52 protein-coding genes and 1 pseudogene (2 of these 53 cut by a window edge) are annotated in these 57671 nt (G+C 44.7%); 20 read left to right on the plus strand and 33 right to left on the minus strand.

What is annotated here, in order from left to right; genetic code table 11:
* Positions 1 to 1039, minus strand: the 5' portion of a protein-coding gene (locus tag R7E42_RS02140) for a thiolase family protein (RefSeq protein ID WP_046264876.1). The gene continues 140 nt to the left of window position 1, outside the view; 1039 of the gene's 1179 nt are visible here — the first part of the coding sequence; the start codon lies at positions 1037 to 1039; its stop codon lies beyond the left edge, outside the window.
* Between the two features lie 209 nt (positions 1040 to 1248).
* Here R7E42_RS02140 and R7E42_RS02145 point away from each other — a divergent pair, with 209 nt between their 5' ends.
* The 7 genes from R7E42_RS02145 (at position 1249) to R7E42_RS02175 (ending at position 8879) form a co-directional block, all read left to right on the plus strand.
* Complete coding sequence (locus tag R7E42_RS02145) at positions 1249 to 1635, plus strand: MerR family transcriptional regulator (RefSeq protein WP_005373242.1); 387 nt, start codon at positions 1249 to 1251, stop codon at positions 1633 to 1635.
* Between the two features lie 45 nt (positions 1636 to 1680).
* Entirely contained in the window at positions 1681 to 2850 is a 1170-nt protein-coding gene (locus R7E42_RS02150) for an isovaleryl-CoA dehydrogenase (RefSeq protein WP_005373245.1), read from the plus strand.
* 115 nt (positions 2851 to 2965) lie between these two features.
* Positions 2966 to 4573, plus strand: coding sequence for a carboxyl transferase domain-containing protein (locus R7E42_RS02155; protein ID WP_318072295.1), 1608 nt, complete (start codon positions 2966 to 2968; stop codon positions 4571 to 4573).
* A 105-nt stretch (positions 4574 to 4678) separates the two neighbouring features.
* Positions 4679 to 5461 (plus strand): enoyl-CoA hydratase-related protein, encoded by a 783-nt coding sequence (locus tag R7E42_RS02160; protein WP_017633676.1) that lies wholly within the window; start codon positions 4679 to 4681, stop codon positions 5459 to 5461.
* Positions 5454 to 7502 (plus strand): acetyl/propionyl/methylcrotonyl-CoA carboxylase subunit alpha, encoded by a 2049-nt coding sequence (locus R7E42_RS02165; RefSeq protein WP_318072296.1) that lies wholly within the window; start codon positions 5454 to 5456, stop codon positions 7500 to 7502. The genes R7E42_RS02160 and R7E42_RS02165 overlap by 8 nt, the downstream gene beginning before the upstream one ends.
* On the plus strand, positions 7483 to 8385 hold the full coding sequence (locus R7E42_RS02170) for a hydroxymethylglutaryl-CoA lyase (protein WP_005382683.1): 903 nt from the start codon (positions 7483 to 7485) through the stop codon (positions 8383 to 8385). The genes R7E42_RS02165 and R7E42_RS02170 overlap by 20 nt, the downstream gene beginning before the upstream one ends.
* 173 nt (positions 8386 to 8558) lie before the next feature.
* Positions 8559 to 8879, plus strand: coding sequence for a DUF1840 domain-containing protein (locus tag R7E42_RS02175; protein WP_005373256.1), 321 nt, complete (start codon positions 8559 to 8561; stop codon positions 8877 to 8879).
* Positions 8880 to 8977: 98 nt separating this feature from the next.
* Here R7E42_RS02175 and R7E42_RS02180 read toward each other — a convergent pair whose 3' ends face one another.
* Positions 8978 to 9844 (minus strand): mechanosensitive ion channel family protein, encoded by an 867-nt coding sequence (locus R7E42_RS02180; protein ID WP_005373258.1) that lies wholly within the window; start codon positions 9842 to 9844, stop codon positions 8978 to 8980.
* A gap of 337 nt (positions 9845 to 10181) precedes the next feature.
* Between R7E42_RS02180 and R7E42_RS02185 the strand changes: the two genes are divergently transcribed.
* On the plus strand, positions 10182 to 10730 hold the full coding sequence (locus tag R7E42_RS02185; protein ID WP_318072297.1) for a sugar O-acetyltransferase: 549 nt from the start codon (positions 10182 to 10184) through the stop codon (positions 10728 to 10730).
* Positions 10731 to 10739: 9 nt separating this feature from the next.
* Here R7E42_RS02185 and R7E42_RS02190 read toward each other — a convergent pair whose 3' ends face one another.
* Positions 10740 to 12173: a PLP-dependent aminotransferase family protein gene (locus R7E42_RS02190; RefSeq protein WP_318072298.1), complete on the minus strand. Its 1434-nt coding sequence runs from the start codon at positions 12171 to 12173 to the stop codon at positions 10740 to 10742.
* A 136-nt stretch (positions 12174 to 12309) separates the two neighbouring features.
* Here R7E42_RS02190 and R7E42_RS02195 point away from each other — a divergent pair, with 136 nt between their 5' ends.
* From R7E42_RS02195 to R7E42_RS02205, 3 genes are read left to right on the plus strand one after another with little or no spacing between them, the layout of a single operon-like run.
* The gene (locus R7E42_RS02195) at positions 12310 to 13674 is read left to right on the plus strand and encodes a cytochrome ubiquinol oxidase subunit I (RefSeq protein ID WP_318072299.1); all 1365 of its coding nucleotides are present in this window, start codon (positions 12310 to 12312) and stop codon (positions 13672 to 13674) included.
* A gap of 28 nt (positions 13675 to 13702) precedes the next feature.
* The gene (cydB, locus tag R7E42_RS02200; protein ID WP_176311489.1) at positions 13703 to 14710 is read left to right on the plus strand and encodes a cytochrome d ubiquinol oxidase subunit II; all 1008 of its coding nucleotides are present in this window, start codon (positions 13703 to 13705) and stop codon (positions 14708 to 14710) included.
* A 20-nt stretch (positions 14711 to 14730) separates the two neighbouring features.
* A complete protein-coding gene (locus tag R7E42_RS02205; RefSeq protein ID WP_005373267.1) occupies positions 14731 to 14859 on the plus strand; it encodes a DUF2474 domain-containing protein in 129 nt (42 codons plus the stop codon).
* Positions 14860 to 14928: 69 nt separating this feature from the next.
* Here R7E42_RS02205 and R7E42_RS02210 read toward each other — a convergent pair whose 3' ends face one another.
* Entirely contained in the window at positions 14929 to 15684 is a 756-nt protein-coding gene (locus R7E42_RS02210; RefSeq protein WP_318072300.1) for a PhzF family phenazine biosynthesis protein, read from the minus strand.
* Between the two features lie 177 nt (positions 15685 to 15861).
* Positions 15862 to 16743, minus strand: a complete 882-nt coding sequence (locus R7E42_RS02215) for a LysR family transcriptional regulator (protein WP_262595992.1) — start codon at positions 16741 to 16743, stop codon at positions 15862 to 15864.
* Positions 16744 to 16840: 97 nt separating this feature from the next.
* Between R7E42_RS02215 and budA the strand changes: the two genes are divergently transcribed.
* From budA to R7E42_RS02230, 3 genes are read left to right on the plus strand one after another with little or no spacing between them, the layout of a single operon-like run.
* Entirely contained in the window at positions 16841 to 17626 is a 786-nt protein-coding gene (gene budA / locus R7E42_RS02220) for an acetolactate decarboxylase (protein WP_053304714.1), read from the plus strand.
* A gap of 29 nt (positions 17627 to 17655) precedes the next feature.
* On the plus strand, positions 17656 to 19359 hold the full coding sequence (gene alsS, locus R7E42_RS02225; protein ID WP_017633686.1) for an acetolactate synthase AlsS: 1704 nt from the start codon (positions 17656 to 17658) through the stop codon (positions 19357 to 19359).
* Positions 19356 to 20114 (plus strand): SDR family oxidoreductase, encoded by a 759-nt coding sequence (locus tag R7E42_RS02230; protein ID WP_318072301.1) that lies wholly within the window; start codon positions 19356 to 19358, stop codon positions 20112 to 20114. The genes alsS and R7E42_RS02230 overlap by 4 nt, the downstream gene beginning before the upstream one ends.
* A gap of 288 nt (positions 20115 to 20402) precedes the next feature.
* On the opposite strand, the gene R7E42_RS02235 is transcribed toward R7E42_RS02230, so the two are convergent.
* The 9 genes from R7E42_RS02235 to R7E42_RS02275 form a co-directional block, all read right to left on the minus strand.
* Positions 20403 to 20999: a methyltransferase domain-containing protein gene (locus R7E42_RS02235; protein ID WP_318072302.1), complete on the minus strand. Its 597-nt coding sequence runs from the start codon at positions 20997 to 20999 to the stop codon at positions 20403 to 20405.
* 136 nt (positions 21000 to 21135) lie between these two features.
* Positions 21136 to 22338, minus strand: a complete 1203-nt coding sequence (locus R7E42_RS02240; RefSeq protein WP_064369321.1) for a phenylacetate--CoA ligase family protein — start codon at positions 22336 to 22338, stop codon at positions 21136 to 21138.
* A 9-nt stretch (positions 22339 to 22347) separates the two neighbouring features.
* Complete coding sequence (locus R7E42_RS02245) at positions 22348 to 23169, minus strand: ABC transporter ATP-binding protein (RefSeq protein WP_005373283.1); 822 nt, start codon at positions 23167 to 23169, stop codon at positions 22348 to 22350.
* An 80-nt stretch (positions 23170 to 23249) separates the two neighbouring features.
* The gene (locus R7E42_RS02250) at positions 23250 to 24494 is read right to left on the minus strand and encodes an ABC transporter substrate-binding protein (RefSeq protein ID WP_005373285.1); all 1245 of its coding nucleotides are present in this window, start codon (positions 24492 to 24494) and stop codon (positions 23250 to 23252) included.
* Between the two features lie 45 nt (positions 24495 to 24539).
* Positions 24540 to 25607, minus strand: a complete 1068-nt coding sequence (locus R7E42_RS02255) for a branched-chain amino acid ABC transporter permease (RefSeq protein ID WP_005382737.1) — start codon at positions 25605 to 25607, stop codon at positions 24540 to 24542.
* 11 nt (positions 25608 to 25618) lie between these two features.
* The gene (locus tag R7E42_RS02260; RefSeq protein WP_005373295.1) at positions 25619 to 26512 is read right to left on the minus strand and encodes a branched-chain amino acid ABC transporter permease; all 894 of its coding nucleotides are present in this window, start codon (positions 26510 to 26512) and stop codon (positions 25619 to 25621) included.
* Positions 26512 to 28464, minus strand: coding sequence for a long-chain fatty acid--CoA ligase (locus R7E42_RS02265; protein WP_170890152.1), 1953 nt, complete (start codon positions 28462 to 28464; stop codon positions 26512 to 26514). Before R7E42_RS02265 ends, R7E42_RS02260 begins: the two co-directional genes overlap by 1 nt.
* The gene (locus R7E42_RS02270; RefSeq protein ID WP_005373297.1) at positions 28464 to 29264 is read right to left on the minus strand and encodes an ABC transporter ATP-binding protein; all 801 of its coding nucleotides are present in this window, start codon (positions 29262 to 29264) and stop codon (positions 28464 to 28466) included. The genes R7E42_RS02265 and R7E42_RS02270 overlap by 1 nt, the downstream gene beginning before the upstream one ends.
* Positions 29265 to 29506: 242 nt before the next feature.
* Positions 29507 to 31144: an electron transfer flavoprotein-ubiquinone oxidoreductase gene (locus R7E42_RS02275; RefSeq protein WP_053304706.1), complete on the minus strand. Its 1638-nt coding sequence runs from the start codon at positions 31142 to 31144 to the stop codon at positions 29507 to 29509.
* A 156-nt stretch (positions 31145 to 31300) separates the two neighbouring features.
* On the opposite strand from R7E42_RS02275, the gene R7E42_RS02280 reads away from it, so the two are divergent.
* From R7E42_RS02280 to R7E42_RS02290, 3 genes are all read left to right on the plus strand, one after another.
* Complete coding sequence (locus R7E42_RS02280; RefSeq protein WP_318072303.1) at positions 31301 to 32053, plus strand: electron transfer flavoprotein subunit beta/FixA family protein; 753 nt, start codon at positions 31301 to 31303, stop codon at positions 32051 to 32053.
* Positions 32050 to 32976 carry an electron transfer flavoprotein subunit alpha/FixB family protein gene (locus tag R7E42_RS02285; RefSeq protein ID WP_054574671.1) on the plus strand — a complete coding sequence of 309 codons (927 nt, stop codon included), beginning with the start codon at positions 32050 to 32052 and terminating at the stop codon, positions 32974 to 32976. The genes R7E42_RS02280 and R7E42_RS02285 overlap by 4 nt, the downstream gene beginning before the upstream one ends.
* A gap of 86 nt (positions 32977 to 33062) precedes the next feature.
* Complete coding sequence (locus R7E42_RS02290; RefSeq protein WP_262595981.1) at positions 33063 to 35090, plus strand: acetoacetate--CoA ligase; 2028 nt, start codon at positions 33063 to 33065, stop codon at positions 35088 to 35090.
* Between the two features lie 177 nt (positions 35091 to 35267).
* Here the strand turns inward: R7E42_RS02290 and R7E42_RS02295 are convergent, their stop codons facing one another.
* Both R7E42_RS02295 and R7E42_RS02300 read right to left on the minus strand, forming a co-directional pair.
* The gene (locus R7E42_RS02295; RefSeq protein ID WP_262595979.1) at positions 35268 to 36818 is read right to left on the minus strand and encodes an alpha-glucoside-specific PTS transporter subunit IIBC; all 1551 of its coding nucleotides are present in this window, start codon (positions 36816 to 36818) and stop codon (positions 35268 to 35270) included.
* 55 nt (positions 36819 to 36873) lie between these two features.
* Positions 36874 to 38202, minus strand: coding sequence for a 6-phospho-alpha-glucosidase (locus R7E42_RS02300; protein WP_005373308.1), 1329 nt, complete (start codon positions 38200 to 38202; stop codon positions 36874 to 36876).
* Between the two features lie 180 nt (positions 38203 to 38382).
* Here R7E42_RS02300 and R7E42_RS02305 point away from each other — a divergent pair, with 180 nt between their 5' ends.
* Positions 38383 to 39090 (plus strand): GntR family transcriptional regulator, encoded by a 708-nt coding sequence (locus R7E42_RS02305; RefSeq protein WP_005373312.1) that lies wholly within the window; start codon positions 38383 to 38385, stop codon positions 39088 to 39090.
* 19 nt (positions 39091 to 39109) lie between these two features.
* Here R7E42_RS02305 and mnhG read toward each other — a convergent pair whose 3' ends face one another.
* The 9 genes from mnhG to R7E42_RS02350 all read right to left on the minus strand — a co-directional run bounded on the left by mnhG (position 39110) and on the right by R7E42_RS02350 (position 47176).
* Entirely contained in the window at positions 39110 to 39403 is a 294-nt protein-coding gene (mnhG, locus tag R7E42_RS02310; protein ID WP_005373314.1) for a monovalent cation/H(+) antiporter subunit G, read from the minus strand.
* Positions 39403 to 39681, minus strand: a complete 279-nt coding sequence (locus tag R7E42_RS02315) for a cation:proton antiporter (RefSeq protein ID WP_005373317.1) — start codon at positions 39679 to 39681, stop codon at positions 39403 to 39405. The genes mnhG and R7E42_RS02315 overlap by 1 nt, the downstream gene beginning before the upstream one ends.
* Complete coding sequence (locus tag R7E42_RS02320) at positions 39674 to 40150, minus strand: Na+/H+ antiporter subunit E (protein ID WP_005373320.1); 477 nt, start codon at positions 40148 to 40150, stop codon at positions 39674 to 39676. The genes R7E42_RS02315 and R7E42_RS02320 overlap by 8 nt, the downstream gene beginning before the upstream one ends.
* Positions 40147 to 41643 (minus strand): Na+/H+ antiporter subunit D, encoded by a 1497-nt coding sequence (locus tag R7E42_RS02325; RefSeq protein ID WP_186585403.1) that lies wholly within the window; start codon positions 41641 to 41643, stop codon positions 40147 to 40149. The genes R7E42_RS02320 and R7E42_RS02325 overlap by 4 nt, the downstream gene beginning before the upstream one ends.
* On the minus strand, positions 41640 to 41993 hold the full coding sequence (locus R7E42_RS02330; RefSeq protein WP_017633704.1) for a Na+/H+ antiporter subunit C: 354 nt from the start codon (positions 41991 to 41993) through the stop codon (positions 41640 to 41642). The genes R7E42_RS02325 and R7E42_RS02330 overlap by 4 nt, the downstream gene beginning before the upstream one ends.
* Positions 41993 to 44662 carry a hydrogen gas-evolving membrane-bound hydrogenase subunit E gene (gene mbhE / locus R7E42_RS02335; protein ID WP_318072304.1) on the minus strand — a complete coding sequence of 890 codons (2670 nt, stop codon included), beginning with the start codon at positions 44660 to 44662 and terminating at the stop codon, positions 41993 to 41995. The genes R7E42_RS02330 and mbhE overlap by 1 nt, the downstream gene beginning before the upstream one ends.
* Before the next feature lie 164 nt (positions 44663 to 44826).
* Positions 44827 to 45018, minus strand: a complete 192-nt coding sequence (locus tag R7E42_RS02340; RefSeq protein WP_005373328.1) for a hypothetical protein — start codon at positions 45016 to 45018, stop codon at positions 44827 to 44829.
* Positions 45019 to 45127: 109 nt separating this feature from the next.
* Entirely contained in the window at positions 45128 to 46063 is a 936-nt protein-coding gene (locus R7E42_RS02345) for a universal stress protein (protein ID WP_318071067.1), read from the minus strand.
* A 393-nt stretch (positions 46064 to 46456) separates the two neighbouring features.
* Positions 46457 to 47176, minus strand: coding sequence for an SDR family oxidoreductase (locus tag R7E42_RS02350; protein ID WP_318071066.1), 720 nt, complete (start codon positions 47174 to 47176; stop codon positions 46457 to 46459).
* A 135-nt stretch (positions 47177 to 47311) separates the two neighbouring features.
* Here R7E42_RS02350 and R7E42_RS02355 point away from each other — a divergent pair, with 135 nt between their 5' ends.
* Positions 47312 to 48220: a LysR family transcriptional regulator gene (locus R7E42_RS02355; RefSeq protein ID WP_005373334.1), complete on the plus strand. Its 909-nt coding sequence runs from the start codon at positions 47312 to 47314 to the stop codon at positions 48218 to 48220.
* Positions 48221 to 48310: 90 nt separating this feature from the next.
* On the opposite strand, the gene R7E42_RS02360 is transcribed toward R7E42_RS02355, so the two are convergent.
* On the minus strand, positions 48311 to 49084 hold the full coding sequence (locus R7E42_RS02360) for an AraC family transcriptional regulator (protein ID WP_064376645.1): 774 nt from the start codon (positions 49082 to 49084) through the stop codon (positions 48311 to 48313).
* 99 nt (positions 49085 to 49183) lie between these two features.
* Here R7E42_RS02360 and R7E42_RS02365 point away from each other — a divergent pair, with 99 nt between their 5' ends.
* Complete coding sequence (locus R7E42_RS02365) at positions 49184 to 50320, plus strand: multidrug effflux MFS transporter (RefSeq protein WP_318071065.1); 1137 nt, start codon at positions 49184 to 49186, stop codon at positions 50318 to 50320.
* 114 nt (positions 50321 to 50434) lie between these two features.
* Here R7E42_RS02365 and R7E42_RS02370 read toward each other — a convergent pair whose 3' ends face one another.
* From R7E42_RS02370 to tssK, 7 genes and pseudogenes are all read right to left on the minus strand, one after another.
* Positions 50435 to 50845, minus strand: coding sequence for a hypothetical protein (locus R7E42_RS02370; RefSeq protein WP_054577796.1), 411 nt, complete (start codon positions 50843 to 50845; stop codon positions 50435 to 50437).
* A 203-nt stretch (positions 50846 to 51048) separates the two neighbouring features.
* Positions 51049 to 51552, minus strand: coding sequence for a hypothetical protein (locus R7E42_RS02375; protein ID WP_005373343.1), 504 nt, complete (start codon positions 51550 to 51552; stop codon positions 51049 to 51051).
* 31 nt (positions 51553 to 51583) lie between these two features.
* Positions 51584 to 52342 (minus strand): hypothetical protein, encoded by a 759-nt coding sequence (locus tag R7E42_RS02380; protein WP_318072305.1) that lies wholly within the window; start codon positions 52340 to 52342, stop codon positions 51584 to 51586.
* The gene (locus R7E42_RS02385; RefSeq protein WP_318072306.1) at positions 52335 to 54491 is read right to left on the minus strand and encodes a hypothetical protein; all 2157 of its coding nucleotides are present in this window, start codon (positions 54489 to 54491) and stop codon (positions 52335 to 52337) included. Before R7E42_RS02385 ends, R7E42_RS02380 begins: the two co-directional genes overlap by 8 nt.
* A 1022-nt stretch (positions 54492 to 55513) precedes the next feature.
* A pseudogene (locus R7E42_RS25925) lies at positions 55514 to 55961 on the minus strand (DUF4150 domain-containing protein); the annotation flags it as partial.
* 147 nt (positions 55962 to 56108) lie between these two features.
* Positions 56109 to 56900: a type IVB secretion system protein IcmH/DotU gene (gene icmH / locus R7E42_RS02395; protein WP_318072307.1), complete on the minus strand. Its 792-nt coding sequence runs from the start codon at positions 56898 to 56900 to the stop codon at positions 56109 to 56111.
* Positions 56897 to 57671 carry the 3' portion of a type VI secretion system baseplate subunit TssK gene (gene tssK, locus R7E42_RS02400; RefSeq protein ID WP_005373357.1) on the minus strand. The gene runs 551 nt beyond the window's last position, so 775 of the gene's 1326 nt are visible here — the last part of the coding sequence; the start codon falls outside the window, past its right edge; its stop codon occupies positions 56897 to 56899. The genes icmH and tssK overlap by 4 nt, the downstream gene beginning before the upstream one ends.

Below are 57671 nucleotides of genomic sequence, written 5' to 3' on the forward strand. Positions count from 1 at the left end.
CCAGCGCACAAGCCCCTCCGCGAGGGTTCACTTTGCTCTCGTCCAGTTCGAGTGCTTTTACCGCGTATTGAGTCACGACAGCAAAAGCTTCATTGATTTCCCAAAGGTCCACGTCCGATTTGTCCCAGCCCGTTTTTTCCAGCAGCGATTCAATCGCGAAGACTGGTGCGATGGTGAACTCATCAGGCTGTCTTGCATGCGTGCTGTACGCGACAATTTTGGCTAGAGGCTGAAGGTTTTCCTGACGACCAAACTCACTATCGACTAAGATCATTGCCGACGCACCATCCGAAATGGAACTAGAGTTTGCTGCGGTTACGCCGCCATCTTTGGCAAACGCAGGGCGTAAGGTAGGAATTTTAGTGACGTCGAGTTTGCTCGGTTGCTCATCATCTACAACCAAGGTTTCGCCGCGCCGACTTTTTACGTTAACAGGCACGATCTCTTCTTTGAACAAACCTTGCTCGATTGCTTGCTGCGCACGAGTCACCGACTGCTGCGCCCAGGCATCCATACTTTCACGGCTGAACTGATACTTTTGCGCCGTCTGTTCTGCAAAGACACCCATCAGCTCGCCTTGGTAGGCATCCTGCAACCCGTCATAAAACATGTGATCAAGCACTTGCTCGTGACCTAAACGGAAACCATCACGCGCTTTCTTTAATAGATAAGGAGAAGACGACATGTTTTCCATGCCACCAGCGATGACAGCATGCGCATTACCAGATTGAATAAGGTCATATGCCAGCATGACGGTTTTCATACCCGATCCACAAACTTTGTTCAGTGTCGTACAACCAATCGATTGTGGCATTTCAGCTTTAAGGCTTGCTTGTCTTGCAGGCGCTTGCCCCACACCGGCGGGTAAAACGCACCCCATCAACACTTCGTCTATTTTGTGCACATCGAGTTGGCTTTCGGCTAGCGCCCCTTGAATGGCTTTCGCACCGAGTTCCGTGACATCTGTTGAAGCTAATGCACCTTGAAAAGAGCCGATAGGCGTTCGCTTAGCGGCAACAATCCATGTTTCATTTTTCATTCCATTAACCTTTTGTTGACGTTTACGTCATAACTATACTAACATTTACGTTAACGTCAAGTTTGAGGTTATTGTTTGTTCGAGTGATTCTTTGATTTCGAGTAAATGCGAGTGATATCAAGGCTCAAGAGTGAATGTTGTTTGTTTACTTTAACGTTAACGAATTGTATATTCATGTAAATGTTATACGAAAGTCGTAAGGTTAAGGAATGAACACATTTAAGATCAGCGAGCTCGCGAAAGAGTTCGACATTACTACTCGAAGCATTCGCTTCTACGAAGATTTAGGTCTCCTAACTCCAGAACGTAAAGGCAACACTCGAATCTACAATGGTCGTGATCGAATTCGACTAAAGCTGATTTTGCGAGGTAAGCGATTGGGCTTTTCTCTTGCAGATATCAAAGAGTTATTTGAACTCTACGATACCGATCAAAGTACTGAGCAGTTGAACTATATGATTCGGTTGATCGAAGAGAAGAAGGCAGCATTGCAACAGCAAGCAAACGACATTCAAGCGGTAATGATGGAGTTAAATGCTGCGCAGTTGCGATGCCAAAACACACTGAGATCCATGAAAGGCGAAAAAGTCACCTAACACCTCAACTCTGGGATGTAGGTGACGTAAAGGCAAGGACACGCAATGAAATCTACCTACTCTTCCCTGAACTTTGTTTATGACGAAAATACCGATTTGCTTCGCGAGCAAATCAATAGTTTTGCTGCAAGAGAAATTGCGCCGCTAGCGCAATCTATCGACCAAACTAACGACTTTCCAAACCATCTTTGGTCCAAATTAGGTGATATGGGTCTTTTAGGTGTGACCACCAGCGAAGAGTTTGGTGGTGCAGGCATGGGCTATCTCGCCCACGTTATCGCTATGGAAGAAATCAGCCGAGCATCCGCTTCGGTTGCGTTAAGTTACGGCGCTCACTCCAACCTTTGCGTCAACCAAATCCACCGTAACGGCACACAAGCGCAAAAAGAGAAATACCTACCTAAGCTCATCTCCGGTGAACATATCGGCGCCCTTGCAATGAGTGAACCCGGCGCCGGCTCTGATGTGGTCTCTATGCAGCTTAAAGCCGAACGTAAAGGCGATATTTTCCTGCTAAACGGCAACAAAATGTGGATCACCAACGGCCCTGATGCACACACCTATGTTGTCTACGCAAAAACCGACCCAAGCCAGCACTCCAAAGGCATCACGGCATTTATTGTGGAACGCGGATTCCCTGGATTTACTCAAGCACAAAAACTCGACAAGTTGGGTATGCGCGGCTCGAATACGTGTGAGCTGGTCTTTCAAAACTGCGAAGTCCCTGCGGAAAATATTCTCGGCGAAGAAAACCAAGGCGTGAAAGTATTGATGAGCGGTCTCGACTACGAACGTGTGGTGCTTGCAGGCGGCCCACTTGGCATCATGCAGGCGTGTATGGATATCGTTGTGCCTTACATTCACGACCGTAAACAGTTCGGTAAATCCATCGGTGAATTCCAGCTAGTTCAAGCAAAAATCGCGGATATGTACACACAAATGAATGCCGCTAAAGCGTATGTTTACGCCGTCGCTGCCGCTTGTGATCGCGGTGAAACCACACGTAAAGATTCTGCTGGCGCGATCCTCTACAGCGCAGAGCTGGCAACCAAGATGGCACTGGATGCGATTCAACTACTTGGCGGTAACGGCTACATCAACGAGTTTGATACGGGCCGTTTGTTGCGAGATGCCAAGCTGTATGAAATCGGTGCGGGCACGTCAGAAATTCGCCGCATGCTTATTGGTCGCGAATTGTTTAACGAAAGCGCCTAATCATCATACCTAGGCGGTTCGAACTCGAAACAACTTCCTTATTCAATCTAAATCTTATTCAACCTAAATAAAGACGGGTGGTGACACCCGTCTACCGAATGGAGATCGGCTATTTATGGCTTGTTTGACGACCAATATTAATACCCATTCAGAGCAGTATCAGGAAAACTACCGCTCTATGGCGTCACTTGTAGATCAACTTTATACCGTGACTGCCCAAATAGAAGATGGTGGCGGTGAGAAAGCCCGCGAGCATCAGCAGAAGAAAGGCAAACTTCCGGTACGTGAGCGCATTCTTGCCCTACTCGACCCTGGTTCGTCCTTTCTAGAAATTGGTCAATTTGCTGGCTGGGATGTGTATCCAGATTACGTTCCATGTGCTGGAGTGGTTGCCGGTGTGGGTGTAATTGACGGCACCGAGTGTATGATCGTTGCCAACGACGTGACGGTAAAAGGCGGCAGTTACTACCCACTCACCGTGAAAAAGCACTTAAGAGCACAAGAAATTGCAGAAAAATGCCAACTGCCGTGTGTTTACTTAGTCGACTCTGGCGGCGCTAACCTACCCCGCCAAGATGAGGTATTCCCAGATAAAGACCATTTTGGCCGTATTTTCTACAACCAAGCCCGTATGTCGGCCAAAGGCATTCCACAAATTGCGGTGGTCATGGGGCTATGTACCGCTGGCGGCGCTTATGTTCCTGCCATGTGCGACGTATCCATCATAGTCAAAGAACAAGGCACGATTTTTTTGGCAGGTCCACCTCTTGTAAAAGCAGCGACAGGTGAAGAAGTCAGCGCGGAAGATCTTGGTGGCGCAGACGTTCACTGTCGCACCTCTGGCGTGGCGGACTATTACGCAGAAAATGATCACCACGCGTTAGAGTTGGCAAGACAAGCGGTTTCTCAAATTAACCACTTGAAACCCGTCCAACTCAAGCAAAAAACGCCACTGGAGCCGCGTTTTCCTGCCCAAGAGCTGTACGGCATCGTCGGAACCGATCTCAAAAAGCCGTTTGATGTTAAAGAGGTCATTGCCCGAATTGTTGATGATTCCCAGTTCGATGAATTTAAAGCCTTGTTCGGCGAAACCTTGGTCTGTGGCTTTGCCCATATTCACGGTATGCCGATTGGCATTGTCGCTAACAACGGCATTCTATTTTCAGAATCAGCACAAAAAGGCGCGCATTTTATTGAGCTGTGCGCACAACGCAAAATTCCTCTGCTTTTCTTGCAGAATATAACGGGCTTTATGGTCGGTCAGAAGTACGAAGCCGAAGGCATCGCCAAACATGGTGCGAAAATGGTAACTGCTGTTGCGTGTGCAGACGTGCCGAAGTTTTCCGTAGTGATTGGTGGATCGTATGGCGCAGGAAACTACGGCATGTGTGGCCGCGCTTATGATCCAACCATGATGTGGATGTGGCCAAACGCGCGCATCTCCGTCATGGGTGGAGAGCAAGCGGCTGGCGTGATGGCGCAAGTGACCCGCGATATCAAAACTCGCAAAGGTGAAAGCTGGAGCGCGGAGGAAGAAGAAGCGTTCAAACGTCCAATTGCGGAGCAATATCAGACTCAAAGTCACGCTTATTACGCCAGTGCTCGTTTGTGGGACGACGGCATTATTGACCCTGCGAAAACCCGTGATGTTGTCGGCATTGCTCTGTCTGCTGCGCTTAATGCGCCAATACCAGACAGCAAATTTGGCATCTTCCGTATGTAGCCGGATGCAAGGCAAACCTTAACTCCTCGCGAATACCGATGTTTATACAAGTAACGGTTAGCGAGCATTGGAATAGAGACTGAAATGTCAGACAAAGGAAGTCACATGACCGGACTACTGCTTGAAAAAGACAGCAATGGCGTTGCTTGGTTGAGCCTCAATCGACCAGAGAAACACAACGCGTTTAATGATGAATTAATTGCTTCACTTATCGAAACCTTGGAAAAACTTGAGAGAGACGACTCTCTACGTGCATTGGTACTAACGGCGCAAGGGAAACACTTTTCTGCGGGTGCGGATCTTGGCTGGATGCAGTCAATGGCCACCAAAACCGAGAGTGAAAACCTGCAAGATGCACAGCAACTAGCAAAACTTTTGCATACGCTGGATACCTTTAGCAAACCGACTATTGCTATGGTGCATGGCGCTGCATTTGGCGGCGCACTTGGGCTTATCTGCTGCTGCGATATCGCTATTGGTACACCTGAAAGCCGCTTCTGTTTGAGTGAAGTGAAGCTCGGTTTGTTACCCGCCACCATCGGACCTTACGTAATCCGAGCGATTGGACAACGACAAAGCCGACGCTACTTTTTAACCGCGGAACTGATTGATGCCGAAACCGCGCTATCGATGAGTATTCTTCATCAGATAGACGCTCAACCACGTGAAGCCGTCAATCGCACCATTGATCACCTGCTCAACAACGGTCCACAAGCCATGCAGGCTGCAAAAGCACTTTGTTTACGCTGTGATAACCAACCTATCGATCATTCATTAATTGAATACACCAGCCAAGCTATTGCAACCGCTCGCGTGTCCAGTGAAGGACAAGAAGGACTAGCTGCATTTTTTGAAAAGCGCGCCGCCAATTGGAGGAATCATGTTTAAAAGAATACTGATCGCAAACCGCGGTGAAATTGCCTGCCGAATCATTAAAACCGCAAAAAGCATGGCTATCGAGACGGTTGCCGTCTATTCCGAAGCGGATCGCAGCAGCTTACATGTTAAACAAGCGGATTTCGCTGAATTCATTGGCCCCGCTCCGGCGAGTGAATCGTATCTCGATATCGATGCGATTATCGGCGCTGCGAAAAAATGGCAAGCCGATGCTATCCACCCTGGGTATGGTTTTCTTTCCGAGAACCCGAAACTGGCGAAAGCGTGCAGCGAAAATGGCATTGTTTTTATTGGCCCTTCCACCAGCGCAATTGAAGCAATGGGTTCGAAGTCGCAAGCCAAAGCCATCATGTCTGAGGCGAACGTGCCCTTGGTTCCCGGCTATCACGGCACAGACAACAGCGTAGAGCACTTATTAGCGGAAGCGGAAAAAATCGGTTACCCAGTGATGCTTAAAGCAACACAAGGTGGCGGCGGTAAAGGCATGCGAGTGGTCTATAGCGCAGCCGAAATGCCTCTGGCCATCGACGGTGCGCAGCGTGAAGCACTTTCAAGCTTTGGCGACAAGCAGCTTCTAATCGAAAAATGTATATTGCAGCCTCGCCACGTTGAAGTTCAGGTATTTGCTGACCAACATGGCAACTGTGTCTATCTTTCTGATCGCGATTGCTCCATTCAACGCCGTCACCAAAAAGTAGTCGAAGAAGCACCAGCTCCCGGTCTTAGTGATGAACTGCGTAAACAAATGGGTGAAGCTGCGGTTCAGGCCGCTCAAGCGATCGACTATGTTGGCGCTGGCACGGTGGAGTTCTTACTCGATAGCCGAGGTCAATTCTACTTCATGGAGATGAACACCCGTCTGCAAGTTGAGCACCCTGTCACTGAATTGATCACCGGCGTTGATTTGGTGGAGTGGCAATTCAAAGTCGCAGCTGGCGAGCATTTACCTATTTCGCAATCTGAAATCACCCACGACGGCCATTCAATTGAGCTGCGAATTTACGCAGAAGATACAGACAATGACTTTATGCCGTCGACTGGCCGCATTGACTACTTAAAAGAACCCGTATCAGACAGTAATGTGCGCCTAGCGCGCGTACGCGTTGATAGTGGTGTTACCCAAGGCGATAGCATCAGCGAATATTACGATCCAATGATCAGCAAACTGATCGTCTGGGGGCAAACTCGTGATATCGCACTAAAGCAGCTTAAGCAGGCGTTAACTCAATATCACGTACGTGGAGTAACGACAAACATTGGTTATCTGCACAGTATTATTTCGCAGCCAGCCTTTGCCGAGATTGAGCTCGATACAGGTTTCCTCGTAACACATCAACAAGGCATAAATGAGCAGCAAGACGTGTCGGATTCAATCTGGCTTACATTGGCGGCGGTTGCTCACCGGAATGATCTCATTTCAAAATCAGACAGCTCAACGTTACCCGCGCCAACCAGACGAGGTTTTAGACTGTCAGTTGACAACGTTTACCGATTTAACTTCACGGATGCCAATGCCAACCATCAGGTACGTTTGCAACAATCATCGCAAGATACAGGATCTCACTTCACTGTCCGATGTGGTGAGGAGCTGCATCAGGTCATCCTGCTTGAAAGTGACAACCAGATTATCGTCGATATTGATAATGTGCGTTACACCTTTAATGCACTTAGCGATGAACAAAGAACAACACTATTTTATCTTGGTCAGCAGCGCACGTTCGCTCATCAACCTAACTTTGACTCTGCAAAAGATGTAGATGATGAACTAAGTCCAACCGCACCACTCAACGGCATAATTTCAGCAGTTATGGTGGCTAAAGGTGACGAAGTGGCGGCGGGCGTTCCGCTTTTGGTACTCGAAGCAATGAAAATGGAATACACCATCACGGCTCCGGTCGCAGCAACAGTCGACGAATTGTTTTATCAGCACGGGGACCAAGTACAGCACGGTTCCATACTGCTGAATTTGTCTTTGATATCGGATAACGTCAGTGAAGATAAGGAGCGCGAATATGCTACCAGCGAAGGTTAATATCGTCGAAGTCGGCGCTCGTGATGGTCTGCAAAATGAAACGGCAGTGACGCTGGTTGATAAAATCCGTTTGATTAACCAACTAAGCAGCAGTGGCTTAAAGCATATTGAGGCGGGATCTTTCGTCTCTCCAAGGTGGGTGCCTCAAATGGCCGATTCCGATCAGGTGTTTGCTGGTATCTCAAAAAAGCCTGACGTGGTTTATAGCGCGCTCACACCAAATCTCGCAGGGTTAGAACGTGCGCTGGAAAGCGGTGTAAAGCGAATTGCGGTGTTTGGCTCCGCTTCAGAAACGTTCAGCCAGAAGAACATCAACTGCAGCATTACCGAAAGTCTCGCTCGATTTGAACCCGTTATCGAATTGGCGAACCAGCACAACATTCCTGTACGCGGGTACTTGTCTTGTACCATGGTGTGTCCATATGAGGGAGTAATCAAGCCAGAGCAAACTACCAAGGTCGCCAATACGTTGTTTGATATGGGATGTTATGAGATTTCGCTCGGTGATACTGTCGGTAAAGCAACGCCTAATCGCGTTATCGCCATGCTGGATTCGTTGTTAACGCTACTGCCAAAAGACGCGCTCGCAGTACATTTTCATGACACTTATGGACAAGCATTAGCCAATATCTACCAAGCCTTGTTAATGGGCATCAACACCATTGATAGCGCAGTAGCGGGGCTCGGCGGCTGCCCTTACGCGAAAGGAGCCAGTGGTAATGTTGCAACGGAAGATGTACTTTATCTGTGTGAGCAACTTGGGATTGAAACGGGCGTTGACCTTAGCGTCATCAATGAAGCGGGTTGGCAAATTTGCCGCGCGTTAGGAAAGTCTCCTGCTTCTAGGGTCGCATTAGCTCTGGGCGATCCGTATAGCTTGTAAATCATCAACAACCAATCAGGTAATGTATTTCAACGGGCATGCAGACGTACGTGCCCGTTTTTTGTTGTTACTCATAAAAACCTTAACGCTCAACGGTCTTCATCACATTAATTAGTGTCTGATTTCAGCTACAATTTAGTTTCAAACCGAACATATAAAACAGGATCAGGTAAATGCTCATAACATTTCGTTGTCGAAGCCACTCAAACGTCACAATGTTTGGTGATATTGCATTAGATATGCTCAAAATGATGGGTCACAGCGGCACGGTGCCGGGATCAATTTCCGCTCAAGATGTTCCTGACGCGCTATCAAGATTAACTTCTGCTCTATCTGCGAAAAATGCAGCTGAAGAAAACCTCCCTACTGATGTAGACGAAGAGGAAGAACAAGCAGAGCCCGCGGTAAGCCTAGGACGCAGAGCGTTTCCACTGATTGAGTTGCTAAAATCAGCAATCAAAGAAGAATGCGAAGTCATGTGGGACAACCAATAACGCCTTCAAACTGGTTTCTAGCGAGGTGAATCCGTGTTGTGACCGCCTCGCTATGGTTACTCGACACCAAGATAAGAACACCAATACCGCTTATCGCCCTATCCGTTTCTCTCCCTAGACAACTTGATTTGCCCATCAATGTGCACATCTCGTTGTGGAAACGCGATTTCAATGCCGTGCTTTTCGAAAGCTTCGTAGATTTCAAAACGCATGGCACTTGCGACCGAGCGAATACCGCCCTCAACCGTTGAGTTAATCCAAAAATAAGATTCGAAGATCAAAGCATTGTCACCAAAGTCTTGAAAAAACACATCTGGCGCTGGCGAACTCAGAACTTGCGCTTGCTGCGAAGTCACTTCCGCCATTAAGGCAGCAACCTGTTTGACATCGCTCCCATACGCGACACCGACGACGACAGAGCCACGAACTAATCTGTCGCATAACGTCCAGTTGATCACCACGTTCTCAATCAACTGACTGTTGGGTATGAGCATATGAACACCATCGGTTCGTCTGATTCTCGTTGAGCGTGTATTTATTTGCTCGACAGTGCCTTTGGCGCCCTCAACCTCTAAAAAGTCCCCAATTCGGATTGGCTTTTCACCAATCAAAATCCAGCCACTTATGAAGTTGTTAATGATGTTTTGCGCACCAAAACCGAAGCCGATAGCGATGGCACCAGACAGAAAGGCAAACGCGGTAATTGGCACATTGATCATCGAAAGTGTGGTCATAAAAATAATGGCGAGAGCGATGACAAATAATATCCGTTTAACCAAATGAATAACGTTTGGATCTTTCCCCGATGAGGACATTCTTGACGTAACGGTTTTGATTAAAATTTTGGACAACCATAAAGCGACAATCACCCATGTCGGCACCATCAATATCGCCCACAACGTGATAGGTTGTTCGTTAAAGGTAAACAGTGTTGTTTCTAAAAATGAAATGACCCGTTCGAACATAAAGTGCTCACTCTTGATTCATCGTTGCCAGCAAGCCAGAGCGCATAAGTCTTATATTTTTAGCCCAATCGATAGCGCAAGCGGCTCAATTAAGTTTTTCTTATTAACTATATTGTAATCTACGTAAAACGCTTCGAGTGGTTTCCCACTTTGGCTTCAACCGATTAAGCCATTTAGGGAGCACGTCTTTGTGTACTAAACGAGCCAATCAACCAACTGGATACGCAAGGCAAATCAGTGATAACTTTCTGATTTTTAAGCGTCAAATTTTCACTTCGAATCACTCTCACTTATTATTATGCACCTTATTGCAATTTATATTGATGGAATGATTGTTATGTCAGAACTGACTCGGATGCGCTCTGGAGAAACCTATAATTGTCTAGATGAAGAACTAAAGCTAATGCGCGCCAAAACTGCGCAGCTTGTCTTCCAGTTTAACCACGAGCCAAACCCAGTTATCCGCAGACAACTATTGGAGGAAATGGGCGTCCAATTAGAAAGCAGCGCCTGTATAGAGCCACCACTTCAACTTACCTACGGTTGCCACTTGTCCATCGGGGAAAACACCTACATCAACTGGGATGCCATTATTCTGGACAATGGGCAGGTTGAGATTGGCGCGAACGTTATGATTGGGCCTAGAGCGCAAATTTACACAGCCGCTCATTCACTCGATACACAAAGACGCTTAGCCGGAGATGAGATCGCCAAACCGGTAAAAATCGGCAATAACGTTTGGATTGGTGGGGGCGCTATCATACTGCCAGGCGTGACCATTGGCGATCAGGCCGTCGTTGGCGCTGGCTCTGTCGTAACCAAAGACGTTGCGCCGGGCGATCGAGTCGTTGGAAATCCGGCGCGCTCCATTAAACCCAAAAACTGAAGAAAGTGGCTATTTCGCCAAATGATCGCGAATAATATTGGCAAGCAGATTGAGAGCATGAACGTATTTGTCATTGAGCTCAAAAGAAGCGTTAAGACGAATACAGTGATCGTATTGTTCTGTCAGGCTGAACATCTTTCCCGGTGCGATGCTGATATTATCTTTTAGCGCTTCTCGATATATCTGCAAGGCGTCAATATGCTTGGGGAGCTCTAACCAAATAAAGTACCCGCCGCTTTGGCTTAACACGTTGACTGCTTCAGGTAACAGCTCACTGAGCAGACCCGTCATCTTACTTTTACGTTCAAACAGCTTTTTCCGTAACTGCTTCAAATGAGATTCATAATTGCGGCTTGTTAAATAATGCACCAATGTCATTTGCACTGGTGCACTCGTCGCTAATGTACTCATTAGCTGTAACTTTTGTACCTCTAGCGCCCGCTTTCCTGCCGCAACCCAACCAATACGTAGCCCTGCGATTAATGATTTTGAAAACGAGGAGCACAACATGGTATTGCCCGTGTCATCAAACATTCTTAGTGGGTAAACCGAGTCATTCTCGGCATGCAGTTCGCTGTACACATCATCTTCAATCACTGGCACGTTATATCGCTGTGTCAGCTCAATCAGCTTTTGTTTTTTCTCGTTGGAGAGCGTAAAACCCAGAGGATTCTGGAAGTTCGACATAAGCCAACATGCTTTCACATCGTGTGTTTGCAGCGCTCGTTCCAATGAATCTAGGTCAATGCCCGTGACCGGGTCTGTTCTTACTGAGAGCGCTTTCAAACCTAACCGCTCTAAGGATTGCAATGCGCCATAGAATGCAGGCGACTCCACAACCACCCAATCTCCCGGTCTTGTACAAGCTTGCAAACTGAGCGTTAACGCCTCCAGCGCACCTGCCGTAATGACAATTTCATCGGGTGAAATTTCAATGCCTTTCGCAGCATAACGCTTCGCGATGATGGTGCGTAATTGTTCGTTTCCCGGCGGTAAGTTATCAAAGGTGGTGGAAATCGGCATATTGCGAGCGGCTGCGCTCATCGCCCGATTCACGTGATATCGTGGGTACAAACTTGGGTCTGGATAGGCAAAGCCAAAATTGATCATGGATGGATTTTTACTCGCCTGCAGAACATCAAAGATAAACTCATTGATGTCTACCTGCTCTGTCCACGAAACCGCGGCTGGCGCTTGGGGTTCATTTGAACTCTTAATATTGGGCGCGACTCGATAACCAGATCGCGGCTGTGAGGTGACCCAGCCTTGAGATTCCAGAATTTGATACGCGTGCAACACCGTCATCAAGCTCAAACCCGAGTGTTCAGATTGGCGACGCAGAGAAGGCAGCTTGTCACCCGGATGCCATATCCCCGATTTTATCTGCCTTTTAAGCTGTTCCACTAACTCTTGATACTTCGCCAAACGCAAATCCCCTTTCATAAAGCCGAATTCAAAACAATAACACTTCAATATTTAATCTGTTATAGGTTTATAGTCACTGTCTGTACCTACTTCCCTCATTCCGCTCCTTTTAAAATAGCTCTCTCATAAAACTTAAAAGATCAAAGGAAGTTTAATGTTTGGCCTCGACGCATTTATGCTTGCACGGATACAGTTCGCCTTTACCGTATCCTTTCATATTATTTTCCCCGCTATCACCATAGGTTTGGCCACCTATCTCGCTGTGCTGGAAGGCTTATGGCTAAAAACACGTAATCCCGATTACCAAAATCTCTATCACTTCTGGTCGAAAATTTTTGCGGTTAACTTTGGAATGGGTGTTGTATCTGGTCTTGTCATGGCCTATCAATTCGGCACCAACTGGAGTGGTTTCTCCGACTTCGCTGGTTCTATCACAGGCCCATTACTGACTTATGAAGTGTTAACGGCTTTCTTTCTCGAAGCCGGATTTCTTGGCGTAATGCTGTTTGGGTGGCGTCGCGTCGGCGAAAAGCTGCACTTTTTTGCAACCTCGATGGTGGCGTTAGGAACGATCATTTCGACGTTCTGGATTCTCGCCTCCAACAGTTGGATGCAAACGCCACAAGGCTATGAAATTGTCGACGGACGTGTGGTGCCAACCGACTGGTTTGCTATCGTTTTCAATCCTTCATTTCCTTATCGTTTGGCGCACATGAGCGTCGCGGCTTTCGTCAGTTCAGCACTCTTTGTAGGCGCGTCAGCCGCTTGGCATTTATTGAGAGGCAATCAATCGACTGCGGTAAAAACCATGTTTTCGATGTCGCTCGGGATCTTAGTGTTCCTTGCGCCACTCCAAGCCGTGATTGGCGATGTGCACGGGCTAAACACCTTGGAATACCAGCCCGCCAAAATCGCCGCCATCGAAGGACATTGGGATAACAGCGATGGCAAACCAACCCCATTGATTTTGTTCGGCATGCCAAACATGGAACAAGAACGCACAGACTATGCCTTAGAAATTCCTGTTTTAGGAAGTTTGATCCTACGCCACAGTTTAACTGAGCCAATCCCGGCGCTGAAAGACTTTCCGAAAGAGGAACGACCGAACTCACCTATCGTCTTTTGGTCATTTCGAATCATGGTCGGGCTAGGACTTCTGATGATTTTACAGAGCTTCTACAGCATATGGTTACGAAAAAAGAACACGCTTTATACCTCGCGTTGGTTCCTCAAGTTTTCATTATTTATGGGGCCATCTGGTCTTATCGCAATACTCGCTGGCTGGTTTACGACAGAGGTTGGTCGGCAACCTTGGGTCGTTTATGGCGTACAAAAAACGCGTGATGCGGTTTCTGCACACGGAGACCTACAAATGAGCATCAGCCTGCTGTGTTTCCTGGTTGTATACAGCTTGGTATTTGGTTTTGGTTATTACTACATGATCCACCAAATCAAGAAAGGCCCCGATGCAATCGAACACGATGAGCACGACATGACGACCGTTTCAGGCCGCATCTAGAATTTGTCACAAAGTGAAGGTAGAAAATATGCATTTTGATTTATCCGTGATTTGGTTCGCGATCATCGTTTTTGCCACTTTGATGTACATCATCATGGATGGCTTCGATTTGGGTATTGGAATACTGATGCCCTTCATCAAGGATGAAAAACAAAAAGACGTCATGGTCAACAGTGTCGCGCCAGTTTGGGACGGCAACGAAACTTGGATTGTGCTAGGAGGTGCATCTCTATTTGGCGCTTTTCCGATGGCTTACGCGGTGATTATTGAAGCGCTAACCATCCCTTTAACGTTGATGTTGATTGCTTTGATCTTTCGTGGCGTCGCGTTTGAGTTTCGCTTTAAAGCATTGGAAAGCCACTTAAAGTTCTGGGATCGCTCTTTTATGGTCGGATCGATTTTAACCACGTTTTTCCAAGGCATCGTTGTTGGCGCGGTAATTCAAGGCTTTGCGGTGGAAAACCGCGTCTTCGTAGGTAGCCAACTCGACTGGCTCAGCCCTTTTCCCATCTTTTGTGGTTTGGGTTTAGTCGCAACGTACGCGCTGCTTGGTAGCACATGGCTCATCATGAAGACGGAAGGTGAACTGCAAAACACGATGCACCGCTTCACTAACAAAACACTACTGGCGATGATCTCCGCATTAGTCATTGTGAGCGCTTGGACTCCACTTGCTTACCCTGCCATTGCGGAAAGATGGTTTTCTCTGCCTAATTTGTTCTACTTACTGCCCGTACCTGTCATTACTGGGCTGGTATGTTTGAAGATTGCCGACTCCGTTAAAAAGCGTAAAGAGCGCAGCCCTTTCGTGATGGCGTTAGTGATCGTGATTCTCGGGTTCGCTGGGCTTGGCATCAGTATCTGGCCAAATATCATTCCTCCTAGCATATCAATATGGGAAGCAGCGGCTCCTGCAAGCAGTCAGCGCTTTATGCTCGTTGGAGCAGTGATCATCATCCCGATCATTCTGGCTTACACCTTTTGGAGTTACTACGTCTTCTCCGGAAAAGTAAAAGAAGGCGAAGCGTACCATTAACGAGTTGATAAGGAGTGAGTATGAAAATCAAAAATTGGTGCCGCCAATGGGCTTGGATGGTTGGAATATGGGTCGTTAGCGTCGCTGCATTAGGGTTAGTGTCTATGTTATTTCGCGTCATGATGACCGCTGCAGGGTTAAAATCTTAGCTCGGCACTTTTAAGTCAATAAAAAATGGATGCCTCTAGATCTTGTGTAAGAGCTAGAGGCGTTTGCATTCAAGTCCGACTTTTCACGTGTGCAGACAATACGATCGTAGATTCTAAACCGCGAGCCACTTCAAAATAACCACCAGCACGAGATAGCTGACGAGCCGTCAATTTTTCTTTGCCTAGCTTTTCAAACCAATAAGGCGCCAATGAGCACTGAGCCGAACCTGTGGCAAGATCTTCTGAAATACCGATTTTAGGTGCAAAGTAACGCAGCACATAGCCACTATCAGAACTTTGAGCCGTCACGATGACCGCATGAAACTCATCAATTTTAATCAGCTCATCAAAGTTAGGTTGATAGAGAACAACATCATCTTCGGACTCGAGAACAACAACCAAATCACGCGTTGTAAAAGCATCTACGGGGCGATTGGAAAAACCTGAAATATCCAAGGGGATGGCATGAGGCTTGGCTTGCCAACTTGGCATCACGATCCTGTACATTCCATCAAGTTCAGTAACGGTAATATGGCCATACTGGCTTTTTAGAATGATCTCATTCTGATGATAGTTGGAAATGATTGCAGCGCCTGCGCCCAAACTTCCGTGTCCGCATAGGTTGATCTCTCCTTCTAGGCTAAACCAGCGAATGTGGTAGTCAGTGCCAGACCGAACCATAAATGATGTGACAGGTTGAGCGACCTGATGAGTGATTTGAAGTAGTTCAGAATCACTCAGCCAGTGATTTAGTTCGACAACGCCACATGGATTACCTTGAGCTAACTCATCACAAAATACATCATATATTTGCGCTTTAATCATCCGTCATCCTTACTGTTTAACCATGCATTAAATCCAGTTCCTCGTCATTATCATCTCGATGAAACGAGAGTTCAGCTATCAAGTCAACTTGATGTAGGTAATATATACGACAACAGAGTCGCAATCTTCAGTAAGTTTTGTTCGTTGGGTACAATCGACAGGTTATATGACAAAGCTTTAAGCCTCAACATGACCGATGTGCATGGCTACTTTTAGCGCTTGTTTATTGAGATTAGACGCCTCCCAAGCAACAACAACACGACTAGTGAGAGGGATATCATCAATCTCGGTGACTGTCGCGGAATCATCGAGATGTTCAGCCAGTGAACGCGGAACGAGAGCAATACCTAACCCAGCCTGCGCCATGGCTATCGTCGTACGAAGTTGCGGTGCTGCGAACTGTGGTTCGAGCCTTACTCCTGCGTCGGCAAAAAGTGTGCTCATGCCATCAAACAATGCGGGTCCAGTCTCTCGTGGAAACAGTAAAATTTTATGGCCTCTCAACTGTTTCATCTGGATACAGGGATATTTTGCCAGTTCGTGCCCCGCCGGAATCACCGCGACAAACGGGTCGTTAAACAACACCTTGTGTTCAAAAGGCTCACTGGCGTAGCAGGGTAGCCGCATGATTGCGAGATCAAGTTGTTTGCTTTTTAACTGAGTGGCAAGCGCTGGCATTGACAGTTCCGCCGTCTGTAAATGAACCCCATTCTCTTGAATACGCCCAATTCTCACCAATACCTTAATGCAAGTTGATGTTGACGTCGCGAACCCGATTTTAACCTGCGTATTTTCACCACGGGCAATCTGTCGAGCTTTTGCTTTAGCGCGTTCCACATCAGCAAGAATATTTACCGCATCCGTATAAAAGACTTGCCCTGCATGGGTCAGCTCTACTCCTCTAGACAAGCGCTTAAATAGGTCCACACCAAGCTCATGCTCTAACTTTTTGATTTGTTGACTTAAAGGAGGTTGCGCAATCCCTAGCTGTTCAGCTGCTCGGGTAAAGTGACGAGTCTCGGCGACCGCGACAAAATACTTCAGGTAGCGAAATTCCATATATTTTCCATATCAAAATAAATCTTTTTTATATTGGATTTAGCACCGTGTAGAAGTCAATCTAAATATACTCTTCATTGCATAACTGGTCTTACTCATGCGTGGATTTTATAACCCTCTATGTGCTTGTTCGCTTGAAGTAGCGAAAGAATTTTCTGAATACCATCACGTTACCGGAGATGGTGAGATTTATCAGACTTCGTTAATGAGTGCTTTGATAGCTGGTGTTTACGAAGGCTCGACAACCATAGAAGAACTGCTGAAACATGGGGATTTTGGTTTAGGTACGTTCAATGAATTGGATGGTGAGTTGATTGCTTTTGATAAGGAAGTTTTTCAACTCAAGTCGGATGGCTCCGCAAACCCGGCAGACCTAGCGCAAAAAACGCCCTTTGCTGTCATGACTTTTTTTAAGCCTGATATCGAGCTGCCATTGACATCGCGCATGTCACGTCATGAAGTCCATAGCCTCATAGACGACCTGGTTCCAAGCGATAACCTATTTTGCGCAGTGCGCATTGATGGTGTTTTCGATTCAGTTCGTACTCGTACCGTACCTAAACAAACACGCCCTTATCGGCCAATGCTTGAAGTGGTCAAAGAACAACCAACGTTCCGCTTCACGCATAAGCAAGGTGTGGTCGCCGGCTTTCGCAGTCCTAAATATACGACTGGCATCAATGTGCCCGGCTATCACGAACACTTTATTACCGATGACCGCCAAGGAGGTGGTCATATTCAGGATTACAGCATTTCGTCAGGGTTCCTCCAGATTGGCAAAGTCTCGCGGCTAGTGATTGATACCCCAGTATCGACAGACTTCCTCAACGCCAATTTGGCTCCGGAAGATATAAATACCGCCATAGAAAAGGCGGAAAAGTAACAAAGTCAGGCAAATAATAAGGACAACAAATGCAATCCAAACCTTCAAATAAAAATGGCGCTCAGTTGATCGCTCAACAGCTAGAGTCTCTCGGCATTAAGTACATTTTCGGTATTCCCGGTGCAAAAATCGATCGACTGTTCGATGCGATTGAAGACACTAACATCCAAATGATTCCGGTACGCCACGAAGCTAACGGCGCATTTATGGCGGGCGTTATGGGAAGACTAACCGGCAAAGCAGGCGTCACCATGGTTACGTCAGGCCCTGGCTGTGGAAATCTAGTTACGGGAGTGGCAACAGCAAACTCCGAAGGCGATCCGCTGATTGCTATCGGTGGTGCGGTGAAACGAACTGACCAGCAAAAACAAACACACCAGAGCATGGATACCGTCAGTATTTTTCGCTCTATAACTAAGTTCAGTGCTGAAGTGCAGCATGTGGACGCCGCAAGCGAGATCATGGCGAACGCATTTCGTATCGCAGAGTCAGGTCGTCCTGGGGCTTGCTTTTTGAGTCTCCCCCAAGATGTTTTATCCGAGCAAACCCAAACGGACATTATTGTCCCCTCGCCTTACACACAGCCTGGTTGCGCAGACATCGCAGCAATCGAAGAAGCGGTCAGTCGAATCAGTAAAGCAAAGCGCTGTGTGGTTTTACTTGGCCTTCACGCGAGCCGCAGTAAAAACGCTGCTGCTATCGCCCGATTTCTTCAAAATACGCAGCTACCCGTTGTCGGCACTTACCAAGCCGCCGGCACGGTAGACATCAATTACTATCATCACTTTGCTGGGCGTGTCGGTTTGTTTAATAACCAACCTGGCGATGTTTTACTGCGGGACGCCGATTTAATTCTCACCATCGGCTTTAGCCCAATAGAGTATGACCCTGAGCTTTGGAACAGCCACCGCAACCCAGTGATTCACCTCGATATTGAACCGGCAGAATACCAACTTAATTATCAGCCTTGTGTTGAAATCGTCGGAAACATTGCGCAGTCATTAGACAAGATGGGCAGCTATATCTCTGAATATGCCCGCCTTTCCCCAACGGCACTTTCAGTACTGGAAGAGGTAGCACTGCAACGGCAAGTGATCAAAACCTATCCCAATGTCTATCACAAGCAAGGATTTCATCCACTGGCACTGATTAAAGCCATGCAATCTATCATCACACCAGATACCACGCTATGTCTTGATATGGGGAGCTTCCACATCTGGATCGCTCGTTACTTAAGTTGTTTTCGAGCTCGCCAAATGCTGGTGTCTAACGGCCAACAAACAATGGGCGTTGCACTACCATGGGCCATTGGTGCCAGCCTACTAAAACCTGGTAGCAAAGTGGTATCGATATCAGGAGACGGCGGTTTTATGCAATCGAGCATGGAGTTAGAAACCGCGGTTAGATTGAACTGTAATATCGTCCATATTGTGTGGGTTGATAACGCCTACAACATGGTAGAAATGCAAGAGATCAACAAATATCAGCGCTGCTCTGGTGTGAAATTTGGACCAATTGATTTCAAGGCGTACGCCGAATCATTTGGCGCGAAAGGCTTCGCAGTGACTAGTCAACACGAATTGCTACCGACATTGAATAAAGCCATGGACGTTGAAGGACCAGCAGTGGTGGCTATCCCCGTAGATTACAGCGACAACGACAAACTGATGTTGCCGCGCACAGAGAAAAATCAAGATCCCGTTTTTGTAAGTTTCGAAGGAGAAATCGCATGAGAGGATTAAAAAATAAAGTCGCACTCGTCACTGGTTCTGCCAATGGTATTGGTTTGGCCATCGCAAAACGTTTGTATGAAGAAGGCGCAAACGTCGCTCTTGCCGATTGGAATGAAGAGCAATTGGCAAACGCCGTTGAGGGCTTTGATAAACAGCGTGTGTCTGCGCATTCTATTGATGTTTCTGACCCAGAAAAAGTCGCAGCACTGATTTCTGACGTTGTTACCCGTTTCGGTAAACTGGATATTTTAGTAAACAATGCTGGCGTACATGTCCCTGGTTCCGTGATTGAAGGTAGTGTGAAAGACTGGAAGAAGATCTCTGGTGTAAACATTGATGGTGTTGTTTATTGCGCGAAGTTTGCTTTGCCTGAACTCTTAAAAACGAAAGGTTGTATGGTAAATACCGCGTCCGTTTCCGGTTTGGGTGGTGACTGGGGTGCCGCATTCTATTGCGCGAGTAAAGGTGCAGTGGTGAACCTTACCCGAGCGATGGCATTGGACCATGGTGCGGATGGGGTAAGAATTAACGCCGTATGCCCAAGTTTAGTAAAAACCAACATGACAAACGGCTGGCCGCAGGACATCCGCGATAAATTCAATGAGCGCATTGCGCTTGGCCGAGCAGCCGAACCTGAAGAAATTGCGTCTGTCGTGACTTTCTTGGCAAGTGATGACGCATCTTTCATTAATGGCGTAAACCTACCTGTAGACGGCGGTGCCACCGCATCAGATGGTCAACCTAAAATAGTATAAGCATGAAATAGACAGATCAGTGAGAGACGTTCTACTACCTTTCGGATCGATGCTGATCTGTCGCTTTACGCTCTGAGCACACAACCCGTGCCAGCAATAAACTCAACCACTCGACCGCTGTTAGAGATATCTCAACAACTTAAACCAGCAACGAGAAATTAATTTTTCACACAAACCGACAAACTATGTGAGCATTCCATCAGGCATAGAGTGAAGACTTATGTATCAGCGATTCACAAAGAACCAGACAGTTTCCGCGAATACTTTCTAATGAAGTCTCAGTGACGACTAACGTTTCTGCCACACCATCCATTGTTCTCTGCCTTTAAAAACCTCAACACTGTTTGCCACCACTGAGGATTCCACAAGCTTAAACGCCGGTTCTAGATAACCCTCCAACTCCCCACTTCGCAAACAAAATGGAGGGAAGCGTGATAGGTAATTATCATCAATGACGAAAAAACCAATTAGAAAACCTCCGCTTGGCAATAATTTATCCACCATCGAAAAGTATTCTGACCACATATCTCTCGGTAGTGCTGCGAGAAAGGCCCGCTCGTAAATGACATCAAACGAGTGAGAAAAATCGGCATTAAATACATCACCCAATACGACTTTATCTTTGTAGTTACCTAACGTTGATTGCGCCATTTTTACCGCTTCTTGGCTGTAATCCATCGCGATCACGTCATGCCCATATTGAATAAAAGTGCTCAGTTCATAAGCGGCACCACACCCAGGAATAAACACTGACTGGCCTACATGAAGTGAATTGTCGAGATAGTCCTTGAGTTCTTGAGGTGTCGATTGGGCATCCCAAGGCATAGTGCCTCGGATAAACAAATCATCCCAGAATTGTGTGTTAATCATTGGTGCCTGTTTCATTTACCCGCTCCCTGATTGCGGTAGTAAAAAATAAAGGGATACGCAGCGCAATGTGGTATCCCTTTTCTAGCCTTTTGTCTGACGTTGTTAGTTTTTTATGACAACCACTTTCTACTGCACTTATGCCACCAATGAGTTAACTGCGAAGATCATTGATTAACGGCTGCTCCGCTTGGTTCGGTACAAACTGGACATTGCCTTTCAGTTTAGTGACAGACTGGAGTGTTGCTTGAATGTCCTCTGCTGATACATGCACATCATGACAACAGAAAGTAATGGCATCGTTGAAGCCATCACGCTCAATTTTCAAGGAGCCTTTAATATCGTGGCGACGACAGACTTCTTGGATCTGATGCGGATAAACAAACAGCCCTTTTACTTTCACCGCGGAGTCTGCTCGTCCCATCCAGCCCTTAATTCGTGCATTCGTGCGTGAAGAATCAGAACTTGTCTCTAGGTATGCCGATAAATCTCCCGTTGCGTAGCGAATCAGCGGGAACTTCTCATCGAGCGACGTTACAACGACTTCACCGACTTCTCCCGGTTGTACAGGAACACCATCAGGATCAACGATTTCAACAATAATATCTTCGGCAATCACTAATCCTTGTTCACCAGACACTTGATAAGCAATCAAGCCAAGCTCTGCACTTGCGTAGGCTTGAAAGACTGCAATGCCTTTTTCCTCAAACATCTGTTGCATGTCTGCTGTAACCGCTTCACCAGAGACCAGAGCTTTCTCAAAGCTAGGCTGCTCATCGTATTTCTCTTGGTACTTTTGTAGCAACGTCAGCAAATACGAAGGTGTACCAGTGTAACCATTAGGTTGAAGCTGTTTAATTGCCTCTATTTGCGCTTCGGTATTGCCTACTCCAGCCGGAAATACCGCACAGCCACAAGCCCTTGCGCCACCATCCATAATAAATCCGCCAGGAGAGAAATGGTAAGAGAGCGTGTTATGCACTAAATCACCCGCACAGAACCCAGCAGCGTGAAACGCGCGCCCCATACGCCAGAAATCGGCCTCATCCGTTTGAGCCTCATATAAAGGCCCAGGAGACTGAAAAACACGCGCCATTTGACCAATGGCAACGCTATTTAAGCCACCAAACGGCGGTTTAAGTTGCTGCTGATTAGGTACATTGAACTTACGTGTAATCGGGAACTGAGCAAGCCCTTCACGATTGTTTGCCAATGTAGGATCTAACTCAGAAAAATGCGCTGCGTAATGTTCGCTATTGGCTTTCGAATTTTCAATCAGCGCAGGCAAACGTTGAAACAGCGACTCTTCTCGCGCCTGTAGAGACAACGATTCTTTCGCATCAAATAGTTCGTTCATCCTTGCTCCTTACAACCAACGCTTACGACGTTTGTAAGATTTCAGATTCTTAAAGCTCTTGCGATCTTCATCGCCGCCGCCAAGGTAGAATTCTTTTACGTCTTCATTGTTTAGCAATTCGTGCTTGCTGCCATCTAGTACGATTTTGCCTGATTCCATGATGTAACCGTAATCGGCCGCTTGAAGAGCGAAGTTGGCATTCTGTTCAACCAAAAGCATGGTAATACCTTGCTCTTTGTTGATCTTGTTAATAATGCTGAATACTTCTTTAACTAGCAGTGGAGAAAGCCCCATAGACGGTTCGTCCAACAAAATCATCTTCGGTCGAGCCATTAACGCTCGGCCAATCGCTAACATTTGTTGCTCACCGCCAGACAAATAGCCCGCCAGGCCAGTGCGCTCTTTGAGTCGCGGGAAATAGTCAAACACCATTTCGATGTCTTGTTCAACTTCGTTGTCAGTGCGTGTATAAGCGCCTAAGCGAAGATTTTCTATCACCGTCATATCTTCAACAATTCGGCGCCCTTCCATAACTTGGAAGATGCCCGAACGGACGATCTCTTCCGGGCTTTTGTTGTCTATACGCTCGCCCATGAAGTTGATTTCGCCGCGCGTCACTTCACCATCTTCGGTTTTCAATAAACCAGAAATGGCTTTCAACGTTGTGGATTTACCCGCACCGTTGGCGCCCAGTAAGGTCACAATCTGCCCTTTTGGAACTTCTAAACTCACACCGCGAAGTACTAGTATTACTTCGTCGTAGACGACTTCAATGTTGTTCACTGAAAGCAGTATTTCTGCCGGTTCGATATTCGTTGCTAATTCAGCCATCAAGCTACTCCTTGCTAGGGTGAGAGTGTTCTCTCACCCATCCTTATTTTCAGTAAGCTTTGTTATTAATAAGTCGTAGATTAGTAACCTAGCCAATCGTCACGACGTGACAATGTCACCTGAGATACTTTCTTAATATCAACTGCGCCGCCATCGTTGTTGCCCATAAAGACGTTCACGGTTGTTGTGCCTCGGTGATCTTCCGGTTTCCAGTTCGCAGGGACACAAACACCTTCTAAGCCTTGTGGTACCCAGTTGTCATGGACATACATGCCCTTCTTGATGTTTTCACCTGTGATACCACCGTTGTCTTTCGCCCACTCCATTGCTTCTTTCATATAGAACGCAGAACAAATACCGCGAATGTAATGGTGAGTTCTGAATTCGCCCGGCTCTGATTCAGACTGCTTAGAAATCTCACGAACCAGCTTCATGCCCTCATTATCATCTCCCCAAAACGCCGTCATACCTGGGAAAACGTAATCTTTAAGGCCATCGCCTGCTGCTTCAAGCACTGGCTTGTCGCCGCCCCAAATGTTTGCCATGTACTGGAACTCTGTCCCAACCGTGTTACAAGACTTCACTAGTGAGATAACCGAGCTACCGATATTAGCAATGTAACCATAGTTGGTGCCTGACTCTTTCAGCGACAAACATTGCGCTTTGAAGTCCCCTGGTTTTAGTGACACAACGACTGGGTTTTGCACATCAAAACCAAGCTCTTTAGCGTACTCTGCACACGCTTCTTTTGGCGCATTCGGGAATGGATGGTTATCGCCAATGTGCGTAAATTTCGGCGCACCTTGATTGCCCTTAGATTCCCAATCTTCTTTCGCCCACTTAACTAGCGCACGGCACGCATCTGAGTACGACGCACCATAAAAGAAATTATAAGGCGCTGGTTTCGCGGTTTTTGGGTTTTTGCCAGTTGGGTCAGTTAAGTGACCAGAGTAAGAAGCAGAGAACACCGGCACTTTGTCTTTGGTGACAAACGAAATAAGTGCTTCGGTATCCGCCGTACCCCAACCTTGCAGCGCAACCATGTCTTTACGCGCCACCCAACGTTTATAGTTAGAAATCGCCACTGGTACTTTGTACGCCATGTCTACTGTTTCAAATTCGAGCTCGGTACCGTTAATGCCACCGTTTTGGTTAATCCAACGCAATGCGTCTCGCACACCAGAACCATAAGGCTTGCTCACATAGGCCGTTGGTCCAGAAAAATCGACTAATTGCCCGACAAACACAGAATCTTTTGCCCAAGTTGCGGTAGTAAACAGTGCAGATGACAGCACCAACGTTGTCGCTAAATGTCCTTTGTTCATAACTCGTTGTCCTTGTTATTGAGGTATATTCCACTTAATTCCACGTTAATATGAGAACGGATAGTGTTTCCAATATGCTCGAATCTGTTGCCAGCGATGCGATAATCCTTGAGGTTCGAAAATGAGGAACAGCATGATGACTAAACCAATCGCCATCTCTTTGAAGTAAGCCAGACCATCAGTGAAAGCGGTGGTATCACCAAACGCTGAAAGCCCCGTTACGCCAAACTCTAAAACTTCAGGTAGAAGTACGATAAATATCGTACCCATCAGCGTACCTTTGACTGAGCCTAAGCCACCAATGATGATCATGGCCAAAAACTGGATAGACATCATGATGGTGAAACCTTCTGCTGATACAAACCCTAGATAATGTCCGTAGAGTGCGCCCCCGATGCCTGCATAGAATGCACACACTCCAAATGAGAGAAGACGATACTTGGTTAGGTTGATGCCCATGATCTCTGCTGACAGATAGTGATCTCGTACTGAGACAAACGCGCGACCGTCACGAGAACGGATTAAGTTTGATGCCCACATATACATGAAGATCAGCGCAAACAGAGCGATGTAGAAGAAGCTTTCGTCAGTCGTAAACTCAAAGCCAAACAAATTAATTGGGTTCGCGCTTGCACCGTATGAGCCGCCACTGAACCAATCTGCGCGAGCAAAGAAGTCCTCTAAAATAAACTGCGCCGCCAACGTTGCGATAGCTAGATATAAACCTTTAATTCGAGCGGCTGGCAGACCAAACAGCATCCCCACAATCATGGTTAAGTAACCCGCGAGCGGAATCGCAAACACGACTGGAATGTTAAACTGGTTATTTAGCCAAGCCGATGCAAAGGCGCCAAAGCCAAAGAACGCACCGTGACCTAGCGAGATTTGTCCGGTAAAACCAACCAGAATGTTTAAGCCCAATGCCGCGATACCGAGGTATGCAATCTGAATAAACAGGTTTAGGAAGTAAATATCCAAGACCAGCGGTGCTGCCAGCATGGCGATGACACCTGCAATCGCAAGGCTTCTGATGGTTTTGGTTTCAAAAATTGGCGTATCGCTTTTGTATGTGGTTCGAAAATCCCCACATGGGCGCATGCTAAGTTGAGCCATGTTATTTCTCCTTAAATACGCTCAATATCTTTGGTACCAAACAGGCCATATGGCTTGAAGGCAAGAATGATTAACAGCACATAGAATGGTGCGATGTTGTATAAGTTACCCACTTGCAGGTATTGGCTATCAAAAAACTCAGCCAAGTTTTCTAGCACCCCGATGGTAATACCACCGACAATTGCGCCGACTACCGAATCTAAGCCACCTAAAATAACGGCTGGGAAAACTTTGATACCAATAATGGATAGCGCGTCAGATACGCCGTTAACGATACCGATAACAATCCCTGCTGTTGCAGATACCATTGCCGAAATGGCCCAACTGATGGCGAACACTTTCTTGATGGAAATGCCAAGACTCTGGGCTACTTGCTGGTTGAATGCCGTTGCGCGCATTGCCAGACCCATTTTGCTGAATTTGAAGAACCAGTAGAACGCGCCCATGATGAGCATTGAGAAGATCAAGCTCAGAATGTAAGCAAACTCAACATTCAAACCTCCGATATTTACCACGTTGGTTTCGAACACTTGCGGGTACGACACAGCAGAGACACCGAATATCCACTTCATCAGCGCTTGGAAAAACATCGATAGACCGATGGTCACCATGATCACAGAGATAATCGGTTCACCAATCAACGGTCTGAGCACAATGGTTTGCACGGCGATACCAAAAATCATCATGAACGCGAGCGTGAGTAAAAAGCCAATAAAAAACGGTAACTGTAGGTGCACCAATGCCGCCCAACATACCCATGCGCCAATCAACAAGAACTCACCCTGAGCAAAGTTGACCACCTGGGTCGATTTGTAAATCAATACAAAGCACATGGCGACAACGCCATACAACATGCCAACGATCACGCCATTAATGACGAGTTGCAGTAATAAATCCGTATTCACTATGCGATCCTCCGTTGTTCGCTATCCACTAGTGTTGGCTCATGCTCAATAAGCGTTTCAATAACTAGCGACGTTTGAATGCGTGTTTTAGTGCCATCTTGATAAGTGATCACTGTATCGACATCGACTTTTGGATCGTCGCTGTAGATGGTTTCTATGATGTCTCCGTATTTCTCTGCAACCACACCACGGCGTACTTTACGTGTGCGAGTTAGCTCTCCATCGTCGGCATCCAGCTCTTTGTAAAGTAGAATGAATTTGCTGATCTTCTGTGCATCCGGTAGGGATTCGTTCACTTTTTGAACTTCTTCACGAATCGCTTGGTACACTTCTGGTTGAGCAGATAAGTTGGTGTAGTTGGTAAATGCCAAGCCGCGTTGCTCTGCCCACTTCGCGACGATCGCATAGCGAATACAGATGATGGCAGACAGCCAAGGTCGAGCTTTACCTACCACCACGGCTTCTGCAATAAACGGCGAGAACTTGAGTTTGTTTTCGATAAACTGTGGCGAATAACGGTCGCCATGGCTGGTTTCCGACATATCTTTCAGACGATCAATCACCACCAAGTGACCGGAATCTTTAAAATAGCCCGCATCGCCTGTGTGCATCCAACCATCTTGAACATCTTCATCATATGCTGCTTGGTTGTTTAAGTAGCCAGTAAACATGCCTGTACTTTTCGCGATGATTTCACCAACGCCATTGCTGTCCGGGTTGATGACTTTCACATCTGCATTATCAAACGCAACACCAACGGAATCGTAATCCACATCATCCGCTTGGTGCACGGTGTATGCGCCACACATTTCGGTCTGACCATAAAGCTGCTTAAGTGGCACACCAATAGCTTGTAGGTAACGGAAAGTGTCAGGCCCCATCGCCGCGCCGCCCGTTGCAGCAGATGTTAGGTTCGAAAAGCCTAAACGGTCTCGCAAAGCACGCAAAAGAATCCATTCGGCGAGTTTAGAACGTTTGCCCTGCTCTAACGCTTTGTTGGCTAAGCTCATGCCCAGTTTGTACATCTTTTGCTTAAACGGTGTCGAATCCATCATTCGTGCAGACACGTCTGCCACAATGTTTTCCCACACACGTGGCGCTAACAGCACAAAGTTTGGACCGATTTCACGCAAGTCGGACATCATGGTTTCTTGTTCTTCCACAAAGTTAACGATTTGACGAGAAATCAACGCCTGACCAACCACGTAAACCTGCTCCATAATCCAAGGCAAAGGCAGAACAGAAACGTAGTTGTCGCCTGGGGAACGAGGGTCTGCACGCAAGTAAGCCGCACAGTGATCCAAGAACGTGCCACTGTGTAGCTGAGCCAATTTTGGTTTAGAAGTCGTACCCGACGTTGTACAAAGAATTGAAAGATCGCTGCCTTTGGTTTCAACAACCATATTGAGATATTTGTCTGGGTCCGCTTTATCAATCAGCTGACCTTTTTTGTAGACCTGTTCAACATCAATCAATCTTGGATCATCGTATTTACGCATTCCACGAGGATCGCAGTAAATAATGTATTCAACGCTAGGAATTTCATCACCAAGCTCAAGCAGCTTGTCGCATTGCTCTTCATCTTCGGCAATCACGACTTTTGCTTTGGCATAGTTGATAAGGTACGCCACCTCTTCGTGCATAGAATCTTGATAGATGCCCAGCGAGAAACCTTTGATCGCATGTGCCGCTAACTCGCCCCATACCCATTCCGGGCGGTTATCACCTAACAAACCAACGACATCTTGCTCACCAATACCCAAATCTTGTAGTGCCAGTGCCATCCACTTGACGCGGTTTTCGTAATCCTTCCAAGTGAACTCTCGCCAAATACCAAACTCCTTTTCACGCATTGCGACTTGTTCGGGCCAGTTCTTGGCATTGTGTTGCAACACTTTTGGAAAGGTATCTAAGCGGGTTATATCTGCCCAATCATTATGTTGCTGTGCCATTATGCACTCTCCTCTAATGTCGGTAGCTCTTCGCCTAAGTACGCTTGTTTCACATGTGGGTTGGCCATCACTTCTTCAGGCTCACCCGTAGCAATGTGTTTCCCGAAATCCAAAACCAAAACGCGATTAGAGATGTCCATGACCACGCCCATGTCGTGCTCAATCATGATGATCGTGATATCTAATTCTTCATTCAGATCCATGATGTAACGTGCCATGTCTTCCTTTTCTTCCAAGTTCATACCTGCCATTGGTTCATCAAGCAGCAGTAACTTAGGTTTTAAGGCAATGGCACGAGCAAGCTCTACACGCTTACGTAAGCCGTAAGATAGCGTGCCTGCAGTCGCTTTTCGGATGTGCTGGATTTCTAGAAAATCGATCACGTCTTCCACATATTTGCGGTGCGCCATCTCTTCTTTCTGCGCATTGGAGAACCAATAGAGTGGCCCCGTGACGAAGTTATTTTTCAGTAGGTGGTGTCGGCCAACCATGATGTTGTCCAGTACCGACATATGAGAAAAGAGCGCTAAGTTTTGGAAGGTTCTTCCCAGCCCTAACTCAGCTCGTTGGCTTGGTGTACGTTTAGTTACGTCATCTCCAGCGAAGATTACAGAGCCTTTGTTTGGTGTGTATCGACCAGAGATGCAATTGAGCATTGAGGTTTTACCTGCACCGTTTGGACCAATGATTGAAAAAATTTCCTTTTCATTCACATGGAAGCTCACGTCAGTTAAAGCTTTCACCCCACCAAAAGCCAATGAAATATCGTTTACCTGCAACAGAGGCGATTCCGATACCATAGTTGATCTCCCTTTCGTTATTTTAAGTGCGTTCCATTGAGCACTATTTGATCAAACCTAACTTTGATACTGGTAACCGCTTTTACACCTATGCATCAACTTTGTATTCAGTTTACGTAAACGTCAATTTAAAATCAGAATAGTGCCTGAAAGATTAAGTTGCAATCGAGTTCATTGAGAAAGATTTGAACTAACGCAAACTTTAAGTAAATAAATTGTTAATAAAAATTATTCTCAAACGCTTACATATTTGGATAGTTCGGACCACCACCACCTTCTGGCGGAGTCCAGGTAATATTTTGACTTGGATCTTTGATGTCGCAGGTCTTACAGTGGATACAGTTGGCCGCATTTATTTGCAGCTCTGGCTGCTGCTCCCCCTGTACGATTTCATACACGCCAGCCGGACAATAGCGCTGTGCTGGCTCTGCATATAATTCAAGGTTCTGCTCAATAGGGATCCGCTGGTTCTCCAGTCGTAAGTGGCATGGTTGATCTTCCTCATGGAAGATATTGGATAGATAAACGGAAGAGAGGCGATCGAAACTTAACACGCCATCAGGCTTCGGATAGACAATTTCATTGCTGTTTTCCGCCAATAACAGAGACTGATGATCAGGCTTATCACAGCGGATATGCCACTTAGCTTTACCTTTTAACACGTTATGTTCCAGCAGCGCTAAACCACCGCCCAGCCACGATCCAAAGCGGTGGATTCCACTTGAGAAGTTACGTGCTTGATAAAGCTCTTCATACAGCCAAGACTGTTTGAAATGCTTTTGATAATCAGCAGTAACTGACTGACTCTCAAGGGCTTCACATACTGCTTCAGCGGCAAGCATTCCAGATTTTATTGCGGTGTGTGTGCCTTTGATTTTAGCGCCGTTAAGTGTTCCTGCATCACAGCCAATTAACAAGCCACCAGCAAACTGCTGCGTGGGAAGCGAATGAAAGCCGCCCTTGGTAATCGCTCTCGCGCCATAGCTAATACGCTTCCCATTTTTGAGGTATTGCTCAATCAACGGGTGGTGTTTAAAACGTTGAAACTCATCAAATGGACTCAAGTGCGGATTCTTATAATTCAAGTCAACAATCAACCCGACGGCAACTTGGTTTCCCTCTAAATGGTAGAGATAACTGCCACCTGTAGCTTCATTTGATAACGGCCAACCTAATCCGTGCACTACTAAACCTTGCTGATGCTGCTCTGATGGGATTTCCCACAGCTCTTTAAAACCGATAGCGTAGTGTTGAGGCGTTTTCTCTTCAGCAAGATTAAATCGGTTAATCAACTGCTTACCAATATGCCCCCGTGCGCCTTCAGCAAATAAAGTAAACTTCGCTCGCAGTTCAATACCAGGTTCGAAATTTCCTTTTTGTTCACCATTTTTATCTAATCCCATATCGCCCGTGATCACGCCACAAACACGACTATCTTCATCGATGATCGCTTGACTGGCGGTAAAACCTGGGTAGACCTCCACCCCCAAGTTCTCAGCCTGCAACGCCATCCATCGGCATAGACTGCCCAAACTTATGATGTAATTACCTTTGTTATGTAACGTATTAGGCACCGCCCAAGAAGGCAGTTCATGACCATTGATGTCATTGCCTAGATAGTAGGTTTTATCTTGGTTTACTTTGGTATTGAGCGGAGCGCCTTTCTCTTCCCAGTCGGGAAAAAGCTCATCCAAACTCCGCGTTTCAAACACCGCACCCGATAAAATATGCGCTCCAACTTCAGAACCTTTTTCTACCACGCAAACAGAGAGGTCTTGTTTTTTTTCTGCTGCTAATTGTTTGATTCGGCATGCCGCAGACAAACCTGCGGGACCAGCGCCTACAATCAGAACATCAAATTCCATGCAGTCTCTTTCCATGATTGCATTCCTTTTTCTTTGCATGTTGCCAACTTGTTAAGCGACAATATATTTAAAGTTGACGCAAACGTAAAGGTAAATTAACATCATTTTAAAGACGTCATCACATCGTCTTCACTGTAAACACATAGTCTTCACTGTAAAAAGGAATCTAACGTGAAAATACTAGTGCCAATCAAAAGGGTCATTGATCCCTACGTTAAAGTTCGCGTGAAAGCGGACCATAGCGATGTTGAAACCAATAACGTCAAGATGACGATTAATCCATTTTGCGAAATAGCCGTTGAAGAAGCCGTACGACTAAAGGAGCAAGGTATTACAGATGAAGTCATCGTTGTCAGTGCCGGCGGTAGCCAGTGTCAGGAGCAACTACGTACCGCGCTTGCATTAGGCGCCGATCGCGCTATTCATGTCGATACTGAAGACAAAATAGAGCCATTAGTTGTTGCTAAGCTGCTCAAAGCTCTAGTTGAGCAAGAACAAGCACAGCTTGTGATTACGGGTAAACAATCCATTGATACGGACAACAACCAAGTGGCTCAGATGCTGGCCGCCCTACTTGACTGGCCTCAAGCAACTTTCGCTTCCGACGTGAAGATTGAAGATCCAAAAGTTCAGGTCGTGAGAGAAGTGGACGGCGGCTTGATGACGGTCGCGATGAACTTACCTGCGGTGATCAGTACTGACTTACGCCTGAATGAACCGCGTTTTGCCTCTTTGCCTAATATCATGAAAGCTAAGCGCAAGCCGTTAGATACCATCACACCTGACAGTCTGGGTGTTGAAGTGGTATTTAGCCAAACCATTCAAGAAGTCACACCGCCAGCGCAAAGAAAAGGTGGCATCAAGGTTGAATCTGTCTCAGAGCTTCTCGATAAGCTGCGTAACGAAGCGAAGGTGATTTCATGAAGAACTTAATCATAGCAGAACATGACAATAACCAATTGCATGCGGACACACTCAAAGTGGTTAATGCAGCAAAACAAGTCAGCCAAGACAATGTTTTGATCGTAGTGGGCCACCAGTGTGAAGAAGTCGCTCAGCAAGCTTGTCGCGTTGATGGTATATCAAACGTAATTTGTGTCGATTATGAACAACTTAAGCATCAATTTGCCGAGAGTATCGCACCTATTGTAGTGAGTATTGCTGAAGGCTTTGACGCAATCTGGGCTAGCTCATCATCAAAAGGGAAAGACCTTGCACCGCGAGTAGCAGCGAAGTTCGGCGTTGGGCAAATTTCCGATATTGTCCAAGTTATCGATGAAAACACTTTTATCCGCCCTATTTATGCAGGAAACGCATTTGCCAAAGTGACCACCAGCGACAAGGTTCGCGTCATCACCGTGCGCGCGTCTGCGTTTGAGCCGGTTACTTGTCACAACCAAGCTGATATTAAGCATCAGCAGGTCACTATCTCAGCTCCAATGGTTGAATTGGTTTCTGCCGATAAAACCGTGTCAGAGCGCCCTGAATTAAGCGCGGCAGAGGTGGTTGTGTCAGGTGGACGCGGAGTCGGTAGCAAAGAGAACTTCGCGTTGATCGAACAAGTTGCCGATAAACTAGGTGCTGCCATTGGCGCTTCTCGTGCGGCAGTTGATGCCGGGTTTGTTGCCAACGACTTACAAGTGGGTCAAACCGGTAAAATCGTTGCACCTAAGCTTTATATAGCGGTTGGGATTTCCGGTGCCATCCAGCATCTTGCAGGAATGAAGGAATCCAAAGTGATTGTCGCGATCAACAAAGATCCAGAATCTCCTATCTTTGAAGTTGCTGACTATGGATTGGTTGGTGATTTATTTGAGGTACTACCTCAGCTTGCCGAACAACTTTAAACGATCAGATAAGGGGCGAACACTGCTATGTTCGCCCCTTTATTTTGTTTTGGTCATATTCAAAAGAATTGAAATTAGAGGGACCTATGCCAAATTCTGCACCTATTTGGTCACCATCTGCTGAGCGCGTCAGCAATAGCAACTTATTACGGTTCATTGAAAAGGTTAATAAAGACAAAGCCGAAGGTGCCGTACTCAACAATTACACGTCTCTACACCAGTGGTCCATTGAGCACAATGATGAATTTTGGCGACATACTTGGCAGTTTTGCAACGTAATCGGAGATATAGGTTCGCAAATCAAGAGCCTTGGCAGTCCCAAATGGACACAAACAGGTTCTAATCATCACCATGTAAATAGAGACACAGTATGGTTTGCTGACGCCACGCTGAACTACGCAGAGAACCTCCTATCTCAGGCTGAGCAATCACCAGAGCGTGAGTTTATTGTTTTTAGCAATGAAAGCGGTGAACACCGACAACTCACCGGTAAACAGTTGCTTGAACAAGTTTCTGCCATTCAACAATGGCTACTCAATTGTGGTGTCGGTAAAGGCGATGTCGTTGCGGGTTATTTGCCCTACCTTCCTGAAACCGTTATAGCCATGTTGGCTACTACAAGCCTTGGCGCTATTTGGACTTCAACCTCTCCTGATTTTGGTATCGATAGCGTCGTAGAGCGTTTTGGTCAGGTTAAGCCGAAAGTTCTTTTTTGCTGTGATGGCTACCAGTTCGGAGGCAAAGCTTTCGATATGACGGACAAGAACACCACTCTTAGTAGTAAGTTAAGCAGTGCCTCCGAAGAGACTACTATTAGCGTATGCCAAATCGAATATTTACAAAACGCTAAGAGAGCTACCACTTCTGACTTTGTCTCTTGGTCCGATATTACTCACCACTTTTCTCCACAATCAATTCAATATCAACCAACGCTGTTTAATGACCCATTATTCATTTTGTATTCTTCTGGTACAACAGGTCAACCTAAGTGTATTGTTCATTCCGCAGGCGGTACCTTGCTCAATCACCTCAAAGAACATCAACTGCATTGCGACATCAAATCGCAAGACAAGGTTTTCTACTACACAACATGTGGTTGGATGATGTGGAACTGGCATGTTTCCGCTCTTGCGAGTGGTGCAGCCTTAGTGATTTACGACGGTAGTCCGGTTTACCCTGATCACTCCGTCTTATGGCGATTAGCTGAAGAACATAACGTGTCGCTGTTTGGTACTTCAGCGAAATACTTAGAGGCACTGGAGCAGGCAAACTGCTCTCCAAAACTAGAACATAACCTGAAGTCACTCAAAACTCTGTGCTCAACTGGTTCGGTGCTTTACCCAGAACAATTTAATTATGTCTATCAGCACATCAAGCAGGACTTGCATCTCGCTTCTATCGCTGGCGGCACAGATATTTGCGGATGCTTTGTACTTGGAAACCCTATTTCACCAGTTTACAAAGGTGAATGCCAAGGCTCAGGGCTGGGAATCGACGCACGTGTTCTAGAGGATGATGGACATACTATTACGCAAAAACGCGGCGAACTGACTTGTAATAACTCGCTACCTAACTTCCCTATTGGCTTCTGGCACGACAACGGCGAACGTTATCACAACGCTTATTGGAGCAAGTTTACCGATATCTGGCACCATGGCGACGATGTGATGCAAACCGAACATGGCGGCTTTATTTTTTATGGCCGTAGTGACGCAACCTTAAATCCAGGCGGCGTACGCATCGGTACCGCTGAAATCTATCAGCAAGTGAACGCGTTACCCGAGGTTGAAGACTCCATCGCTGTCGGCAAGTTAAACCAGCAGTCTGAAGAAATCTGGTTACTAGTAAAACTCGCTCACAACGTCGAGTTAACCCAACAACTCACCGATTCAATTCGCCAAACATTGAAAACAAAATGTTCACCGCGCCATGTCCCACGACAAATTTTTGCTATCAGTGATATTCCTAAAACGCGCTCAGGCAAATTGGTTGAGCTAGCAGTGAAACAATTGGTAAACGGACAAGCTGTAAAAAACATTGGTGCTATTGCTAACCCAGAAGTGCTGGAAGAAATTAAAACGCTTTTCAACATAGAAGGCGCCACCGTCACTTAGAGACCCAACAAGTCTTCCCACAATACAGACGGGTATAACCTAACTATATTTTAGCTCGCTCGATAACTCCTCCCCACTTTCGTGGAAACTGAGCGAAATATGCTTCATGTACACAAAAAAGGTGAGATAATTCTATCTCACCTTTGAGCCATATGAGCTGGAGCATTAGTTTGGGGGTTAAGCTTTTATCAGTTGGCTCATATCTTCGCGAACTTGTGGCACCGTTAAACCAACGATGATTTGAAGGCTCTCTTGATTTCTAACAATATTCACCGCTCCGTGCTGTGTGAAAAATGCGTTCTCCTTTACCAGAGAGACATCTTTAACTTTAACACGCAGACGCGTCGCGCAATTAGTTAACAATTCAATGTTTTCTTTTCCACCCAAACCTTCAATAAAGGCACTAGCTTGTGACGGACTTGCGCTACTGTTATGGACCGCTTTCGCTTCTTTGTAGTCAGCTTTGGAATACAACTTACTATCTGCACCTTCACGTCCCGGAGTAAGTATGTTGTATTTTAAAATAAGCGCGCGAAACGTAACAAAGTAGACACCAGTAAACATGAGACCAATAATAATCTGAATCACGTATGTTCCTGCATGGTTACCAGCCAAAGGCAACCAGTTTTGGAAAATGAAGTCTATCAAGCCAGTCTGAAAGTTACCGGAAACACCAAACATAAAGGCGATCGTTGCCATTGTCGCAGATAACAACGCATGCAAAGCAAACAGCGCAGGTGCGATAAATAAGAATGTAAACTCTATTGGTTCGGTGATCCCTGTAAGAATTGCTGTGATTGCGGCTCCGAGCACTAACCCCATCACCATCTTTTTATTTTCTTTTTTCGCAACTGAATAGAGTGCTAGTGCGATACCCGTACAACCAAACACTTTACCCATTCCCGTCAACATCAAACCACCCTGAGGAAATTGTGTCGTTAAACTTTCCGAGCTCTGGGCGAATGTCTGTATATTTTGAATCCAATAGGAAACCGTTCCGCCATCGACTGCAACAGGCCCATAAAAAACGGGACCATATACGAAATGATGCAACCCCGTTGGTATCATTATTCGCTCTAAAAACGTAAATAGCCATACCCCTAACGATCCAGCAGAAACCAAAAATGATTGCAGATTGTTAATACCATGCTGAATACTTGGCCAAGTCAAACAAGTTAGAATTGCCATCACGACCATAATTGGGAAGCTAATGATCACAACCAATGGCGTTCCGCCAAATACAGCCGCCCAATCCGGTAGCTTTTTATCAAAGAACCGGTTGTGAACCCAAACAGAGAGACTTGCAATTAAAATCGCACCTAGCAAGTTGGTATCAAGCGTTAGAATGCCACCAACTTCAGTCAAACCTCGCTCACCTTCCGTATAGTTCACGCCCAGTTCTGGTCCCCAAAATTGAAAGATTCCACCAATAACGTAGTTAAACGTAATGTAGGAAACAAGTGTTGCAAGTACAGCGCGACCAGATGCTTTTTTAGCTAAAGCGATAGGTAACCCAACGGCAAAAATAAGTGCCATATTTTTAAATACAGCGAGTGATGCCTGTAAAATGATCGTCGAGACTTTAACCCAAGCACTCCCCTCTAGTGCCCAAGGAAACACTTCTTGATTTAACAGCACAACAGAGAAACCTAATAACATGCCCGCTGCTGGAAATAATAGAACGGGAACAAACATCGCGGCCCCGAACCTTTGAATAATGTCTTTCATATAAACCTCTTGTTTCATTCACGGAGCCTACAAGTAGGCCCCGAACGTCCAGTTGTTATTGAAAAAATTGAGGAAGGTAGGCTTTATTTTCTTCTAGTAATTGTTTTGTTATTTCTTTAGCTTTTGGCACATTAACCACGGTACGGTTAAGTGTGAGTGCATTAATCAGCTTTTGCTGACTTCCTTCGTACCAAGCATCCACGACTAATTTCTCGTAACCAAGTTGGCTTTCAATCATGGCTTTTTGGAAGGTTGGGATTTTTCCTACAGTAAAAGCTTTCGGTCCATCACTAGTTAGCGCAGCTGGAACTTCTACCATGGCGTCATTTTGTAAATTTGTAATAGCACCATTATTCGGTACGATGACGAGATACACATCGCTCAAGTTGTAGGCTAGCGAAGCCGCGACTCTCACCATGTATCGACCATGGATATCGGCATGCAGTGTTTCGTGCTTCGTGGTGCCCGCTTCAATTATTCTTGCGTTCAATTCGAACACTCGTTTCTCACGGCCGTTAATTACCTGCCTTGCGCGAGTATTATTGATATCCTCTTTCGCCACCATTTTTTCAGGGTACAAATAGTATTGAAGATACGTATTCGGCAAAAACTCTGGATTATCAGCAAGCATTGTTCTCATGTTTTTGAATGTGGCTTGCCACGATGGGTCATCCGCTATTTCCGCATCAACCGCACTGATCCCTTCTTTTAGGATGATATTTTTAATTTTGTCCGTTAAGTCTTCACCCTGTTTGTTACGAATTTTGGTAAACCAGCCATAGTGATTAAGCCCAAAATATTCAGGAACGAAGTCCCAAATTTCACATCCTAACAATTGCGCATAGCTGACCATAATCGCTGCTGGCATATCACAGATATTTAGAATTCGCTTATCATGCGGAAATTCACGATTTAAAGCTTCAGCGACAATTGCCGCCGGGTTGGTGTAATTAAGAATCCACGCATCTGGACACGTTTGTCGGATCTCGTTCACTAGCTGGATCATGTCGCCGATAGAGCGAAGTCCATATGCCATTCCTCCCGCGCCACATGTCTCTTGCCCAACACAAGAGTTGGATAGCGGGATTTGTTCATCGCGCTCGCGCATGGCCAACCCGCCAGTGCGGATCTGGATAAAGAAAAAGTCCGAATCTGCGAATGCGACAGATTTATCCGTTGTATAAACAAACTCTTCAACTTCTGGATAGTGTTCTCGCAATAGAATTTCAGTAGCTAATGCATTCGACTCTTGGCGTTTCTCATCTATGTCGTAAAACACGACTTTTGCGAGTGGAAAGTTATCTTTTTCGGCAATAAGGCTGTTCATCATACCAAGTGTGTATGTACTGCCAGCACCAACAATCGTTAATTTTTGACGTTTCATTTCGCTACCTCAAATGTTCACCCTGAAAATGTATAAAATAAGCATTAATACTTTTATGATACATTTAAAGTGTAAGCACAAAGATACGAGATAAAAATCACACAAAGATCCTAAGGAAAAGTATTAACTACATCTCAGATCACATTCTTGCTATCATGATCCAAGACTTAGCGAGGTATTATGAAACCCAAATACATAGACATTGCGGAACGATTAGAAAAAAAGATCAAAGATGGGGAACTACAACCTAAATCGATGCTTCCAAAAGAGAGTGATTTGCAAGAAGAGTTTTCCGTAAGCCGCGTAACCATCAGAAAAAGCTTACAAATTCTGGTCGACAATAATTTAATTAGTCGGACAAGAGGTAGTGGAACTTATGTAAACGATCTAAAAGCCCAACATGATGCCTTACATTTGCTGGGTTTTATCGAGGAAGTCAGTAAACAGGGGAAAACGCCTAGCTCTCAAGTCATAAAGTTCGAACTTAAAAAACCGAATGAACAGGTTGCTAAGCAGTTAAATCTCTCGCCCAATGATGATACATATGAAATACATAGACTCAGATGTATTAATGATGAGCCTGAAATTTACGAAGTCACTCATATGCCAGCAGTGTTATTTCCAGACTTGAGCATAGCCATAATGAATGGTTCTAAATATGAGTACATTGAAAATAGCAAAGGATTGAAAATTGCAAAAAGCAGTCAGTCTGTCAAACCGTATTTGTTAGATGCAGAGACGGCCTCATACCTGAATGAATCAGAAGCTTCCCCTATTCTAAAAGTTGAGTCCACTGGTTACCTAGAAGATGGTCGTGCATTTGAATATACCGTCAATTACTTCCGACTTCATCAATACAGCTTCGAGTTTATTTCAACTAGGACGTAGTACTATTCGACGCTAATGGTTAATCATTGCGCCAAATCTTATATCCGACCTCTCGCATTGCTCTGCCGAGCAGGTGGGAGGCGACTGGCGCAGTGAGAACGATAAACAACATCGTACCGATAACCCGAGAGATCACGGTAACTTCAGGGAGTGAGAAAGCGACCGCTAATAACAAGCAGCTCACTCCGACAGTTCCAGCTTTGGTCGCTGCATGCATTCGGGTATACAAATCAGGAAGCCTCAGGACACCTAGACTTGCAACCAAGGTCAACAATGTTCCTAAGCATAAAAATAGTCCAATCAACACGTCCATTATTCTTTCTCCTTTCTTTTAACGATCAAACGTGCAAATGCGATCGTGCCGAGAAATGCGACCAAACCTAATGTAATGGCGATGTCTAACAGAGCGTCCTCACCGCTGTCTAAGGTATAAACCGTAATAAATCCGATAGTGATAAATGAAATCAGATCTAACGCCACAACTCGATCAGCTAGCGTTGGTCCTAGAATTAAACGAGCAAAAGCCATAACAAAGCTGAGTAGTAGCCCAGAATAGGCAAAAGTGACCGTTATTTGCAGCCAACTATCCACGCGTCACCTCCAAAATTCGATGCTCTAACCCATCTTTAATTCCGCGAATAACCTCTTCATGTTCAGGTGCAAACATGGCATGAACGATAAGATACTTTTTATCAGCCGTAACATCCAAACTAAGCGTGCCCGGTGTTAAAGAAACCATGTTCGCCAGTAATGTGATTTCTAGATCAGAATCGACCTCCAGAGGGACATAAACGATATCAGGCTGACTCAAATGAGTAGGTGTCACGACGTCCCACACCACTTTCGCAACCGATATAACCATTTCATAAGCGAAGTACACCAATAACTTCAATGCAGATGCAAAACGTTGAAAATAGCTCGTTTTCAATCCAAATGGTTGACTCAACCTTAAAGCAAAAAAACCGACCGTAAATCCGACAACAAAATTCAGACTCGAATAGCTGCCATTAAGCATCATCCACGCTAACGCTAAGAAAAAATTGAGGAATAGATAGATCATGCATTTCCTCCTAACACCACTCTGATGTATTCAGTCGGATTTAACAGTTGTTCTGCAGCTTGAACGGAAAATTGATAAAAAGGCTCCGCCACTAAGCCAATGATTAGCGTCAACGTCGTCAATACAATAATTGGAACGCAGTACAACCAATGCACTTTGGCCTGCAGAGTCTGTTCTGGCTTCTCTCTAAATGGCTTTTTCCAAAATGCCTCACTCCAAATTTTCGTCATCGAGTAGACAGTAAGCAACCCCACCAATAACGCGGTACCTGCTAACCAGTAATATTCAGCCTGTATGCTCGACTTGATGACCAATAGCTTTCCCCAGAAACCCGATAGCGGTGGAAAACCGGCCAGAGAAAACGCAGGCACAAGAAACAAGAACGCCAACCAAGGCATAGCTTTATATACCCCACCCAAATGTTCAAGTTGACTAGAGCCATATTTGCGCTCGATGAATCCACCTATTAAGAACAAATTCGCTTTTACAATGATGTGATGAACAATGTAGAAAATGGCACCGGCTAAAGCTAAGGGAGTGTAAATAGCCAACCCCATGATCATATAGCCTATTTGGCTAATAATATGAAAAGAAAGAATTTTCTTAATGTCGAATTGGCTAGCCGCTCCTAAAACGCCCGTTAACATGGTTAGCCCTGCGACCCAAATTAACGTCGGTTGCCAGCCACTCTCGGAGAGCGGAAATACTAAGGTGAAGACTCTTATCAACGCGTATACACCGACTTTAGTAAGCAACGCGGCAAACAGTGCAACCACACCGCTTGGTAACGTGTGATAAGAAGCGGGCAACCAAGCAAATAAAGGAAAGAGTGCCGCTTTAATAGAGAAGGCAAACAAAAACAGCGCGGACAGCATCATGTTGATGCTCAATTCATTTTCCCCTACTTTGGTGTAGAGATCGGCCAGGTTCAAGGTGCCCGTTGCGCCATACAACAAGCCGATAGCAAGCAAAAATACCAGCGTCGAAATCAGGTTCAACATGACGTACTTTACTGCACCATCAACTTGAGTTTTCGTTGCATCTAACACCATTAAACCAAATGATGAAATGAGCATGACCTCAAACCAAACATACAGATTAAAAATATCTCCAGTCAGGAAAGCGCCATAAACGCCAGCAAGCAACATGTGCATTAACGCATGGTAATTGCTATAGGAGGGCTTTCGGTGAAGGTCCGCCATCGCGTAGAAAACACATATCGCACCAATCACCGCCGTTATCATCACCATAGCAACGCTGAGGTAATCTGCGACAAACACGATACCAAATGGCGCACTCCACTGACCAAAAGCAACGGCTTGAATACCATTATTTATGATGTTTTCTGTGAGAAAGCCCGCAACGAAAAGGTTCGAAATCGCACTTACACCGCTCAACCACTCAACACTTTTTGTTGAGCGACGGACGAAGAAGATAGTCAACGCCGTACTCAGCGAGAGAACAACCGGTAACGTAAGCAAAATCGAACTCATTGACCCTCCTCAGAACGTTGCATTTCATCGACGTTTGCAGTTCCAGTGTCTTTATAAGCTCGATAGAACAGCATTAAAGCAAAAATAAGTAGTCCAAAACCGATGACTATCGCAGTTAAGATAAGCGCTTGAGGTAAAGGATTTGCCGCGCTATCTGGTGGTAAAAGAGCATTATCGCCAATCAATGGCGGCTCTCCGGGCGTCAGCCTCCCAGCGGTAAAAATAGCAAGGTTAACCGCACTACTGAGTAACATGATGCCGAACAAAAGGCGCAAGATATGCTTTTCAAGCATTAAATAAACACCTGCTGCGACAAATACTCCAACGACAACACTCCAGACTATTTCCATCACTCTAGCTCCTCATTAATACGAAGCAGCATACCCATCACGCCACCTATAACGGCAAGGTAAACACCAACATCAAAAACCAATGGCGTCCCTAGGGGTATAACATCCTTCCACCACAGTCCGGTCAAAAACGGTTTATCAAACGCAAAGCTCAAAGCACCAGAAACTAAGCTCAATGCGATGCCAGATAACGCAATGAGAAACGGTTTGAAATACAACCTAGAACGAACGTATTTCGGTGATTCCGCGAACATGAGAAGTGATAAACCAATAACGGCAATCAACGCACCAATAAAGCCACCACCCGGTTCATTATGACCACGTAACAACAGATACACTGAAAATACGAGCATGAGTGCCGAAACAATGTGTGCCGTGGTTGCAAAAATTAATGATTGGATACGATTTTGCTTTTTCGCTCTTGTCTTAAGCAAACTCACTGCCGCAATCCCAGCAATAACAACGACGACAACTTCTCCCAATGTATCAAATGCGCGAAAGTCGACCAGAATAACGTTAACAATGTTTCGCCCATGTCCACCCGGGACACTGTTTTCTGCAAAGAAATCTGACACCGAAGAGTCCATCGGCTGAGACGTGATTCCTAACAAAAGTAAAGTAACCGAAACACCTATCACACCTGCTATGCAAATATTCGCTACTTTACGTTTTATTGAATGCTTGGGCACGGTGGCTAGACGCGGCATATGACGCATTAACAATGCAAGAAAGACCACCATTAATGTTTCCACTAACAGTAAAGTCTTCGCAACGTCCGGGGCGCTATAAATCATAAAAACAAGCGTGGTCATGAAGCCAATCATACCAAGCGCAGAAATCGCAAGAAGTCTTGCGTGGGACAACGTACATACGAGCGCAGCACCAATCAACAATAAGGCAATACCAATCTCATAGAAAGTGACACTTGAAAGTTCGCCAACCAAAGGCAGAGGAATAAGCGCTACCTGACTCAGTAACGCAACGGCAAGTACCGTGAAAAATAATAGGACATAGCGACTCAATTTCTTTTGCTGTAACCGCGCCGTTTGCCACTTCGCCACTGTCATCATGCCATCTAATAGTCGTTCAAAAATATTCTCCGCTTTGGGGACGAATAGATGTAACCGCTGAAAAAATGCAGACACAGCTGGATAAACACGGTACACCACATACCCCAACGCTAGCGTAATAACGCTTAACACTAACGGTACATTCACGCCATGCCATAGTGATGTCTCTTTAAGAGCTGCTGTGGGCAGAATGTCAGCAGAGCCCGGAAAAATAATATTGCGATCTAACCAATTCAAACCGAATAACGGAACTAGGAGGCTGCCAACTGCCAAGAGCAAAGGCGAGATCCACATGGCTTTTTTTGTCTCAACTGGCTTAGTTTCAATCGGCGCGAGATCACGGCGAGCAAAGAATGGTCTCGCAATAAGCATAATGGTTAGCGCGACCATCAGTATATTCACGATTAAAAGTACAAAGGCGATCCAGTTATTGAGCTCTACTGCGGACTTGTACATGTATTCTTTGCTCAAAAAGCCTAACAACGGCGGGAACCCCGCTTTAGACAATGCAGCCAAACTCCCCGCAACCATGCTGATGACGAGAACTGACTTCAGGCCGTACAATTGATCAATATCTCGTGTTCCTGTCGCTTTGTCGATATTACCCACCACCATAAACAGCGCAGCTTTATAGAAAGAGTGAGCGAGAATAAACATCAATACTGCACTAACGGCCAAATCTGTGCCCATACCTAGTAATAATGTTAATTTACCCAAAGCAACATTCGTGCTGTAGGCTAGCATCAGCTTCAAGTCAGTTTGTTTTAATGCGACAAATGTGCACCAAATGGCCGTGATACTCCCAGTGATGACTAAAGCATAAAACCAGATCTCGCTGTGGGCATAAACTGGCGATAAACGTGCTAATAGGTAAATGCCTGCCTTTACCATTGTTGCCGAGTGTAAATACGCACTGACCGGAGTGGGAGCTGCCATCGCGTTAGGTAGCCAAAAATGAAACGGGAATTGCGCAGATTTAGTAAATGCACCGAGTAGTATGAGCACTAGAGATGGGATAAACCATTCATGCTGCGCAATAGTGTCTGCCTGCTCGATAATGGTATTTAGCTCATAACTCCCAGCCATTGCTCCCAGCAAGATAAGACCAGCTAGCAACGCTAGTCCACCAGCACCGGTAACAATCAGCGACTGCAAGGCGTTTTTCCGAGACGTTTTATTTTCGTGATTAAACCCGATCAGTAAGTAAGAAGTGATGGTGGTGAGTTCCCAGAAAACAAATAACAACAGAATGTTATCGCTCATCACAATCCCTAGCATGGCAAGCATGAATAGGGTTAGATACAAATGAAAGGAAAACCGGCTATCACTTTCTCGTAAATAAGCCAAAGCGTAGATTTGAATCAGTGCGCCAATCCCACTGATCAGTCCCGCAAAAAGAAATGAAAGACCATCTAATCTAAAGCTAAGGTTGATATCGAGGCTTGGTATCCATTCCGCATTCCAGCTCACGCCTACAGGAGTATAGATATAGAAGAGAAAAGAGAAGATTAAAACTGGCAGCGCAGGGAAAATCAGTAAGACCAACTGATTATCTAGGTTTTTCGGCAGGTTTTCTTTACCCGTTATGTTATTCAACATCGCAGCCCATTCGTTATTATAAGAAGATACGCCCTATCCGGCGTAAATGACAAACTCCACTGTATTGTTTTAGCCCAAGCGCTTCAAAAACGATCATGAAACCAAGGGAAAAGTAGCAAACAGTAATCACTGAGTGCTACTTAGAGGAACGCCGATACAAACCGCTATTTGCTGTCTGCTACGGCATAAGAACGTAGGTCACTACTTACGTGTTCTTGGCTGAATGTATATGGATTATCGTCATCAGCTAACTCGAATGCATCGTAGGTGCAGTCACCGATATCATTTCTCGGACAAACATAAACATTCGAACGTTCTATCATTTCTGTGTGGCATTTCGGGCATAGGTTTTTCATGTCACTCTCCTCTGATAACTTATTGATACATTGATAATTCCATGTTCTAGAGATCCATCTCCCTCCTTTACCTAAAACATCACTTAAACCCAACTTTGTTACACCCCAATTACTGAATCGGTGAGACAAAACCATCGGGCTTAAGAGCGACCAAACTACAGTTAATCGATTGCAAAATATTTTCAGCCGTATTACCAATGACATAGCCAGATATACCAGTTCTCGCTAAGGTTCCCATTACCAGCACGTCTACCTCAATACTCTCTACGTAATCTGGAATCTTTTCGTCGGGTTTTCCATGCAGGTGGTGAATCACAATTTCACCTGTAATCCCAGACTCCTCCAACAGCTTTTGCAGAGCTTGTTTATGATCGGCTTTTGCTTTGTCGAGTTCATGTTTCAACTCAGCATCATCGACTTGAATCCAAGCGTTACCATTTAGGTAGTTTTCTAAGTAATACTCCCAGCAAGAAATCACGTGTAAACGACTATCGCAGGTGTCGGCAATCGAACGCGATAATTCGAGTAAACGCACGGCTAATGAGTGCTGTTCATCGCTTGCCGTTAATGGGTCGATAGCCACAGCAACACGGCGCTTATCTCTTGGCTTATCAATTGGTCGGTGCAACCAAAGCGGACAAGGGCATTTTCGTAACAGAGTCATATCAATAGCTTTGAAACCCTCAGCACCTTCACCGAGCGGTTCAGCTTCTTTGATGATGAGATCTTTGTTATCAGCTAATGCTTCTTTAATAATACAGACAGCGGGCTTTTCACTGCTTTTCACAGTAAGAGGAAATGCGAGATCCTCTTCAGAGAGTCCCAGCTTCTGTCTGTATTCGTGAATACTTTGTTTGAGGGAGTCTTGCAGCGATTGCTCATAACTTTGCTGATACTGGATCATGTCTGTTGGGAAATCAGGACACGCTATTAGCCCTGAGACAGGCACTTTGTTGCTAGATGCAATCCTCATCGCTTGTTCGAGGGCGTCACTATGGCCTGGCAATCCTTGTGTTGCAAAAAGTATGTTTGCGAATCGTTTCATACACACCTCCTTGTTTGGTTAAATATTAACCATCCACAAAGTATAATACCTAACGGATAATTGTAACGGCTTGTGACGTTGATGAAATCAATTCTCATTAAGAGACGGATATTGCTTCATTTTGTTTTACGTCACACTCTCCTTTCTTCACAACTATCGCCTTCGACCTAAATAAATTCCGCTACCTAAAATTGAGACCAAATAAAAACCCAAATTACTCAAAGTTTTTTCTCACCTTGAGTAACTTGGGTATAAGCAATAACACACTTAGTGTCCGGATTTAAATGGATGACCTAAATTTTCACGCAACTTAGTTTAAAGATGCCATCTCAATCACGAATCGATATGCAAAGTTTTACGGCTTTAGTGACCTAAAATCGCCGTAACTCAATGTTAAGGTTGTTGTTTTGTCGGTGCCAAAGCAATTTCACGAACACATACACCTTGCGGTTGCTGATAAGCAAACAGCACTGCTCGTGCAATGTCGTCTGCTGCCAACACGCCGCCCATATCCACCTTCCAGGCGTCATAACCATCTTTAATATCTTGAGACGTTGTATGTGAAAGTAATTCCGTTTCCACTGCACCAGGTGCAATCGTCGTAACGCGAACATTCGATGACGCAACTTCTTCACGTACGTTTTCAGAAATAGCATGAACCGCAAATTTGGTACCGCAATAAGCAGCATGATCAGGGAATGTTTTCTTGCCCGCGATAGAGCTGATGTTAATGATCGTACCACTGTTACGTGCTTTCATAGGTGCTAGGACGGACTGCATGCCATTGAGCAAACCAATTACGTTCACATCAAACATGCGCTTCCACTCCGATGCTTCCTGAGTATCTATCTGACCTAGAAGCATAACGCCTGCGTTATTTACAAGTGCATCTACCGGACCATACAACGCTTCAGCTTTCTCAATTGCAGCCTCAAAAGAAGCTTTGTCGGTCACATCTACCTTTTCAAAAAGCGTATTTGGTAAGTTTAATGCTTCCAAACGTTCTACACGTCTTGCTAACAAAAGAAGAGCATGGCCCTGTTCACTGAAGTGACGTGCAATCGCTTCACCAATGCCTGAACTAGCGCCTGTAATAACAATTAACTTTTTCATTTTGAATCCTTAATCGAACGGTTTACATCAGTGGCGGTAAGTTTAAGAAAACTTTGTTTGTTGATATATACCGACCTAGTTGAAACTCTGTTGTTATACTGCAACAATACTTTTTTGAATTATGAAGAAATCATCATGCAAACACACATCAACCTTGCGGATATTCGCTCTTTCGTCCTAATCGCTCAACTAGGAAACTTCACGAAAGCAGCAGAGCAACTTGGCGTTTCTCGCTCACACGTTTCACGTCAAATAACAAATCTGGAGCAACAGATTGGTGTCACTTTGCTACAAAGGACCACTCGAACACTGAACCTCACCGAAGCAGGCAAGGTTCTGTATAAACAGTGTGAAACTGCCCTTCACAATATTGATCAAGCTGTTATGGCAGTGGTTGATGATGTAGAAGACTTAAGAGGTGACATTCGTATCAACTGTGTGGGGGGCTATTTAGGAGAAGACGTTGTCGCAGATATCGTTGCTCAGTTTCTAATCCAACACCCACAAGTGAGCATTAACTTAGATTTTAGTAGCCATCGTGTCGATTTAATCGCGGATGAATTCGATATCGCTTTTCGAATGGGAAAGTTAGACGACTCCAACTTTATCGCTCGCAAACTGATCGATGTGGAAATGGGGACATACGCAAGCCCAAACTATTTAGAAACATATGGCTATCCTTCGCATCCAAAGGACTTAGAAAAACACGTTTGTTTGACAGGTAGTGTGACACGGTGGGCATTTGAGAACACGAATACAAAGCAGTCAACGGAACACCAGATACGTGGACAGTTACGATGTAAGAGTGGCAGAGTAATGATAAAAGCAGCCTTGGCGGGAAATGGCATCATCCGTGTGCCAGCACTTTATTGTCAACAAGAACTCCAGACAGGCAAGCTAAAAGAAGTGTTTACCAATTGGAGCATTCCGAGTGTGGAATTTTCACTCCTTTATCATCACGACCGACATCAACCAAAACGCATCCGAGCCTTTGTTGATTTTACCACGCAATACTTTCGCAAACTGCAGAGTAAAGACAAGTAACCTGCACGTTGGTACCTGTCTATGTATGCTTTATAGGCTGAGCCTGTGAACCTGGGGGTTGTTCTAGAAAGAGTGTGAGCATTTTGACGCTTAAGGCTTGGTTTTCATAAACGTCAGAGGTGTTTGTCCAGTTTGCTTTTTGAAAAAAGCAATAAAAGCACTGTCTGACGAAAACTCCAGCCAATCGGCAACTGCGCTGACTGGCATGCCCGTTGATAACAATTCAACTGCTTTTAAAAGCCTCCACTGTTGCCGCCAATCTTGATAATTCATACCCGTTTCCGACTTAAATAATCGTGTTACCGTCTTGGTGCTTGCCCCAACTTTGCTTGCAAGAGTAGTAAGCGAAGGAGCTAGAAATGAAGGTTCAACCAACTCTCGACGAAACGTTGTTAAGCGCCGATGCGATGGCAAAGGCAACTGAAACGAATAACGTTTCGCAGCATAAAACTCCTCCCAAAAAAGCGCCGTCGTATTTACCATCTCGCTGCTAGGCTTATCCCACTCCCAAAATGACATTTTATCAATAAGAGCTTGGAGTAAATTATTCACTTCTATCATCGTGATCTTACTCGGACAGGCAAACTCCTCACAATCAAAATACAAAGATCGATACGCCACCACATTCGTCATTAGTGCGCGATGCGGCGTATTAGGTGGGATCCAAACCGCCTTTGTCGGTGGCAAAATACAAATCGAGTCTTCCAGAGCAAAACTCATACAACCTTGAGGTGCGTACAATAACTGCCCTTTTTTGTGCTGATGCATACCTGAGTCGTGCTTGCCAATATCCGCAGCAATTCCCACTACACAATTAGAAATTTTGTCTGCATCAAATTGTGTTTTTTCGTTAATAAGCGCCATTTTGTCCGAATGTTGATGTATTTGGTTTTTATGTTGTTATTAGATCAATCATAGCTTCATTTATACTGCCCGCCAACTTAATTAACGATGGGTAACAATATGAATACTAAGCCCTCTTTATGGCTCATGCTGGTTATGTTGATGTTTCCGCAAATTGTAGAAACCATCTATAGCCCAGCGTTGAGCTCAATCGCTCTATCATTTGATGTAAACCACGCACAAGCAGCCCAAACATTGTCGATTTACTTCCTAGCTTTTGCCATTGGCGTTGTAGTTTGGGGAGTTCTCGCAGATAAACTGGGAAGAAGGCCCACCATGCTTATTGGGCTCTTTATCTATGGCTGCGCATCTTTACTCGCAACTCAAACCGAAAGCTTTGCTGTTGTCATGGCCGCGCGAGCCCTAAGCGCATTTGGTATCGCGGTAGGATCCGTTGTCACACAGACCATGCTTCGTGACGCGTTTGACGGTCAAGAACTGAGTAAAGTCTTTAGCTTAATGGGGATGGGTATATCAATCAGCCCGGTAGTTGGCATGCTATTAGGCGGGCAGCTTACAGCGCTTGGTGGATACCGTTATGTGTTTTTTGCCTTGTTTTTAATCGCGTTAGTATTGCTCGCTTATAACGTTATTAAGCTTCCTGAAACACAGAAGGAACAGACACCAGTACGGTTGCATCAACTTAGCTGGGAAATGGTAAGAGACGCGCGAATTTGGCGCTCAGGATTATTGGTTGCTTTGTATAACATTGCTCTATTTTCTTATTACCAGCTTGGCGCATTTACTTTCTCAGCACTTGGGTATAACTCCGAACAATTTGGATACAGTGGCATGGTACTGGGGTTAGGCACTCTGCTTGGGAGTTATTTAAACAAATCCCTAGTGTCCAAAAATGTTCAAAAAAGCCAGCTACTTTGGTTCTCAGCAATATTGATTAGCGTTGGATCAGTCGGTGTGTTGATTCTGAACCAATCAATCTGGTTTGTTGCTCCAATGGTGTTAGTCGTCATGTCTTACGGGATTGCGATACCCAACATACTCAGTGATGCACTCGTTAATTATAAACAACAGGTTGGCAGCGCAGGCGCTTTATTTGGGCTCATGTACTACATCATGATCGGGACGGGATTAGCGATGGCTGGAACAGTACAAAACTTAGGTGTCGTTCTATTATCATGTAGCTGTTTAGCGATTTTATTAGCGTTTTCTAAAAGGCAAGTTCATACCAACTTGTGACCAGATACTACGCATTGCTTGCCTAATCTTCCGAAGATTGGTCTACATCTTTTCTAACGGTTAACTAAAACGTAAATAAAAAGCGCCTGTCGGCGCTTTAATTATCCATAGATCTTATTGCCATGTTGGCTCACCGTACTCTTCACAACGTTGCTTGTCGTAATTTTCAATGCGCCCGCGTTTACCTACAAACTGAACCTGAACAACCATTCCAGCTTCAACATATTCACTGAAATAATCGCAAGAAACACGAAAACTAGTATCGCGTATAACAATTGGTACCCATTCATAGCCGCCACTGCGTGGTAAGTAAGACTTGAAGGTAATGACCCCGTCATCTGAAACGTTGATTTCTTCATCATATTCATTCAACTTATAAAAACGTTGTCCATCAAACTCTGCCTTTGCTTTTTCAATTATTTCCTTCGTTGCTGTCGATTGCATCGGCGTATTTGAGACCAGTTGACACCCAACAACAGATGTCAATACGGACAAAGCCAAAGCGAGTTTAGTTATTTTATTCATTTACCTAACCACTGTATAATTATTCAACACTTACCATTTTAAAAGGAGGGAGACCATACTTTATTTTAAAGAAAATAAAAAGCGCCTTTCGGCGCTTTTTATCTGAACATTTCTTATCCAAACGTCTCGAGTAGATTTTCTAGAAAAGCTAACTTTTTATTACAATGAATTTTATTTAGGCTCTCACCGGAATCTATTGCTATTTAACCCCAAGCTTCAAACTCATTAGGCTTTACGTGTTTTATTTTTAATCTAACGTTGGGATCCAGAGCTGTTTCAGTTCCCAATTCACAGTAGTACTCAACAGCATTTTCATCTTCAATCATGTCAACGAAGCTAGCAACGACACTCAACCGTCCACCACCTCTAGTCAATGAAAAGTACGCATTCTTGTTTTCATTTACTTCAAATTTCAAAGGAATGAATTCAGGTTCTTCAAGAGAAATATCTATCCATTTATAGTTATCTAAACTCTTCCCCTTTCGTGGGGCATAAACTGTTTTCAACCCATTTTCGTCAACAACGAAGTACATCGAATTCTCAGCTTGATTAAAGCAAGCTTTCAAACTGCCACCTTTATTTTCTAAATCACACGTAAATATGACAGAATTTTGGTTGCAGCTTGCACTTACAAAATTTGAAAACGACACAATAAATGAAAACCCGACCATCACAATTGATTTATAAATTTCATTGAATTTAAGCATTTCAACTACATTAAAAATAAAAACAATATATTCACTTTATATTAAAATAGTCTTCATCAGGGAATTTTTCGTTGGTTTTGTTAGTACTATACTTTCCATTATATGGATTAATCGTCAGTTCTTCACCATTATTATCAAACTTAAACTGCCTTCCATCAAACTCTCCCTTTATCCTTAAACTTACTCTACCTTCAATAATCTCAACATATTCATATCTTGATGAAAAACTATTCCAGCAAACATCTCGCCTATGTTCGTCATAATTAGCAGAAAAAACTATTGTAGAAGAACAATAATTCTCTTCTCCATTTCTATTCCAATACAAAATCCTATCTTTAGGTATATTCATATTAAAATTATCTCTCTGGAAAATGTAAGACAACACGCCAGTATAATTATTATTAGCGTTTTTTATTATTTTACCATTATCTCTGTCCAATAATGTATGATCGATAATATCAAAACCATAATCGTAAATGTCATAACTAAGGTTCAAACTACCAATCTCTTTTGGAACTTCTTTTTTTTCTGTGTCAAAAATAAAGTATGCTTCGCTATTTATATTACCATTAGTCAAGTCAACCAAATAAAGATCTTCATTCAATTTAATTAAATCGCTTGTGCCACATGAGTCAAAAAAGCTAAAATCATATGAAGTTCCATTTGCTTTTAGAGAATATTGACAAAAAGGCCCCTCAGCCTCTGTGAATTTTTGCTCTTGCGTAATACTGCTTTCCGCAAAAGAATATGTTGATAAAAAGATTAAACTAAATGTAATCATTTTATTCATTTATCATTAACTCCAGCTTGTGATGTACACTCTTACTTCTTTTATAGTAATTTTTATTGATCATTGAACTATCCTTAAGATAAAACTTACTAAAGTCATAGTTATCGGATATTGAATTACAATTAATCAACTTTGAAAGTTTTAATAAGTTATTTTTTCTCTCTAACAAATGATTGTAACCACCATTTACTGAGATCGTTACACGAAATAGATCATTCTTGGTAGCGAATGGACGAATATCTCCCCAAGCACTACCTTTTACCCAAAACCACCCTGAAGAATCTACTGCCGTGTGTAAATCTTTAGCAACGCTTTCTATCATTTCTTTTGTAAGATCTTTAGTATTCACACCAAAGTATTTAGCATAGTTTTCTATATGTGTTATCTGTAATAAACCACGTCCATGATAGAATGCACCACCTCTGTACTTATTCCATTTCTCTGGATATTTCCCGTTATAATAGTACTCTTCCGTCGTTTTGAAAAAATCACTTTCTTGAAATGCTTGAGACAGAAAGTGGATTTTATTCAAACAATCATCGATTTCATACGTCCTAAACATGTCATTCAAGCTATTTAATAACTCATCTAAAGAAACATTTCTCATACTGTCATAATGAGAGTTCTCAAAAATAGTTTCTTTTCCACCTAAGACTTCAAGTAAAAAACTCTTGGAAATATCACGATTACAGAAACATTTACTTTGGGTGTGATTTCCTACAAAAGGCCAATAATGCCAAAGGCTCTTATCATCGCTTAGTTGCAAATCACCTTGTAAATCTTGCATCCATGAGAACTTATCTGCTCTTTCCAGTTCGAATTGCGAGAAAAGATCAAAGCTATCCATCACTTGATCGCGCCATGGGGAGTTACGGTAGTCCTCTATAGTCACAAAACCAGCGGAGCACTTAATATCTAGAGCTTCCTTTGCGGTCTGATGGATTGATTCATAAAGACTTTGTGACGACGCTGTATGCCAATCTGTAGGATGTTTCACAATAAATCGCTCAAAGTGTTTACGCTTACCGTCTAAGTATACTTTGGCATCGCGAGCAGTGAACGAGGAGAAGTCCGTTACTTGATCTTCTGTCACAGATTCAAGTAATTGCTGAATAAACGAATTACTCATATCAACGGCACCGCTACTATCGGCCCCATCGAGAACAACAAGTGGATTTTCTTCCGCATTTTTGGGAGAAATCTGTTTTTTGAAAAATTCGGGCGGCTCCTCAAAAGAGAACATCTCGATATGCACACGATTATCTTCTTTCTTAGTTCCAATTGCATCGTTACTGTACTCATGCAGTCCCATGTAACCGATATCTTCCCCAGCTGAAACCTTTATCCCCTCTCTAAATAGGAGTGGGAGTAAAGAAACCACACTACCGTCCCTAATCATTGCCGCCTTGTCCGACATCCATTTAGGTTCTGAAACTGGTTCTGATAGGACAGCAGAGGAATCTTCTAAAATGTCAAAGTCACTATTGAGACCCGAAGCAAACCAAACAATCTTGTTTAACAGTGCTTTTTCGCTACCACTTGCCGATTTACCATTCTCTACCACACGGCACTTTATCATTTTGTAGGTATTTTTGTCGATCTGGTATGGATGGGTCTCCTTCTCTTCTGCATACAGGTATTCAAGTAATGTGCCTTTAGACATCGACTGTTTTTTTTCACCAGAATTAGTAGGCACATCACTATGTTTGAAAGTGCGTACATTTCTCGCTTCTTGTAAACGGTAACGCGTGGTTATAGATGAATTGGCGCCAATATCTGAAGGTGGCGCAAGGTGCATATAAAGTGTATAGAATTTAAATACATCTTCACTATCTTCGGGGTTTACAGCCTCATGCTCGATAAGCACAAAGTTATTACTATACTTAAACTCTTGCTCTTGGTACGTTGATGTTAGGTAATCAGGATTTATGCGAAATGCCACTATTTTTCCATCAAGCATCGCTTGAATAGGTCTGAGCCCTTTCCCCCACGGTAACATTTTTGATGTTAAATGAACGCCACTATGCCAACCGTACCCTTGTCCTATTAAATAACGACCGCTCTTAGCTTGATCAAACAATTTTGTAAAATCACTGAGCGTGTAGTAAGCGTCACCTTCTCGTTGCGCTATCGGAAAAACTGCATCCATGATTTAAATGTCCTAGTCAGAAAAGTTATCGTCAAAAGTGACAAATGATGGGCGGTTCAAGTTGTTTGACTTCGTGTACACCACCGCATTAACCCTACCTAAATTAGTAGCAAAGCTAGATTGGCTCGCTATGTTAACGGTACTCCCAAGGGCCATTGCCGATATAGAAATTAGGGTGTCATTTTTGGTTTCGAAAATTTGGCTAATGACGTCAGGAAGTGCTTGTTTGAAGTGGTTAAGTGCTTTTTTATAACCGTTTATACCCTCTTCAACAGAACTCAACGATCTTGCAGAAGCTTGGCTTTGTATGAAATCTAAACGACCGATGATTTCACTGTTTAGCTCATCGATGTATGAACAGATTTGATTGTTTATCAACGTCCATAAAACAAACTGCAAATACTTCACAGTATTCCCAGTCCCTAAAAAGCGAAGCTTCGCTAATAATTCATAGGGAGGCTCAAACACATCAGCTTGATATAAGACTCTCAATATATCGCCATTTTCGTGCACTTGCTCCAAGAGCAGTTCAACTAAAGGTTCATATTTCTCTAGCGCAGTAGTATCAGTTTGGATGTGATAAAGTGCCGAAACATAAGCATCAGAAAAATCTTTAGAGTGATTTTGACTAATCGCATAAGGAGACGATATACGGCTTTGCTCTAACACAATATCTTTAAAGTCATCATCACTGAAGGATGGGGACATCAATATCCCCCAGTCATTAGCAACCCCAACACGATCTTCCCAAAATGGCGAGCGGCGACCTGCGACAAACGTACAAAAATCATTCGGATCAGGGTAAGTTTCCGTAACAATATTTTCAGCTAAAGATTGGTTCGGGGTGTAAGAGTCTTGAGTTTCGCTGAGCACTAACCTGCATTCTTTTAGAGCGAGACCATTAACAGATACTTTTCCGCTAGAGTCCAGCACTCCACTCCCAATGACAGCACCTGAAGGTTCGACTAAAGAAAATTGTGCATTAGAGTAAGGGAGCCCATTTGGATATTTGCATTCTATATCCAGCGTATACGTCCCTTCCTGCTCTTCAGTCACAGAAACCGATGGGTTTTGTGCGCCACCCAAACACATAGTGTTAGCTTTGTTCATGGTCATTTGATCGGACAGGCGACATACGCCCTTACCTTCAAATTTAACCGTTGGTGAGGCTGAAATGAATTTTGCTTCAGCTTCTATCGTGCCAGAGGAAACGCCTTTTCTGTCACCGCCCGCATCGCCGGTACTTTTTGAGAACGTACTGCCCTTGATAGCGACACTGTTACCGCCATCCATAGAGACTGTCGTAGTCCCACCAGCAAGGTCTGCTGATTTAGCATTGTTGCCATAAGGGATAGGGACGACTGGCTTGCCGACCTTAGTTAAACAAACATCTGGGAGCGTTGCATTCGCTTCACCACCTGAGCCTTTATGAACTATCGAAAGTCCATTCGCACCAACTGTTACGCCCATAACCAATCCATTTGAATTTTATTGATTGAATGATAAAAGAGATCGCAAACTGCAATCTCTCTAAATAACTAGTGAATTTCACTAAAAGACCAGTGATATTCACAATAAACCCTAAAACTGGCAGAAGATCTCATTTTAGATCTCTGGTTATCTATACATTTCAAGCAGTTGCTGAAATTTTAAGTCTATGACGATGTAGGTTGCCGCATACATAAGCGCAAACGTCATCGCACTAAGACTTAAGATCAGCTTGGGTGAAATTACCCTTTTTAACGGCTTCTTTAGATATTTAGCTTTAAGGTTGATTAAAGAAACTTTTTCTTGTTCTGCTAGGCGGTCATCTCGCACTAATCGATAAATGGCGCTGCCAATTTCCGCTAACTTTTCGTTGCCACGCTCTTCACGGCCGTACTTGCCTTGGAAACCAAGTTGAAGCAATAAATAGAGAAACTCTATAACGTGACGGTATTTGCGAGGGTCGGCTTTTAAGCGGTCGAGAATAACGAAAAACTTGTCACCACCAGATGTTTCGTTGTGGAATTCAGACAGTAAGCTGTTCTGGCTCCAGTGACTATTTGCCCCCCACTCTTGTCGACAAACAGATTCATCAATCGCCGCACACAAGCAGTAACGAATAACAAGAACCGAAGCACGATCGAGCTCCATTTCATTAAGTTTTCGTTCGCCTTTTCGAATCTCACGTGCCACTTGTTCACGAAATGGCATCGGGTCATCAAGCCAAGGGATCGAAGACATACAAGACAGACTGGCGATCAACCATGAGAACTGGTCCACTAGCGGGTTAATACCCATGTTATCGATAGATAGATCTTGTACTGCGATGTTTCTCGACAAGTCAGGCGCTGGCATTACCTCCATTGGTTTGCCAGGCTCTGGTTGGAATAAGACTACGGTGACGTCGGTTTCTGCGTAACTCATAGACGAACGGCCCAAAGTTGCAATGATAAGTTAGCGAAATCGCCCGCAACGTGAATCGCAATCGCAGCAGTGTTCTTCAATGCCATCCACTCTTCGCCCGTTTTATCGAGCTCGAAATAGGTGTAGCCAGCGTGATACGGCAGCGCGCGTGGCACAACTGGCATTGGTTTGATCTCAATCCCAGGCAGTTGAAGGTTAATCAAGTCACGTATGTTATCGATAGAACCGATCTTCGTTTGGCTGACAAACTGGGTATGCAGAACATCCAAGGTCACGTCGGCTTTAACTGCGAGGATAAAGGTTGTCGTATCAATGATCTTATTGTCAGGGATTGCTGCCGTTCTGATGCCATAGTTCTGATCTTTTAAGGTCAGTGGAATTGCTCTTTGCTCAGACATCACGCTCAATGTCATTTTCGCACTGTCTAGGACGCGAGAAAGACAGCTAGTAAGATCACCATGATTGTACTTCGTAAACTCAATAGGTCGGCGTGTCGTTGAGCACAGCGTCGAAAGCTCACCCTCTGCCTGAAGAAGAATTCGATACAAAGACTCAGGATGCACAGCTTCTGTGCTTGCGAAATGCCAAAACAAGGGTTCGTATCGGTTGAGCGCTTGCAATAGCATAAAGTCAGAAACCGATGATACGCCTTGTTGATCCACCACCCCTAATCGCTGAACTATCGATTCCGCGCGATGCTTCAACATAGAAGCAAACTCGGTCGCAAATTTACTCAGTACTGTCGACGCATGAATATCGATGCAGGTAGGA

Origin of the sequence: Vibrio sp. Vb1337, assembly GCF_033338715.1 — a bacterium.
Classification (GTDB): Bacteria; Pseudomonadota; Gammaproteobacteria; order Enterobacterales; family Vibrionaceae; genus Vibrio; species Vibrio alginolyticus.

Bases quoted from the DNA above. Each gene is read 5' to 3' on its own strand.
- R7E42_RS02145 (WP_005373242.1), top strand. From the start codon at position 1,249: ATGAACACATTTAAGATCAGCGAGCTCGCGAAAGAGTTCGACATTACT.
- R7E42_RS02150 (WP_005373245.1), top strand. From the start codon at position 1,681: ATGAAATCTACCTACTCTTCCCTGAACTTTGTTTATGACGAAAATACC.
- R7E42_RS02155 (WP_318072295.1), top strand. From the start codon at position 2,966: ATGGCTTGTTTGACGACCAATATTAATACCCATTCAGAGCAGTATCAG.
- R7E42_RS02160 (WP_017633676.1), top strand. From the start codon at position 4,679: ATGACCGGACTACTGCTTGAAAAAGACAGCAATGGCGTTGCTTGGTTG.
- R7E42_RS02165 (WP_318072296.1), top strand. From the start codon at position 5,454: ATGTTTAAAAGAATACTGATCGCAAACCGCGGTGAAATTGCCTGCCGA.
- R7E42_RS02170 (WP_005382683.1), top strand. From the start codon at position 7,483: ATGCTACCAGCGAAGGTTAATATCGTCGAAGTCGGCGCTCGTGATGGT.
- R7E42_RS02175 (WP_005373256.1), top strand. From the start codon at position 8,559: ATGCTCATAACATTTCGTTGTCGAAGCCACTCAAACGTCACAATGTTT.
- R7E42_RS02180 (WP_005373258.1), bottom strand. From the start codon at position 9,844: ATGTTCGAACGGGTCATTTCATTTTTAGAAACAACACTGTTTACCTTT.
- R7E42_RS02185 (WP_318072297.1), top strand. From the start codon at position 10,182: ATGTCAGAACTGACTCGGATGCGCTCTGGAGAAACCTATAATTGTCTA.
- R7E42_RS02190 (WP_318072298.1), bottom strand. From the start codon at position 12,173: ATGAAAGGGGATTTGCGTTTGGCGAAGTATCAAGAGTTAGTGGAACAG.
- R7E42_RS02195 (WP_318072299.1), top strand. From the start codon at position 12,310: ATGTTTGGCCTCGACGCATTTATGCTTGCACGGATACAGTTCGCCTTT.
- cydB (WP_176311489.1), top strand. From the start codon at position 13,703: ATGCATTTTGATTTATCCGTGATTTGGTTCGCGATCATCGTTTTTGCC.
- R7E42_RS02205 (WP_005373267.1), top strand. From the start codon at position 14,731: ATGAAAATCAAAAATTGGTGCCGCCAATGGGCTTGGATGGTTGGAATA.
- R7E42_RS02210 (WP_318072300.1), bottom strand. From the start codon at position 15,684: ATGATTAAAGCGCAAATATATGATGTATTTTGTGATGAGTTAGCTCAA.
- R7E42_RS02215 (WP_262595992.1), bottom strand. From the start codon at position 16,743: ATGGAATTTCGCTACCTGAAGTATTTTGTCGCGGTCGCCGAGACTCGT.
- budA (WP_053304714.1), top strand. From the start codon at position 16,841: ATGCGTGGATTTTATAACCCTCTATGTGCTTGTTCGCTTGAAGTAGCG.
- alsS (WP_017633686.1), top strand. From the start codon at position 17,656: ATGCAATCCAAACCTTCAAATAAAAATGGCGCTCAGTTGATCGCTCAA.
- R7E42_RS02230 (WP_318072301.1), top strand. From the start codon at position 19,356: ATGAGAGGATTAAAAAATAAAGTCGCACTCGTCACTGGTTCTGCCAAT.
- R7E42_RS02235 (WP_318072302.1), bottom strand. From the start codon at position 20,999: ATGAAACAGGCACCAATGATTAACACACAATTCTGGGATGATTTGTTT.
- R7E42_RS02240 (WP_064369321.1), bottom strand. From the start codon at position 22,338: ATGAACGAACTATTTGATGCGAAAGAATCGTTGTCTCTACAGGCGCGA.
- R7E42_RS02245 (WP_005373283.1), bottom strand. From the start codon at position 23,169: ATGGCTGAATTAGCAACGAATATCGAACCGGCAGAAATACTGCTTTCA.
- R7E42_RS02250 (WP_005373285.1), bottom strand. From the start codon at position 24,494: ATGAACAAAGGACATTTAGCGACAACGTTGGTGCTGTCATCTGCACTG.
- R7E42_RS02255 (WP_005382737.1), bottom strand. From the start codon at position 25,607: ATGGCTCAACTTAGCATGCGCCCATGTGGGGATTTTCGAACCACATAC.
- R7E42_RS02265 (WP_170890152.1), bottom strand. From the start codon at position 28,464: ATGGCACAGCAACATAATGATTGGGCAGATATAACCCGCTTAGATACC.
- R7E42_RS02270 (WP_005373297.1), bottom strand. From the start codon at position 29,264: ATGGTATCGGAATCGCCTCTGTTGCAGGTAAACGATATTTCATTGGCT.
- R7E42_RS02275 (WP_053304706.1), bottom strand. From the start codon at position 31,144: ATGGAAAGAGACTGCATGGAATTTGATGTTCTGATTGTAGGCGCTGGT.
- R7E42_RS02285 (WP_054574671.1), top strand. From the start codon at position 32,050: ATGAAGAACTTAATCATAGCAGAACATGACAATAACCAATTGCATGCG.
- R7E42_RS02290 (WP_262595981.1), top strand. From the start codon at position 33,063: ATGCCAAATTCTGCACCTATTTGGTCACCATCTGCTGAGCGCGTCAGC.
- R7E42_RS02295 (WP_262595979.1), bottom strand. From the start codon at position 36,818: ATGAAAGACATTATTCAAAGGTTCGGGGCCGCGATGTTTGTTCCCGTT.
- R7E42_RS02300 (WP_005373308.1), bottom strand. From the start codon at position 38,202: ATGAAACGTCAAAAATTAACGATTGTTGGTGCTGGCAGTACATACACA.
- R7E42_RS02305 (WP_005373312.1), top strand. From the start codon at position 38,383: ATGAAACCCAAATACATAGACATTGCGGAACGATTAGAAAAAAAGATC.
- mnhG (WP_005373314.1), bottom strand. From the start codon at position 39,403: ATGGACGTGTTGATTGGACTATTTTTATGCTTAGGAACATTGTTGACC.
- R7E42_RS02320 (WP_005373320.1), bottom strand. From the start codon at position 40,150: ATGATCTATCTATTCCTCAATTTTTTCTTAGCGTTAGCGTGGATGATG.
- R7E42_RS02325 (WP_186585403.1), bottom strand. From the start codon at position 41,643: ATGAGTTCGATTTTGCTTACGTTACCGGTTGTTCTCTCGCTGAGTACG.
- R7E42_RS02330 (WP_017633704.1), bottom strand. From the start codon at position 41,993: ATGGAAATAGTCTGGAGTGTTGTCGTTGGAGTATTTGTCGCAGCAGGT.
- mbhE (WP_318072304.1), bottom strand. From the start codon at position 44,662: ATGTTGAATAACATAACGGGTAAAGAAAACCTGCCGAAAAACCTAGAT.
- R7E42_RS02340 (WP_005373328.1), bottom strand. From the start codon at position 45,018: ATGAAAAACCTATGCCCGAAATGCCACACAGAAATGATAGAACGTTCG.
- R7E42_RS02345 (WP_318071067.1), bottom strand. From the start codon at position 46,063: ATGAAACGATTCGCAAACATACTTTTTGCAACACAAGGATTGCCAGGC.
- R7E42_RS02350 (WP_318071066.1), bottom strand. From the start codon at position 47,176: ATGAAAAAGTTAATTGTTATTACAGGCGCTAGTTCAGGCATTGGTGAA.
- R7E42_RS02355 (WP_005373334.1), top strand. From the start codon at position 47,312: ATGCAAACACACATCAACCTTGCGGATATTCGCTCTTTCGTCCTAATC.
- R7E42_RS02360 (WP_064376645.1), bottom strand. From the start codon at position 49,084: ATGGCGCTTATTAACGAAAAAACACAATTTGATGCAGACAAAATTTCT.
- R7E42_RS02365 (WP_318071065.1), top strand. From the start codon at position 49,184: ATGAATACTAAGCCCTCTTTATGGCTCATGCTGGTTATGTTGATGTTT.
- R7E42_RS02370 (WP_054577796.1), bottom strand. From the start codon at position 50,845: ATGAATAAAATAACTAAACTCGCTTTGGCTTTGTCCGTATTGACATCT.
- R7E42_RS02375 (WP_005373343.1), bottom strand. From the start codon at position 51,552: ATGCTTAAATTCAATGAAATTTATAAATCAATTGTGATGGTCGGGTTT.
- R7E42_RS02380 (WP_318072305.1), bottom strand. From the start codon at position 52,342: ATGAATAAAATGATTACATTTAGTTTAATCTTTTTATCAACATATTCT.
- R7E42_RS02385 (WP_318072306.1), bottom strand. From the start codon at position 54,491: ATGGATGCAGTTTTTCCGATAGCGCAACGAGAAGGTGACGCTTACTAC.
- icmH (WP_318072307.1), bottom strand. From the start codon at position 56,900: ATGAGTTACGCAGAAACCGACGTCACCGTAGTCTTATTCCAACCAGAG.